The sequence below is a fragment of the Bacteroidetes bacterium SB0662_bin_6 genome (genome assembly GCA_009839485.1).
Classification (GTDB): Bacteria; Bacteroidota; Rhodothermia; order Rhodothermales; family VXPQ01; genus VXPQ01.
The window spans coordinates 1-56836 of the sequence record VXPQ01000030.1 but is presented as its reverse complement, the minus strand read 5'-3'; the positions used below and the strand labels follow the sequence as shown (position 1 = coordinate 56836).

The 56836-nt window shown below is 56.9% G+C and carries 37 protein-coding genes; 9 read left to right on the top strand and 28 right to left on the bottom strand.

Annotation, left to right across the window (positions count from 1 at the left end):
- Positions 1–166 precede the first annotated feature (166 nt).
- Complete coding sequence (locus F4Y00_04795) at positions 167–2047, top strand: T9SS type A sorting domain-containing protein (GenBank protein ID MYE04273.1); 1881 nt, start codon at positions 167–169, stop codon at positions 2045–2047.
- Positions 2048–2080: 33 nt separating this feature from the next.
- On the top strand, positions 2081–3235 hold the full coding sequence (locus F4Y00_04790) for a glycoside hydrolase family 18 protein (protein MYE04272.1): 1155 nt from the start codon (positions 2081–2083) through the stop codon (positions 3233–3235).
- Positions 3236–3331: 96 nt separating this feature from the next.
- Here the strand turns inward: F4Y00_04790 and F4Y00_04785 are convergent, their stop codons facing one another.
- The 5 genes from F4Y00_04785 to F4Y00_04765 all read right to left on the bottom strand — a co-directional run bounded on the left by F4Y00_04785 (position 3332) and on the right by F4Y00_04765 (position 10411).
- Positions 3332–4693: a DUF839 domain-containing protein gene (locus tag F4Y00_04785; GenBank protein MYE04271.1), complete on the bottom strand. Its 1362-nt coding sequence runs from the start codon at positions 4691–4693 to the stop codon at positions 3332–3334.
- 76 nt (positions 4694–4769) lie between these two features.
- Positions 4770–6254: an aminotransferase class V-fold PLP-dependent enzyme gene (locus F4Y00_04780; protein MYE04270.1), complete on the bottom strand. Its 1485-nt coding sequence runs from the start codon at positions 6252–6254 to the stop codon at positions 4770–4772.
- A 197-nt stretch (positions 6255–6451) separates the two neighbouring features.
- The gene (locus F4Y00_04775; GenBank protein ID MYE04269.1) at positions 6452–7882 is read right to left on the bottom strand and encodes a DUF1080 domain-containing protein; all 1431 of its coding nucleotides are present in this window, start codon (positions 7880–7882) and stop codon (positions 6452–6454) included.
- 249 nt (positions 7883–8131) lie between these two features.
- Positions 8132–8812 carry a TlpA family protein disulfide reductase gene (locus tag F4Y00_04770; GenBank protein ID MYE04268.1) on the bottom strand — a complete coding sequence of 227 codons (681 nt, stop codon included), beginning with the start codon at positions 8810–8812 and terminating at the stop codon, positions 8132–8134.
- A 153-nt stretch (positions 8813–8965) separates the two neighbouring features.
- Positions 8966–10411: a T9SS type A sorting domain-containing protein gene (locus F4Y00_04765; protein MYE04267.1), complete on the bottom strand. Its 1446-nt coding sequence runs from the start codon at positions 10409–10411 to the stop codon at positions 8966–8968.
- Positions 10412–10523: 112 nt separating this feature from the next.
- Here F4Y00_04765 and F4Y00_04760 point away from each other — a divergent pair, with 112 nt between their 5' ends.
- Positions 10524–10910: a hypothetical protein gene (locus F4Y00_04760; GenBank protein MYE04266.1), complete on the top strand. Its 387-nt coding sequence runs from the start codon at positions 10524–10526 to the stop codon at positions 10908–10910.
- 215 nt (positions 10911–11125) lie between these two features.
- Here the strand turns inward: F4Y00_04760 and F4Y00_04755 are convergent, their stop codons facing one another.
- The gene (locus F4Y00_04755; GenBank protein ID MYE04265.1) at positions 11126–13438 is read right to left on the bottom strand and encodes a T9SS type A sorting domain-containing protein; all 2313 of its coding nucleotides are present in this window, start codon (positions 13436–13438) and stop codon (positions 11126–11128) included.
- Positions 13439–13874: 436 nt separating this feature from the next.
- Between F4Y00_04755 and F4Y00_04750 the strand changes: the two genes are divergently transcribed.
- From F4Y00_04750 to F4Y00_04740, 3 genes are all read left to right on the top strand, one after another.
- A complete protein-coding gene (locus F4Y00_04750; GenBank protein MYE04264.1) occupies positions 13875–15224 on the top strand; it encodes a winged helix-turn-helix transcriptional regulator in 1350 nt (449 codons plus the stop codon).
- Between the two features lie 213 nt (positions 15225–15437).
- A complete protein-coding gene (locus F4Y00_04745) occupies positions 15438–18224 on the top strand; it encodes a class I SAM-dependent DNA methyltransferase (protein ID MYE04263.1) in 2787 nt (928 codons plus the stop codon).
- A gap of 75 nt (positions 18225–18299) precedes the next feature.
- On the top strand, positions 18300–19331 hold the full coding sequence (locus tag F4Y00_04740; GenBank protein MYE04262.1) for a trypsin-like peptidase domain-containing protein: 1032 nt from the start codon (positions 18300–18302) through the stop codon (positions 19329–19331).
- Positions 19332–19454: 123 nt separating this feature from the next.
- Here F4Y00_04740 and F4Y00_04735 read toward each other — a convergent pair whose 3' ends face one another.
- From F4Y00_04735 to F4Y00_04710, 6 genes are all read right to left on the bottom strand, one after another.
- Positions 19455–21935, bottom strand: coding sequence for a DUF262 domain-containing protein (locus F4Y00_04735; protein MYE04261.1), 2481 nt, complete (start codon positions 21933–21935; stop codon positions 19455–19457).
- Between the two features lie 296 nt (positions 21936–22231).
- On the bottom strand, positions 22232–23818 hold the full coding sequence (locus F4Y00_04730; GenBank protein MYE04260.1) for an SAVED domain-containing protein: 1587 nt from the start codon (positions 23816–23818) through the stop codon (positions 22232–22234).
- A gap of 5 nt (positions 23819–23823) precedes the next feature.
- Positions 23824–24414, bottom strand: coding sequence for a 3'-5' exonuclease (locus F4Y00_04725; protein MYE04259.1), 591 nt, complete (start codon positions 24412–24414; stop codon positions 23824–23826).
- 5 nt (positions 24415–24419) lie between these two features.
- Positions 24420–25673 carry an AAA family ATPase gene (locus F4Y00_04720; GenBank protein MYE04258.1) on the bottom strand — a complete coding sequence of 418 codons (1254 nt, stop codon included), beginning with the start codon at positions 25671–25673 and terminating at the stop codon, positions 24420–24422.
- Positions 25670–26194, bottom strand: coding sequence for a hypothetical protein (locus tag F4Y00_04715; protein MYE04257.1), 525 nt, complete (start codon positions 26192–26194; stop codon positions 25670–25672). Before F4Y00_04715 ends, F4Y00_04720 begins: the two co-directional genes overlap by 4 nt.
- Positions 26195–26200: 6 nt before the next feature.
- The gene (locus F4Y00_04710; GenBank protein MYE04256.1) at positions 26201–27208 is read right to left on the bottom strand and encodes a hypothetical protein; all 1008 of its coding nucleotides are present in this window, start codon (positions 27206–27208) and stop codon (positions 26201–26203) included.
- 375 nt (positions 27209–27583) lie between these two features.
- Here F4Y00_04710 and F4Y00_04705 point away from each other — a divergent pair, with 375 nt between their 5' ends.
- From F4Y00_04705 to F4Y00_04695, 3 genes are read left to right on the top strand one after another with little or no spacing between them, the layout of a single operon-like run.
- Positions 27584–27817, top strand: a complete 234-nt coding sequence (locus F4Y00_04705) for a DUF2188 domain-containing protein (protein ID MYE04255.1) — start codon at positions 27584–27586, stop codon at positions 27815–27817.
- Between the two features lie 19 nt (positions 27818–27836).
- Positions 27837–29336 carry a nucleotidyltransferase gene (locus tag F4Y00_04700; protein ID MYE04254.1) on the top strand — a complete coding sequence of 500 codons (1500 nt, stop codon included), beginning with the start codon at positions 27837–27839 and terminating at the stop codon, positions 29334–29336.
- An 11-nt stretch (positions 29337–29347) separates the two neighbouring features.
- On the top strand, positions 29348–30442 hold the full coding sequence (locus tag F4Y00_04695; GenBank protein ID MYE04253.1) for an SAVED domain-containing protein: 1095 nt from the start codon (positions 29348–29350) through the stop codon (positions 30440–30442).
- A 424-nt stretch (positions 30443–30866) separates the two neighbouring features.
- On the opposite strand, the gene F4Y00_04690 is transcribed toward F4Y00_04695, so the two are convergent.
- The 16 genes from F4Y00_04690 to F4Y00_04615 form a co-directional block, all read right to left on the bottom strand.
- A complete protein-coding gene (locus F4Y00_04690) occupies positions 30867–31052 on the bottom strand; it encodes a hypothetical protein (protein ID MYE04252.1) in 186 nt (61 codons plus the stop codon).
- Between the two features lie 23 nt (positions 31053–31075).
- The gene (locus F4Y00_04685) at positions 31076–33313 is read right to left on the bottom strand and encodes a S9 family peptidase (GenBank protein MYE04251.1); all 2238 of its coding nucleotides are present in this window, start codon (positions 33311–33313) and stop codon (positions 31076–31078) included.
- Positions 33314–33753: 440 nt separating this feature from the next.
- Entirely contained in the window at positions 33754–34944 is a 1191-nt protein-coding gene (locus tag F4Y00_04680; protein ID MYE04250.1) for a thiolase family protein, read from the bottom strand.
- A gap of 6 nt (positions 34945–34950) precedes the next feature.
- A complete protein-coding gene (locus F4Y00_04675; GenBank protein ID MYE04249.1) occupies positions 34951–36453 on the bottom strand; it encodes a hypothetical protein in 1503 nt (500 codons plus the stop codon).
- A gap of 22 nt (positions 36454–36475) precedes the next feature.
- Complete coding sequence (locus F4Y00_04670) at positions 36476–37933, bottom strand: DUF1501 domain-containing protein (GenBank protein MYE04248.1); 1458 nt, start codon at positions 37931–37933, stop codon at positions 36476–36478.
- A gap of 32 nt (positions 37934–37965) precedes the next feature.
- Positions 37966–41259 (bottom strand): DUF1553 domain-containing protein, encoded by a 3294-nt coding sequence (locus tag F4Y00_04665; GenBank protein ID MYE04247.1) that lies wholly within the window; start codon positions 41257–41259, stop codon positions 37966–37968.
- Between the two features lie 390 nt (positions 41260–41649).
- On the bottom strand, positions 41650–42681 hold the full coding sequence (locus F4Y00_04660) for an ABC transporter permease (protein ID MYE04246.1): 1032 nt from the start codon (positions 42679–42681) through the stop codon (positions 41650–41652).
- 64 nt (positions 42682–42745) lie between these two features.
- Complete coding sequence (locus F4Y00_04655) at positions 42746–44263, bottom strand: sugar ABC transporter ATP-binding protein (GenBank protein ID MYE04245.1); 1518 nt, start codon at positions 44261–44263, stop codon at positions 42746–42748.
- A gap of 12 nt (positions 44264–44275) precedes the next feature.
- Positions 44276–45301, bottom strand: a complete 1026-nt coding sequence (locus F4Y00_04650; GenBank protein ID MYE04244.1) for a substrate-binding domain-containing protein — start codon at positions 45299–45301, stop codon at positions 44276–44278.
- A 96-nt stretch (positions 45302–45397) separates the two neighbouring features.
- Positions 45398–46156 (bottom strand): 3-oxoacyl-ACP reductase FabG, encoded by a 759-nt coding sequence (locus tag F4Y00_04645; protein MYE04243.1) that lies wholly within the window; start codon positions 46154–46156, stop codon positions 45398–45400.
- Between the two features lie 123 nt (positions 46157–46279).
- Positions 46280–47686 (bottom strand): DUF1501 domain-containing protein, encoded by a 1407-nt coding sequence (locus F4Y00_04640; GenBank protein MYE04242.1) that lies wholly within the window; start codon positions 47684–47686, stop codon positions 46280–46282.
- A gap of 41 nt (positions 47687–47727) precedes the next feature.
- Positions 47728–50838 carry a DUF1553 domain-containing protein gene (locus tag F4Y00_04635; GenBank protein ID MYE04241.1) on the bottom strand — a complete coding sequence of 1037 codons (3111 nt, stop codon included), beginning with the start codon at positions 50836–50838 and terminating at the stop codon, positions 47728–47730.
- A gap of 28 nt (positions 50839–50866) precedes the next feature.
- A complete protein-coding gene (locus F4Y00_04630) occupies positions 50867–53464 on the bottom strand; it encodes a hypothetical protein (protein ID MYE04240.1) in 2598 nt (865 codons plus the stop codon).
- A 333-nt stretch (positions 53465–53797) separates the two neighbouring features.
- Positions 53798–55351: a sulfatase gene (locus F4Y00_04625; protein ID MYE04239.1), complete on the bottom strand. Its 1554-nt coding sequence runs from the start codon at positions 55349–55351 to the stop codon at positions 53798–53800.
- Between the two features lie 157 nt (positions 55352–55508).
- The gene (gene egtD / locus F4Y00_04620; protein MYE04238.1) at positions 55509–56456 is read right to left on the bottom strand and encodes an L-histidine N(alpha)-methyltransferase; all 948 of its coding nucleotides are present in this window, start codon (positions 56454–56456) and stop codon (positions 55509–55511) included.
- Positions 56457–56558: 102 nt separating this feature from the next.
- On the bottom strand, positions 56559–56836 hold a 278-nt coding region (locus tag F4Y00_04615), incomplete at its 5' end, for an SUMF1/EgtB/PvdO family nonheme iron enzyme (protein MYE04237.1).

The window sequence follows — 56836 nt, the reverse complement described above, 5'->3', positions numbered from 1 at the left end:
TTACCATAATATAGGGGATAGATACGGGTTTGTCAAGTTAAATATATAATTCCCTTCGGGAATAGGTAACCTTGTAAACCTTAAGTCCCTTGCTTTTGACGGTAATGAATTAAGCGGTCCAATACCCTCTGAAATAGGAAGCCTCACAAAGCTTAAGGATATTAGCATGAATAGCAATTCACTAAACGGTTCCATACCTTCAGAAATAGGAAATCTGGTAAATCTAACCCATCTTTATCTCAGTTCCAACCAATTAACGGGCCCAATACCTTCCGAAATAGGAAACCTTGTAAATCTTAGAGTACTTTCTCTTAGTTATAATCAACTGAACGGCTCTCTACCCCCTGAGATAGGCAACCTCATAAGGCTGAACAGATTTCTTATTAGCTCCAATCAACTAACTGGCGAAATACCTTCTGAAGTATGTAATATTTTATTACTTCCTCAAATATACGCCAGACTGGATGGTAATCCGGGATTGATCGATAATTGTTCATACGTACCTGAACAATTTAGCAACAACAGGAGACAATATTTTAGAGTCCTTCAAAATTACGAACCATCTGTCACAAGATCTGTTGAATTCATACTAATACAGGAAAATTCCTATGGGAGGCTATGGATTTCGAATGAAGCTTTTCGAACAATAAATATTTCCGATGCATCCATGGAAAAATTCCTGCACTATCTCTTTTCTTCGATCCCTGCAGATTCCACAAAAGGAGTTTTTGAATATGCGAGTGATCTTTGGGGAATGGTGCGCAAAAATTATACCCATGAAAATAACGGAGAACGAATAATTGACATGCTTGCTCATATTTATAATTGGTCTTATTTAGGGCTTGCTGGCAGGCATGATAGTTATATAAATATTTATAAATATAACATTTCACCCTTTGGTCCGGGACACCGAGTGTATTCCCAGGCCATTGCCCATGAATATACGCATAATATACATTTTGCATATGGCACACATGTTGGGAATCTTGATTTTTTCATTGAAGGCTTTGCCGAATGGGCGGCTGATATCATAATGTTTGGCGAAGGAAATGTTGTACCTTCTTTTTCGTATAGCAATCCCTCATCCCCGGGTGAGCCACTCTTCCCTCCACGTCCTTTCGATTATGATAATGCCAAGATATTCGCCACGTATCTTGCGGATCGTATTGGGTCAGATAATATGAAACGTCTTATACAGGTATGTGAACCCGGAGGTGTTTGCGACGTGGATGATCCGGACGATGGCGATTGGTATCAGGGTATTGACGGACTGGACTATGCCCTCTCCTCGCTCGATTCTTCCCTCACCCTTTCGGGGATTGTGGTGGATTATCATACTACGAATTTTGTGAATGACTCTTCTGTTGTTCTTGATGGAGTAAAGCATGGCTATGAAACACCAAGATATGCAAATAAGAAAATGTGGCCACGAAACGTTGTGGTTGTCGATTTTTCAGATAGCGCATTTTCGGAAAAAGAACTCGAACTCTATCCGGGAGGATATGGTTATGTCACGTACGAAAACCCCTCCAACCTGCACCTTTCACTCGATAAGAGTCATAGTGACGTCACCTCACTTCGCTTATTCAAGGAACGGAATAACACAAAAGAACTTCTGGAAATGGACGGCGACGTAACTGAATACACCGTTGCCGGGGATTACGACCGTGTGACGCTTATCGCCGTACATAACAACCCGAGGCCGAATCAGCCTGAAATCACGCTTAACATATCGGCCACTCAGAACTATGATCCCACATCTATAGAAGAGGAGGAGCTTCCTGGGGCGCTCTCCCTTGCGCAGAATTACCCCAATCCCTTCAACCCGTCTACGTTCATCCGATGGGCGCAGCCGCAAACCGGGCAGGTTCGTCTTTCCGTGTACAATATGCTTGGACAGGAAGTAGCCACATTGATCGACGAGATTCGGCCCGCAGGAACGCACGAAACCCGCCTCGACGCCCTAGGCTGGACAAGTGGCGTGTATGTGTACGTACTGGAGGCGGGGGAACAAACGCTGACGCAAAAAATGATATTGTTGAAGTAGGCTTAAGGGAATGCGCCTGTCCTGGAATGAAGTATGCTCCCGTACGGCGGCATGTGCCCGCAAGCGACTACGAAAAGGGCGAGACGAGCTTTTCTATCGAGATTTCCGACGTATTCGCATAGGGCCATGACCCACTGGAAACACCCACAGGCCATTGTCCTGATCATCCTGCTGACGGCCGCCGGTTGCAGCGGAAACAAAAATATAGTCGGGCCTGACCTGTGCAACGAGCCCTTTCAGCGCAAGGCGTTCGACCACCATGTTATCGGATTTTATCCCAACTGGAAACATGACGTGCTGCCCGTGTCTCAGATTCGGTGGGACCAGCTTACGCGCGTAATCTACGCTTTCGCCATCCCGAATACCGACGGTTCCCTGAACACTTCGAACCTGACCCAGGCGGATGCCCTCGCTGAAGCGGCCCGCGCACAGGGAGTAGAGGTCTTTCTTTCGGTCGGCGGGGGCGGCAGCGGATCCGATAATTTCCCCGCGATGGCCGCCAATGCAACCGCCCGCCGGAAATTCGTTATGGAAATTCGCGACTATCTGACAGCCCATTGTTTCCATGGGGTGGACATCGACTGGGAACACTGGACCAAAGACAGCAACAATGCGCCCATCGCTTCCGAAAAAGCCAACCTGATCAGATTACTGAGTGACCTGCGGGCCGAACTGGAATCCCTCGACCTGAAAATGTCGATAGATGTGTACCCCTCCAACTGGTTCGGGCAGCACTTCGACGACCCGGTGCATTCCCTGGTGGACTATGTGCACGTCATGGCCTACGACTTTTCCGGCCCCTGGTCTGCGCCGGGACCTCATGCGTCCTACCAGCAGGCCATCGGTTCCGGGTCCGGTATTTCCTCCACCGGGCTGTCCTACTGGACGCGGTACCGCAAGTGGCCCCGGAACAAGACCATCCTCGGCTTGCCTTTCTACGGGCGCGACTTCGACAGGGACGGCGGGATCGGCGTCGCCTATCGCGATATCATCGTGCAATACCCCGAGGCGTCGGACGCCGACCGGGTCGCCAACATCTACTACAACGGCGTACAAACCATTGCCGACAAGACGCAATTCGTAGTCGATAACGGGTATCCGGGCGTCATGATCTGGGAGATCTCGCACGACACTCCCGAGGCGGCTACCAGCCTGCTGCACACGGTGGACCGGATTGCCAATCCCTGAGTGACCCAGGCAACTGAGGTGTATGTAAAACGATACTGCCAACTTGCCGGAAATGACAGATATCGGCAGTAGAAAAAAGTGGGAAGATAAAGTCCATCAGACCCATTTGCCCGTGATGGCCAGGGTTAGTCCATCGTGCTGGATGTTCACAAACAGTGTCGTTCCGTCCGGAGAGAATGTGGCGCCGGCCAACTCGGAATTGCTGACCGCATTGCGGGCAAACTTGTAGAGTTCTCCTTCGGGGGTGACTCCGACAAGAAACTGCTCATTTGAGCCGTCTTCGCATACGATCAGATCACCCCATGGCGTTACGGTCAGGTTATCCGCGTTTTCTATAAGGCCCGGATCATTTGGCTCGACGAACAACTCGAGCGTTCTGTCGGGGATTAGTCGCCAAATTTGACCACACTCGGCTTTCCCTCCATTTGTGCAGGCAAAATACACCGCATCATTGCCATACCACATCCCCTCCCCCCGTGCAAATCTGGCCGCTCCCTGATCGAACCCCCGAAGACGCAGATCATCCAACGGCGCCTCAACATCTTCAATGTCCAGCCAATCTATTTCCAGTTCGGTCCCGACAGAGACTGTTTGTGCATCCCAGTTGCGTGTATCCAGGCTGGGCTGGCCTCTGACACGAAGTGCCTGAAGCCGACCGCCTGCTGCGATATCCGACGGATCGTCCGGGATAAACCGATAGATGAGACTGTCATGCGTATCTTCTGTTTGATAAATAATGTTTGTAGCCGGATCTACAGCCACCGCTTCGCGATTGAACCGCCCCATTGCACGAAGTGGTTCGGGGATGGCAACCGTCGGCGTCGCACTTGCCGGAACCTGAAAAGCGTAGCCGTGATCCCTGGCTGCTCCGTCTTCCCCTGCCCGTGTAGTGACTTCCTCGCACGTAATCCATGTATTCCACGGTGTAGGTCCACCTGCACAATTGCGCAGTGTACCCGCGAGGCTCAGATACTGTGAAACCAGTTCTTGTCTTGCGGTATCGTACACGAATGTTGTGGTTCCTCCCAGTGCGGCATTTCCGTCCGTACCCGCATCATAAAGGAGATTGGGATCCAACTTGCTCAACAATGCATTGTCCGGACCAAAGGCTCCCATAGCAGGAGCTGCCCCAGCGTTTACCTCATGATTTCGTACGACAACCGTGTATCCGGAGGGCCCTTCGAAAGCAGCCATGCCATCTGCTGCACCAGGTACATAAAAACCATCATTCATTGGGTCACCCACCCGGGAAATAATCTTGTAGCTGAATCCCGAAGGTAAATCCATGATCCCGGCGGGATCCGATACCAACGGCCCGAACCTCTCCTTCAACGGCGTGGATGAAGGATTACAGCCTATAAATGCGTGTAGTCCGGAAAAACCCAGTGCAAATGCACCGGATGTGCGAAGGAATTGACGCCGGGAAGCAACTGCGTCAAACTTGTTAAGAGACTGCATGGATCATGAAAGTGTTGTGGTTTATTGAAGGGACTTAAAAAGCGGTTCGGTTTGATTGGACAGATTTCGGCGGAATTTAAGGTGTAATGTTGCGACCTTGTTCCAAGGCCTCCATCCCGAATTGCTCGATGGCCCCCAGGGTCTCGCGCACATCGTCCCAGGTCGTCGTGTGATTCACGATGCAGAGCCTGAGCGAAAACTTCCCGGCGAGCTTCGTCGATGACATGAACGCACGCTCCTCCCAAAACACGCGGGCGAGCACATTCCTGTTGATCTCCTCCAGAGCCTCTTCGTCAAGGTCCGTGTCCTGAGGGTTGAACCGGAAACACACGATCCCCAGCGACGCAGGATTCAACACCTCCATCGTCGCACTCTCCCGAATGTACTCCTCGGCCTGCGCGGCCAACTCCATCCCCTTCGACACCGCCCGACGGAACGCCGCCATCCCGAACGTCTGAACCGACATCCATATCTTCAACGCACGGACCGAACGGCTCAGTTGCAAACCCCGATCCGAAAAGTTCGGATGGTTCGCCCCCCAAATAGTGTCCTGAAGCATATCGTGCGGTATCACGAAAGCGTTCGTGAGCGTCTTTACATCCTTCACCAGCAAACAGCCCGCCTCGTACGGCTGGAAAAACCACTTGTGGGCATCGATCACGATCGAATCGGACCGCTCGATCCCGCGCAGAAGCTCCTTGCCGCGCTCGGTCACCGCGCCGAAGCCGCCGTACGCCGCATCGACATGCAGCCAGATTCCCTCCGCCTCGCAGTAGTCCGCCATCTCCTCAAGCGGATCGATGGCCCCCGTACTGCCCGCCCCGGCATTCGCACACACTGCAATGGGAGTAAACCCCGAAGCGCGGTCCGCAGCCACGGCGCGGGCAAGCGCCTCCACGTCCAGACGGAAGCGATCATCGCAGGAAACCTTTCGGATGCACTCCGCACGAACACCGATGATGCGGGCCGCACGCACCTGCGCACTGTGACTCTGGTCACTCATGTACACCGTCGCGCGATCAGGATCTCCGGCCGCCTCGCGCGCCGCCACGAACGCATTGAGACTGGCCGCCGAACCCCCACTCGTCAAAAGGCCTCCGGCGCTCTCCGGATAGCCCAGCCAGCTACGAATCCAGTCGACGACCACCAATTCGAGCTCGCTCGGACCGCTCGAGGTCAGCCACGTACACTGGTTCACCTGGTGTCCGGCCACCATGAAATCCGCCAGTATCCCCGGCCAGGTGGGCGACGAAGGAATAAACCCGAAGAAGCGGGGATGATCGATCCGGGCCGCGAACGGAAGAATATCGCGGGCCGCCCGCTCAATCACCTCCCTGGCAGGCCGACCCTCCTCGGGCGGAGTCTCCGCCAGTTGCTTGATGAGCCCCTCCCTGAACTCTCCATCCCAGGCATTCTCTCCGGGCAGCCCCTCAATCCGCTCCACCACAAGCTCCGCCACGCAGCGCGCAAGATCCAGCATCATCTCGGGCGACATCCTTAGATCGCCGCGCACTTCGCTCGATGCGTCTGCAACCGCTCTCTTGTCACTCACTTGTCCCATCGGATTCTTCCGGCAACCGCAGGATATATCACAGCAGAAGTTGTACGGCGCCGGCAAATAAGCCGTAAAAAAGAGCCGCCCCCCAACTATGTTTAATAAACTAAACGGGAAGGAAACTTAGGGAATTTCATGCTTAAAGTTTGATTCCTGGTCATAGCCCAGGCCATTTGTAAAGCTAACTTTTGGAGTTCATCAGCCTATGGACTCAAACTTCCCAACGGGCGGATCTTGATGCTGCGGAAGTGCACCTCATCGCCATGGTCCTGCAAAAGAATCCGGCCTTGTTGCCAGTGGCCGAACCCTTCCCAATCGACGTATTTGCTCCGAGCCACCAACGCGTCGAAGGCCTGGGTGCCGCGCTCGTATTCGAGCACCTTGCGGTTGTTGAGCCAGTGCTCGACGTGCGCGCCGCGAAAGACACGCGTTTCTATGTTGTTGCCCCGAAGCCAGGTGTCTGTGCGCGTGCTTTTGACGATGAGGCGGGCACGGTTCCACCGGTCGGGCGGGTTAACGATCTTGTTAGGGTGTGCAGGAATCAGATCGTAGAGCGAAGCGAGGGTCCGATTCCCGGCGGCGCCCATTTTTGCATCCGGATGCCGGTCGTCATCGAGGAGTTGGTACTCAAGGCCGATTGCTGAGCCGGCACTGCCGTACTGCTCTGTAATGAAATACTTGATGCCGCTATTGGCCCCTTCCGTCAGCATAAATTCGAGGCTTAATTCGAACATACTGTATTCCTCCTCGGTGACGATATCGCCGCCATACCGGGCTTCTGCGCCACCGGAGGCTTCGACCATGAGTGCGCCGTCTTCGACCCGCCAGCCTTTTTCGGGGAAAGCTTCTTTGCCCGCGCCGCGCCAGCCGGTGGTCGTTTCACCGTCGAACAGAAGGGTCCAGCCCTGGCTTCGTTCTTGGGGCGAAAGGTGGTTGGGAATGTGGTTGACGACATGCACATCGGTCCAGGGACGCTGCACCAGATCTTCCGTCCTGATACGGATATTGCGCCAGCGGATCTGTTTGCCGACCTGCTCTTCCTGGCGGATGCTGTGGACCTGCAGGGCGATAAACCCTTCTGCCGTCATGTCGTCGATCAGGTCGGCACACGGCACCCCGTTGATCCAGGTGCGAAGGGACGGCCCGATAGCTTCGATGTAGTAGTGGTTCCACGCGCCGTTGCGGAACGCTGATCGGCAGGCCGGATTGAATTCGACGGGGTAGAGCCAGCCGCGCCGGGCTTCGTCGTAGACGCCGCCGCTCCAGGCCCGCTCCGAGGGATCGATCTCAACCTGATAGCCGTGGACGCGGCCGTCCAGATAATCGGGCAGGCTGTTGCTGCGGATCTGGATGCCGGAGTTGAGCGCAGAATCAACCTTAACCTCCAGACTCAAAAGGAAGTCGCCATAACGTTGTTCGGTGGCGAGGAAGCTGTTCGGGGTATCCATCATGGAAGTACCGACGATCTCGCCGTTCTCGACGGTATAGGGGGCTTCGCCGTTGAGTTGGGTCCAGCCCGTCAGGTCGGCGCCGTTAAAGAGATCCTGCCAGCCATCGTCTTTCGGAACATCAACTCTTGCGGCGACAAGGAGTACGCCCAACAGGAGGATAGCACAGGCCGTGTAACGTTTCATGATGAAGCAGTGGGTTTGAAAGGAACCTCTGATTAAATCCACTTTGATCAGCGCTTCGCGTACGCAGACAAAAGATGTTATGATTCAAACGGTGCATCCGGACACGGCGGACGGGGGCGGCCTCCCGGCCCGGCAGTTGGAGGGATCGCCGGGTGGCGTCCCATATGCACACGTCACGAAGGAAGATAGAAATAGTCCGAGAAAACCGAACAGTTTTTTCGGACCGCTTCTCCGGTCCATGGCCGACGCTTAGTCCGCCGCTGCGACGCTTCCGTCCAGGTACCCGCCGAAGGTCTCGTCGAACGCGCCGGGGAAGAACTCGCCGGTCACGATCGAAGCCCGGGTAGGGTCTCCATCCACCACCACGACGTTAAGGGGCGTACCCCACTTGCGCGGATCGAGGAGCGCCTTGCGCATGCGGAAATGCGCAGTCGTGGTGCGCACCAGATCCTCGTTGTCGGGGTCCGGATTGGGGCTTCCCAGGATGACCGGATACTCAATGCCGAACTCGTCGACGTACTCGGCCACCACGTCCGGGTGGGAGTATTCGCTGCGCCCGATGATCATCAGACCGTCTTCCCGGTGCACGCCGTACTTGGCCACCAGGTCGGGAGCCTCGTACCGGCAGTTGTCACACCACTCGGTGAAGTAGGTCAGGAGGGTGACGCGATTGCCGCGCACCACATCCTCAAGGTCGATCTCGGCTCCGTCCCTCGACATGCCGGAGAAATCACGGCGGAGGACTTCCCAGGGCACCAGCCTGTCACCGCCGGCGCCGGCCACCTCCGCGGTCAGGTCGATCGCGACCACAGGGGAGTATTCGTGCGGGTGGGGCGCCGGCGCCTCTTCTGCCGGAGCAACCAGGTTCATCACCAGCCAGCCGCCAGCCAGTACCAGCAGCGCTACCGCTGAAAGGATCCATCTCGTCATCGGAATCTTCCCCCATCAGGGATTGCCTGCTTCAATGAGGCCGGGACAATAGTGCCCCAGGGAATATACGCCTGGCTTACCGCATTCGATTCGTATACTTGGCCTTGCCAGCCGAGATGATGTGTTTTCCACTGCCTAAACTGTACAGTGCCTTCATCGCATTAAGGTCATGGTTCGAGTAACCGTCTCTGCACCTGTGCGCAGACGGTATAGGTATGTCCCCGTTGGCAGATCGCCAGCATTGAACCGCACCTCGTGATGCCCGGCAGGCTGTATGCCGTCAATAAGAGTGGACACGATGCGCCCGGCCAAGTCGTACACGACGAGGCTCACATCGCCTGCCTGCGGCAAGGCGTAGTCGATGGTCGTCTGCGGATTGAACGGATTCGGATAGTTCTGCGAAAGTTCGACTTCCGCCGGAAGCTCCGCGCCCTCGACAGACACTGCGCTGTAATGGACCACGGGGAGATTAGTGCGGGTTGCACTGCTAACCCGCTCCGCCATTACCGAACGTATGAAGAAGATGTGCTTCGTGTCCGGCGCCAGCGCATAAATGTCAATATCCAGGCTTGTAGTAGCCTTATCAATGCGCGTCCACGGGATAACCACATCGCCAAGATCATAGGCTGCGCTTGTAAACCATCCCTCTTGAACCTTGTATTCCAAAGAATCTATTACGTCAGGGTACGCAGGTTCTGACCACTGCACATTTATAAAGCCGTCTCGTTCCTCCGCATTAAAGTTGTGAGGGTAATTAAACGTCAAGTCCCGTTCGCTCGGCCCTGATGGTCCGCCTCCGCCGCCACCTCCGCCCGGGTCGTTGTCCGTCCCTTGCCGCTCGAACGAGAGCATCGCCATGGGTTCGTTGGAGAACTTGCCCGTTCCCTTGATGCTCGTGATCGTTCCTTGAGGCGAGGTAGCATCATTACTCAGCCTGAATTCGGATCCGTCCTCGGTCCCGGCATCGTACGGAAACAGATCGACCTCACGCAACGACAACCATTGGTTCTGAACATTGAGCAGGGACAAGCCGGAAACGCCGACGAACCAGTCCGGGCTGGGGCCGATCATCGACAGCAGGGTGAACAGCGGGCGATCGCTTGTGACCTCGATATCGAACGTAGCTTTAGAGGTTCCCGTGCCGCCGATGCTTTGCTTGACGAGAGAAGCATTCGCGCCTGCCGCAGCGACTTCGGATTCGAAGGTGCTCGTACCACCTATTTCCGCTACCAACTCGACGCCGGCAGTGGCAGTACCGCCGGACTCCCAGAATGTCACCATGTCATTGTGTACCGCACCGACCAGCGTGGTAAAGTGCGCGCCACCCACCACTCCGCCGGGGGTGCTGGCGGTAGTCCAGTTGCCCTGGAACGTCACCGTATAGGTAGCGGAAGTCGTCTGCGCCTGTACGGGGATCATCGTCATGAGCGCAATGAGTGCTGCAGACAAACCCATTGCAATGCGGATGAACGGGTAAGCAGACATCATAGCAGGCATGCGATTGTCTGGACGCGGGGAAATGAACCAGTCGCTGTACATGTCTACAGACTGCGCAATATCCTGTTTCCACCGCTCTGGCTTATGCCTGTTGACTGGCATCACTTGTTTTTCTCTGCCTGATCGGAAATGGTTACTTTACGATATAAGTCCCAATAGAAGCGTCATCAGCGCGAAGACCGATAAGTTGACTTACGGGAGGAAATCAGGAGCAATGGATAGCCGCACAGACCAAATGAAGCGGGATGCCATGGCATTCTATGACCTGATGTTCAACAAGTGCCGGCCCCGCGACGCCATCGCGCAGTACGTCGGAGGAACATACACGCAGCACAATCCGGGCGTCGGCGACGGCAAACAAGCCTTCATCGACTACTTCGAGCGCATGGCGAGAGAGTATCCCGGCAAGCGAGTAGAGTTCAAGCGTGCGATTGCCGAAGGCGACCTTGTTGTCTTGCACTGCTACCAGCACTGGCCCGCCGATCGCGACTATGCCGGCATCGACATCTTCCGGTTCGACAGTGGAGGCAAGATTGTGGAGCATTGGGACGTGCTACAGGTCATTCCCGACACTGCGGCAAACGACAACGGGATGTTCTGATCTTCTGGTGGCCCAGATCCCGTCGTCCGAGAATTGGCCGACCGTCTCACGAAGTCCAGCGCCCAACATCCTTGAATTGTCGTCGGGAAAGCTTCGACGCGCGGCTTTTGCTGTGTGACTGCGCGCGACACGCTCCACGCCGAAATTGATTTCACCGATCCCTACGAGCAATCCGAAGCCGGGCGATTATTATTTCCTGCACCGGCGTGACAAAACTATTTGAGCAAGGTCATCTTCTTTACAGAAACGTGCTGTTCAGTACGCAAGACGTACAGGTACGTACCCCCGGCCAGACCCGCTCCATGGAAAGAGACACTGTAGCGGCCCGCGGGCTGCACGCCGTCGGTCAGCACGCGGACCTTGCGACCGAGCACGTCATAGACCGTCAGCGTGACGGCCTGCGCCCGCTTGAGCGAGAACTCGATCATTGTGGAGGGATTGAACGGGTTCGGATAGTTCTGCTCCAGCGCGAAGGCTGCGGGAATTTCTCCGTCCACAGGCTCGACCGACGTTACGTCATCCTCATATATGCCGGCGCCTATGATGAGGTCAAAGGGTCTTTCGGTACTATCAGGAAAGACGTATATAAATTCACGCTCGAGGGCGAAGGTCACCTTGGGTATTTCAGCGCTGTCGGTGTCGTCATCGGGATTGTCGAAATGATACTCGACGAAGCCTCCCTCTTCGTCGCTCGTCGCCGCCGCGATAATCTTCGGTAGAATAAGCTCGTCGGTAACAGCGTCCCTGAGGGTCTCCGTGGGAGCCTGCAACTCGTACTTCTCTGGAAACGCCCCATGAAAGAGTGTGTAGCCGTTACGATCCATGATAAAGAGGTAGGTGGGGCCGTGTCTCCAGTACCCGGTCATATCCCGCAATATCTTCTTTACTTTCAGGATGGCGTCAAGTCCTCCTGCGGCATAGAGTTCTTCAAGGTAATCCGCCGCCCCGTTCACAAAAGCCTGCAGGCTTTCGCGGTCCGTTACATCGCGGGCTGTTACGGCTGGAGCAGCGCCGGGATCGAGCGTTTCTTCCACGAGATGAGATTCCCGGATATCGAGGCCAATGGTTGCGATGCCCTGGCTACCGTCGGGTTGCATGGAAGGGAAGGCGTAGCCGTCGTCGCCCTCAAACTCGAAAGCACTTCCAATTGGCGACGCAGACGCTGCCGCGGCGATCGACCCGAAAACAGGAGAATCAAGCAGTCCGCCCGTCAAAAGCACATCCTGCCCATGCAAAACCAGTCTGCCGGCAGATGTCATGGTTACCAAATAGGTAGAACCAAAATTCCAGGGGCCCTCATGTGTTGCGAGACATCCGATGTACCCGAACGACCTTCGCGAGCCCCGGATTTGCGCCCCGTATGTTAACAAACCGGTCACGAATTGTGTAAGGGTGGCATCGCCGTTCTCCACCTGTTCAGCGGTTGCTGCATTCGGGTTCAGAGCCGGAATGCCATCCGGCCTCGGGCACGCCGCCACTGCATCCTCATATATGCCGGCGCCGATGATGGCTTTAAGGGATGCCGGGTTACCATTGGGGAGGGTGAATGTAACTTCATACTGGCGGGCGAAGGTCACCTTGGGAATTTCGGCACTGTCGGTGTCGTCATCGGGATTGTCGAAATGATACTCGACGAAGCCTCCCTCTTCGTTGTTGGTCGCTGCCGCGATAATCTGAGGCAGAATAAGCTCTCCGGTAACGGCGTCTCTGAGCGTATTCGTGGGAGCCCGGAGCTCGTATTTCTCCGGGAACGCCCCGTGAAAGAATGTATAGCCGGTGAGATCGATGACAAAGAGGTAGGTGGGGCCGTATCTCCAGTATCCGGTCGTATCCCGCAATATCCTCTTTACTCTAAGAGTGGCATCAAAACCTTCTGTTTCATAGAGGCCCCGCATGTAATCCAGTGCCCCGTTCACGAAAGCCTTCAGTGTCTCGCGGTCCTTTACATCGCGGGCCGTTACGGCTGGGGGATCGCCGGGATCGACGGCGTCTTCCACGAGATGGGATTCCTGAATATCAAGGCCGGCAGTCAGGAAGGCCGCGCTGCCATCGGGGTTAAAGTAAGAGAGCGCGTAGCCGTCGTCGCCCTCAAACTCGAAAGTACTGCCACCCAGCGATGCAGAAGCTGCCTCGCTGACTATCCGGAGCATAGTAGAGTCGACCACTCCGCCCGACAAAAGTATATCCTTGCCGTGCAGAACCAGCGTGCCTCTGGGGGTCATGGTAGCAATGTAGGTGGAGCCGTAATTCCAGGGTCCCTCATGCGTCAAAGCACATCCGAAGTACCCGGCCGCCAGCGGAGAAGCGCTGACTTGCAGTGCGTACGTGAAATAATCGGTGACGAATTCTGTCAGGGTGGCCTCGCCATTCTCCACCTTTTCAGCCGTTGCTGCGTTCGGGTCCAGGGCCGGAAACTCAGCCGGTCTCGGGCAGACTTCATCGAACTGTGCAAAGGCTGGGCGCGCTCCGGAGAATACACCTGCAAACACCAGCAGGCACACCAAAAACATCGGGGTTACAATCTTCATGGTCTTGTACAGATTTTTTCGGATCTCGGTGTACTCAGACCGAGACGGCCCGACTGTGATTCTTTTAAGAAAGGGTTAGAATGAAGCCAGAATGGGGGTCTGCCGCAGATATGTCATACACGGGCGAATGCGCTCGTGGCCTTCGAGGTCCGGCCTCTAATTATGACAATTGTATACTACCCTAATCATTGTGTGTATTCCATATAGATCGGGGGTTAATCCGTTTAGTTTTAGTGTGTATAGGTCGCCATCGCTAATGGAAAGCTGCTTTCCAAACAACGTAGATGCTATGCCGGACAGCGGCGCCCCGACCCACTTCAACAAATTCCGAAGCAATTAAGACACAGGTTTGCGACCTTGTTTCGCGTCGACGCACCCGATGAGATTCCAAGTCCAAACGTATAGCGTTCAGTAAACGCCCAGTGGAGAAAAGCGCATGAACGAGGATCAGCACACCGAATGGAAAGAGTCCTGGCACGATAAGTACTTGGAGTGGCTGTGCGCTTTCGCTAATGCGCAGGGCGGCGTGCTGGAAGTGGGCCGCAACGACAAGGGGAAAATGGTGGGGCTCGACAACGCTGAACGGTTAATGGAAGAGTTACCCAACAAACTCCGCGACCTGCTCGGAATTGTGGCCGACATTAATCTTCTGGAGGAGAATGGGCAATCATACGTACAGATTGTGGTCGAACCGTATCCGGTGGCGATCAGCTATCGCGGCAAGTATCACTATCGAAGCGGCAGTACCAAGCAGGTGCTCACGGGCGCGGCTCTTGATCGCTTCCTGCTGGGAAAAACGGGAAAGCGCTGGGATGCAGCACCGGTTCCGCGCGTGGGGGTTGGCGACCTGGATGCCGAAAGTTTGATCAGATTCCGCAAGCGGGCAACCCACACCAACCGTCTGGAAAAGGATGTACTCGACGAGGATAATGTTGGACTGATTGAAAAATTGCGGCTGACAGAGGGACGATATCTCAAACGAGCTGCCATCCTCCTGTTTCATCCAGATCCTGAACGCTTCTTTACCGGGGCAGCGGTCAGGATTGGCTATTTTGAGGGCGAGACCGACCTGCGGTATCAGGACGAGATATGTGGCAATCTGTTCATGCAGGTCAATACAACGATGGACCTGTTGCTGACCAAGTACCTCAAGGCCACCATTAGTTACGAAGGTATCCAGCGCATTGAGACCTATCCGGTACCGGAAAGGGCGTTGCGGGAAGCGGTGTTGAATGCCATCGTCCATCGGGATTACGCCATTCCCGCACACATACAAATTCGGATATACGCCGACCGGTTACAGATATGGAATCCCGGGGAATTGCCCGAGGGTTGGTCGCTGGAAAAATTACTGGGCCGGCATCCTTCCCAACCCTTCAATCCGGATGTGGCGAATGCCTTTTTTCGAGCCGGAGAAATCGAAACCTGGGGCAGAGGAATTCAGCGTATCCTCGAGGCCTGTCGCGAGGCGGATACGCCCGAGCCGGACATACGGGTGGAATCGGACGGATTATGGATCGATTTTCCGTTTTCAAAGGCTTACCGTGACAGCATTGGACCCGGTGATGGCACTTTCGAAGCATCGGCGGCGACCACCCAGGAAAAGATCCTTGCCTTATTGCGCGAGGATCCGGAACTCACCAGAAAAGCCTTGGCAGAACACATAGGAATCACTCTTTCCGGCGTCAAGTATCACCTTGCTAATCTCAGAAAAGCAGGTCGCATCCGCCGTGTCGGGTCCACCAGGAAGGGGCGCTGGGAGATTATGGATGACGACCATTTATAATAGATAAACCTTTATGTGGAACGTAGAAGCTACCCAAGAAACTAGCCTATAAACTGGCCTATAAACTGGCCTATAAACTAGCCTATAAACTGGCCCATTAAAAAGGCGCTCCGATTCGGCCGAACAAGATTCCGAAGCAATTAAGACACAGGATTGCGACCTTGTTTCGCGTCGACGCACCCGATGAGTCCCTGAAGCCACGCGCCCCAACGCATGCGCCTGTCCTGGAATGAAATACGCTCCCGCGCGGCGGACTTCGCCCGTGAATGGGAAGACGCAGGTTATGAAAAGGGAGAAACGCAAAGTTTCTACGATAGCTTCTTCCGGATATTCGGGGTTGAGCGCCGCAGCGTAGCCCGTTATGAGGAAAATGTGAAGAGGCTGGGCGATGCCCGTGGATTTATCGACCTGTTCTGGCCGGGCGTCCTGATAGTCGAGCAAAAAAGCGCGGGGCGCAACCTTGCTAAAGCCTATGATCAGGCCGGCGAGTATTTCGATGCGCTTCGCAACCAGGATCGGCCACGCTACATTCTGGTCAGCGATTTCCAGACGTTCGAACTGTACGATCGGGACGAGCGAGAGCATGTATCCTTTGCGCTCGAAGACCTGCCCGCGCATGTAGAGAAGTTCGGCTTCATCCTCGGCGTACAGAAGCGCTCGTTCAAGGATCAGGACCCCGTCAATATCGAGGCCGCCGAACGAGTGGGCAAGCTCCACGACGCCCTCGAAGCCTCCGGCTACAAGGGGCACGATCTGGAGCAGTTCCTCGTCCGCATCGTGTTCTGCCTCTTCGCGGACGACACGGGCATCTTCGAACCCCGGGACATTTTCCTCGATCTGCTGGAGAACCGCACATCGGAAGACGGTTCGGACCTCGGCGGACAGCTCGCCCACCTCTTCCAGATCCTCGATACGCCGGAAGACGAACGCGCCAGCAATCTCGACGAGGACCTCGGCCGCTTCCCCTACGTGAATGGGGACCTGTTCGACGGATGGCTCCAGATTCCCTCTTTCGACGCCTCCATGCGGGAGCGCCTGCTCGACGCCTGCCGGTTCGACTGGTCGAACATCTCCCCCGCCATCTTCGGCTCCCTGTTCCAGTCCGTCATGGACAAGGACGAGCGGCGAAGGCAGGGCGCGCACTACACCACCGAGAAGAACATTCTCAAGGTCATCGAACCGCTCTTTCTCGACGATCTTCGGGCGGAGTTCGCCCGGCTCAAGGCCCGCAGGGACAGCCGCCGCCTTCCGGAACTGCTCGCTTTCCAGCAGCGGCTCGGCAAACTGCGCTTCCTTGATCCCGCCTGCGGCTGCGGCAACTTCCTGATTATCGCTTACCGGGAGTTGCGCGCCCTGGAAATCGAGGTGCTGAAAGAAACCCGGCCCCGAAGGCAGATCGATGCGCTGGTCGATCTGCTTTCAGTGGTGAATGTCGATCAATTCTACGGGATCGAGCTGGGGGAATTTCCGGCACGGATCGCCGAGGTGGCCCTGTGGATGATGGATCACATCATGAACAACCGCCTGAGCCTGGAATTCGGGGAGACGTACGTGCGCATCCCGCTGGAGACGTCTCCGCACATCGTGCATGGGGATGCGCTGGAAATGGATTGGAGTGGCGTATTGCCGCCGGAGAACTGTTCGTATGTGCTTGGCAATCCGCCGTTCGGGGGGGCCAAGCTCCAGTCGGCGGAGCAGCGGGCACAGGTGCGGCGGATCGCGGCGCTGGGCAAGAGCGGCGGCACGCTCGACTACGTAACCGCATGGTTCATCCGGGCCGGAGAATACGTGCAGAAGAGTCCGGCGCAGATCGGTTTCGTGGCCACCAATTCCATTACGCAGGGCGAGCAGGTGGCGCAACTCTGGCCGATCCTGTTTGGCCGCTGCGGACTGGAGATCGCGTTCGCGCACCGGACATTCGCCTGGGGTTCGGATGCAAGGGGCATGGCGCATGTGCATGTGGTGATTATCGGGCTGGCGAAGCGGGGCGATGCGCCCAAAGAGAAGCGGCTTTTCTCCTATGACGATCCAAAGGGCGAACCGCACGAGAGCGGACATGCGGTGCTTTCGCCGTATTTGTTCGATGCGGGTGGGTTGGCGGATCCGAGGGTGGTGGTACGGTCAGAATCCCGGCCGATTAATGGGATGGGGAAGCTGATCACAGGCTCCAAGCCCATCGATAACGGCTTATACATTTTTGATTCCGACGAACGAAGTGCTTTCCTGGCATCCGAGCCGGAAGCCACGCCCTTTTTGCGCCCTTTTGTAGGAGCTCGTGAATATCTACAAGGTGGCAAGCGCTGGATACTTGCCCTACATGACGCTGGACCCAACATACTGGGACAGCTGCCCCATGTACGGGAGCGTATTGTCGCAGTCCGTGAATATCGGCGAGCAAGCAAAAGCAAGCCAACATTGAAATTGGCGGACACGCCCACACTATACCATGTGAACGTTCTTCCCGAAGCGCCATTTTTGGTTGTTCCGCAGGTCAGTTCCGAGCGACGGGAATATGTACCTATTGGTTGGCTCGAACCGCCAGTTATCCCAAGCGACAAACTTCGTCTCCTCCCCAATGCCACCCTCACGGACTTCGCCCTGCTTACCTCGACCATGCATATGGCCTGGATGCGTGCGATAACCGGGCGCTTGGAAAGTCGTTACATGTACTCCGTCGGGGTGGTCTACAACACCTTCCCTCTACCGCCCGGATTTCATACGAATAGCCCGAGCATTGCCAAGTTGGAGCCGCTCGCTCAGGCAGTGCTCGATGCCCGCACCGCCCATCCGGACGCCACACTCGCCGATCTTTACGATCCCGACCTCATGCCGCCCAATCTCCGCAAGGCGCACCAGGCCCTCGACCGCGCCGTGGACCGGCTCTATCGCCGGAACCGGTTCGCCAGCGAGCGGGAGCGGGTGGAGTATCTGCTGGGACTGTACGAGAAGATGATGGAGCCGCTGGTGGTGAGGGGGAAGGGAGAGACGGTACGTGCCTAAAATATAATATTTGACATTTAGCCGTATCTGGCCTAAACTCAAGAAAACCGTCTCGTAATACAGAGATCACTTCTTATGGATTTGGGAAATTGGAACGCAATGAATGCCCCGTGGGGCCTTGCATCCCGCAAAAAATTAATCCTTGCAGCTTTGGATTTTTTCGATGCCGAAAAATATATTAATAACTGCAAGATAATAGGTAAAAAACGGTATATCTTTCCAAAACTCTTTTCGTTGTCTGAATTCGTTACCTACTTGGAAAAAAAGAATATCTTTCCAAACAAAAATCCAAATATTTTTCGAATTATTTCGATTTTAGACAAGGCAGTATCTGGTGGAATACTTCTAAATCTACGTAATGAGCCAGATAAGGCACCGGGGGCTCATGATCGCTATCTACTAATACAACCCTATTGCGAATCTGCGGTGCGCGGACAAGGGCTCTTGCGGCTGATCCCTGCATTGGGAAGTGATTTTTTGTATCAAACAATCTCTCCCAGTATAGTCCACATTAAAGGAGAAAATGATGCCGGGGATGAGAAAGGAGGAACTGGTATTATTCTTGACAGGCAACACATCTTGACATGTGCACATGTAACACGCGACTTACATCTCGATAAAAAGCAGAATTTTCAAAATATTCAATGCAACATCAAGCAGGAACCCATCCTTGAGGATGAAAAGGAAGATGTTGCCATTATCCAAGTGGATAAGTCACTGGAACCTGTACCAGGCATGGTATTTCAAGCCCCTGTCATTGGAAAAAATGTTTTTGCACTTGGCTTTTCTGGAATACCGAACACGAAACACGAACCGATATTAACAATGCACGGAGGGGCTGTCACAAGTGAATCCGTTACTCTATATCCTCCCAAGGAAGAAAATCTGTTTTTGTGCTCCGCAATATCTAGGCCGGGAAATAGCGGTGGCCCAATAATTTCGGAGGATGGATATATAATTGGTATTGTTTCCAAGAACTTGACACAAAAAAATGTCGATCAAAAGGGGTTCTCACCACATTATGCGGGTGTCCCTGCTCAAGTGATTATCAAGGTCATTGAATCAAAGGGATTGGATATTACAATCCCTTTCGAAAACTTTGAATAAAAAGGAAGAGATACTCTGTCCAGACCATTAGCTGGGCGCCGGACCATGATGCACCCGTCCATGCGTTGTCCGCCCTTGTTTTTGGGCGAACTGTCGGATAAATACTAAACTAGTTCAACCCGGCTAATCGGTAACCTGCCCCGGGATCGAAACAAACGTCTCCGCAACATCCTGCAACCGATCCGCTTGGTCCTTGATCCATCTGGCGGCTTCTGGCCAACCGTCTTTGTCGTCGCGGTCCCAAGTCCGCCGAACCGAGATACTCCTTCCCTTCTTGCTCAGTGACACCTCATTCCCATCAAATTCCTGATCACTCATCGTCTTGCGGATCTCGCGGGAATACTGGAGCATACGCTCGACTCGGTTCGGCGTATTCTGGTGCTCAGAGGCCCTGAGGTAGACCCCCATCCATTCGTCGGTGAGGCTGACACCGATCACATCACGCGCATCGTTGAGCCATGTCGTCCAACAATTCCAACTACGCCAACCGTCAGACTGACCCGGCAGGCCTCCCGTTTCTTCTTTGAGAAATGCCCAAAAAGCCTTAGTAATATGCAGCGTGTCTGGAAACTCGATCTCAACCATGAGCCCGCACTGCTCCCCCATTTTTCTACACCTTGCAGCACTTGCCTTCAGGTCCCGTCCATAAGGATACAACACATAAGAATCGTGACCGGGTACGGCCCGCATGGTAAGGGTCCCGGCTTTGGTACCAGATGGATACTGGCTCGCCAATTGCAGATTCGAGGAAACCGCGTCACCCCGTAGTCGGTCTGCATTCTTCGGATCGCGGCTAAGAAGTGCTCCGGCGACATTGAGCACCACCTGAGCTGCCGCACTTTCCTGATGCCAGTCGCCTCCCTCTATCCGCCATTTCATCTGCCACGTTCCATCTTGTGTGCTGCGGGTTTGTGCATCCGGATCCGACCACGGCCAGAGGGTGAGCGCCCGGTCCGCAAGATACTCGGCACGCCGCTCGAGCGCCGCTTCATCCCAAGCATCTTCGTCTGCGATGCACCTAGTCAACTGGACACCACTACGTTTCATGATCTCCCGCTTCTCTTCGAAAGACTTCGCCCCAAGTTCCGCGTTGACCCCGCTCAGGGTGAGGTTTGCAAGTCGGTCACGGTACCACCCGTGGATACGCTCGGCATCATCTCCCAACGCCAGCCTCCATTCGTCCGTCAACTTCTGAGGCATTACGTGCTCAACCGTGAGCGCAACACGTGCAGGAGAATCGCCACGCTGCTCCTCCTCCATCATCGCACAGAGGACCGCCTTGGTGGCACCCGTAGCACTCCCGCCGTACGCCTTGCGCTCGCCGATTCCGTCCCGCACCACCTCGTCGTCGGGTACTTCAACACGCGAGTTCCGGAATTTTCGGATCCGTCCCAGCCAGAATTCCGCAGGATCTTCGTCATCTGCCGGGCCGGGTCCGTGAGCAAGTTCAGCGAACGCCTTGTTCATACCCGCCATGGGGCGACCCGACAACCAAAACCGAGTAACCCATGTTCCGATGCCCGCGAACACCTTGGCCAGCGTTACATTCGTCCACCCGGTGTCTCCGGCAGCCGCAGCTTCGCAGAGCAAGCGAAGCGTCAGTGGTCGGTGCGTGTCGAACCCCAGGGCTCGGAGATGACTCAGCTCCCGTTCAATATGCTTGTCACCGTGAGACCCGCCCGTACCCGTAAGTATCCCGTAGCGTTCGGCTATATCTGCCAATTCAGAGCACAGGGACCGACGATCCTCAGCCTTGCCGTTCCGTACGGCCCACCGGCGCAGATCCTCGTAGACATGCCTGATACCTCGCAATTCACCGGTCTTCCAACGCAAAAAGTCCCGAAGAAAAGTGTCGATCCGGTCTGTGGAATACTCGGCATTGAGCGAGGCCTCTATCCGTTTCCAGTGGCGGTCGTGGAGCTCTTGCTGTTCGGCATCCGGCAGACCCATAAGCAGCCAGTTCTTGAGCTTCTCGCTCTCTGTTAGTGGACGCCCTGTCGCATTCAGGCTTTCGAATATCTGCTGAGGGTCGTCGTGCTCTCCGAGCCCGATACTGACCACCCTAAACCGCTGGAGCCCCTCGAGGAGTTGGGCGACATCGTTTTGTCTAACCAGCCTTCGCACGATCCTCCAAGCTTGGGTAATTGCACCTGCCCCTTGCAGGTTACCCTCGAGGCCCGACCAGTATTCTTCTTCGTCCCCATCTTGCAATCGTAGCTTACGTAACCTGTCGGCGCTCTTTCCTGGATTCGTAAGCCGGTCATTCTTGATTATCTCTGCGGTCCACTCTCCACATTGCCCGTTTGCACCGAGTGCATCGGCGATGCAAGCAAGAAGAATGCTTACAGTCGTGAGCCTTTGCTGCCCATCTACGACACGGTGAACTGTCACCACCCCTGACGTACGGGAGCCTGGGAACGTGAGTAGGGTGCCTCCATAGTGCGCCGCTATAGATCCTGCAGGTGCTCGTGCGACCGTCACAAGGTCGTCAACTAACCTCTCAATGTCAGATTGACCCCAACAGTACCTGCGTTGCCAGCGGGGCACCACATACTGCACCTGTCCGTTGAACAGTTCCAGAAATGCAATGTGTTGAGGCTCCATGCTATCTCTTTCAAGGATAAAAATAATCCGTAAAAACGGGACAAATTCTTCGTACTTTTAGTTGTTGTACTGGCCCGCGGGGTTATACCGCTTTGACAAGCAATTTCCGCCGGGTATAATACATCGTTGGTGGTTCGGTTGTCAAGTGCTCGACGTGAATGTTCCTCGTAACGTAGCGCAGGCAGTCAAAGATGGCCTGTAACTCACCGCCTCGTATTCGTTACACCTTCCGGCTACCGGAAACCAAAAAAGCGGACACACTCAAATATGTCCAATCACAAACCAAACTGCCTTTCTCAGCCTTTTTTGTAGTCCGGTGCGAATACCGCCTTGGGAAGACCCACCCCCTGCCCGTTCCGAGGATTTAGACAGATACCCCAGGTATATTTCCCGGCCTCGTAATTCCAAACAGTGGTCGGAGGGTGCATTGTCGATGCAACTCGACGACCCATTTCAAAAGCGACGGACAGAGGACCAGCATAAAACACATCGATCTTTGATGTTAAACTAACAGCGCTGTCGAGTACGTTGCGGAATTCATCGGCATAAGCTCGTGCTTGAAGTTGGCTGCGAACAGACCGAGCGCGAAGTGTCCCACAGTGCTCGAGTTCGGGATGAGATAGATGGACGACTTGATCGAGGATGCCTACAGTCCGTTCAATTGTGCTTGGCAGTCCAGAAGCCGAACTATCTTCGCCAACCCAGAAACTCAAAGAGAATCGGACAGCCATCGTCCCTCTTTGTCCAGTTTCAGTGCGGATTAGGTGTGGGTATGCGCACAAGTCGTTCTCGGGCCAATTCCAACATTGATCTTCTGCATTGGGATGCCAGTCAAGTACACGAACATCTCCCCGGTCGCCAACCAGGTATCCTACAAGTGCCGCAAGCGGAATATGAGATCGTCCGCAGAGAATGAGTTTGCGATCTTTCTGGGTATTCACTGCGGAACGGAGCAGACTATTCTCGTCAGCAATATATCGGACAGCTTCATCAGGATCCGTTAATACGTTATCGGATGTAAGATGTCGGAGATCCATATCGAATCGATCAGGTTCCTCACCTAAAATAGCTGGGGCAAGCTCTTCTGAACGCACGGGAGCCATGCTCTCCAGTGCCACGACCATCGGGGCCGATAGAGAGGGAGTCAGGAAGTGACCGCTAGAAAGAAGTTTTCGTTCCAAACCTGCGAGGTCAACACTCCCACGATTTTTGTCGCATTGGCTTGAAAATTCATAAATAGTGTTTACTATAGCTTCCGTACGCCGTGGACTGTGCACACGCGAATCTACCCAGCTTCGCAGGTATGCTCGATGAGGGCTCTCGGCATTTGCTGGATCCATTTCAAGCACCACCATTCCTGACCCCAAGATTCTCCAAGCTACGTCTTTGACGTTAGAGGAGTCTATGGATTCAGACACATCCATAACTGCTTTCAGAACATCTTTTTCTCCCTGATTCAAATCATCAATCGCTGTCCAAAACGGACCGGAGGCAGTACATGCTGCTGCCCGCTTAGCGAGTTTACCAAGTCTTTTTAGTGGCTTCGACCCCCTCATTACGACGAGGCCATATTTATCAATACCTTGTTTGAAACCTTGATCCTTGACAGTTTTCCACATCTGGCGAACGACTTTGGGGAAATCTCCGCGCTTTGCTGAGACTTGTAGGCGCCTCTTGACTTGAAGATCAAGTGTTGCTTGTCCTGACGCAGAGTCGCCATACACAACAACGTCCCCAAGAGGTCCACGCTGATATTCGACCCTGGTCACTTTGCCAATATCGCCTTCGGCAAAGGCCTCCGCGAACAATGCCGCGAGATAGTATGCTCCCACCCAGTATTCGTCTTGGTAGCCAGCCCCAGATGCTGCATCATTGCCCGCCATATGCTCTAAATATTCTGGTTAGGGAAATAGGTCCGGGCGCTGCGGGAATAATTCAGCATCTTACCGAAAACCATAGCCTGAGCAACGGCATCATCAAGGGCGTGATGTTCTCGAACAGGACTTGGTTGCAACGCTTCAGGAAGGCGACTCGATCGGGTTTCATCCCATGAGCATCCAGAGAGCCCCATGTAGAACGCCTTCATATCAAGAGCTGTGTAACCGAAGGGGTTGTCAATCCCGGCGCGAACGAAAAGATCATTCACAAAGGACCAGTCGAAGGAAGCGTTGAATGCAGTAAAGACGGGGCGAGTATTACCCGAAACTTGGCGGATCCAAGACGCAAATTCGGCAGCTGCAATGGCAGGGGCAGTACCTTCCTTGCAAAGACGATCGATATCCATACCTGTGGCGGCGACTGCATCTGGGAGGGTCAATGCCTTGTCTGGGGGGCAAAGCTCTATATAGAATGTCTTGTCTTCTTGGCCAACTACGCATGCGCCTATCGAGAGGAGTGCGTAAAGGCCAGGAACGGGGCCGCTGGTCTCGACATCAACCGAAATAAATACTTCGTCTGGAAGGGTAGTATTATCGTCCATTTTCATCATACTGATATGTCCTCGCGGAAAGGGGGTGTGGGTGTAATAGACTGGGCGGCTGCGGTGAGACACTCGAACGAGAGTGGTTTATTGTTTGCATAGGACTCGCGGAGGGCATTGCCCAATAACCGCTCGGTGATATCAGAGGCAGTAAATGAAACACCGTCATTCCCTGATCCTTTCGGGCCGGTCTGGCGGACGAGTATGTTGAGTTGGTCTTCTGTGAGATTGAGTTCTGGGACACGGTTAGCGAAAAGGCTGCGTCGTGCATCATCAGAAGGCCTCTCGAATCGAAGGATAAGGGAGGCCCGTCTCTGAATAGCAGGATCGAGAGCACCGGGTCTATTGGTAATAAACAATGTTGCAAGGCGAAGGTCGGAGAGGCGGAGATTGTCGAGCCGCTGGATGAGGGTATTGAGCCCTGCACGATCTTCGTGGTGCATGTGAGTCGATTCTCGAGTGGAAGCAAGTGCATCGGCCTCATCAAGGAGGAGGAGGACAGGCTCGGCCGGGCGACTTTGGGCGAAAGTTATAGCTTCATCGAAAGCGCTCGATATCAACTTTGACATCTCACCGACAAGACCACTTCCTCGTACCTGGGTGGTCAGCTTGAGAAGATGAACCGGTGTTGGGCGATTATTCTCAACATGATGAGAAAGAGCATCTCCAATACACTCTGCCAGAGCCGTCTTGCCTGTTCCAACATCCCCTTGGAAAATGATAAGCGGGACACGGTGTTTGAGGGAATTGACAACCTTAAGCAGGCGGTCATGCTGGGCCTTGCTCCAAGCGCTGACACGGTCATGAAACAAAAGTAATTCGAGCTCGACAAGAAGTTGCTTCTTGTGCTCATCCAGGCCGGATAAATCATTGTAGAGTGCAGCCGCCGAGGAGTCCGGGTATTCCCGAACGACCTCGAAATGGTTGAGTCTGGTGGTCTGGAAGGCAGGGTCAGTCATAGGTCGAAGGTGATGGATATGAGCTTTGGGGCTTGTTGCATGAAGGATAATTTGATCGACCGTGGTACCACGACGCAGGTTCTGAATGTCACGGACGACGGTGTCAATAGCTTTGTCGGATATGTCCACTCCCCAATTCTCGATGAGCTTGCGGAGTGCTAGCTTGAGTGCAGCCGAGCGCGAGAGGTTTGGGTCTGGAGGGTTTTGAGCAACTCGACTTGCAAAGTCAAGTGCAGAAGCTTCGAGTTCGGTCTTGCTGTCGGGGAGTTGGAGAATAATGGGGACAGATGGAGTGTTCATGATGATGCTCGATTGAATGCTAATCTCTGGAGTCCGATGCTGTTTGAGACGTAATAGCGATCGCTTGACCAAGAACCAGTTAAGTAGTCAAAGCCATTATCGTATACCCAAGGGAGTTTGAATCCAAGGTTTCGCTCGTCGATGGGGGAAAGCCTTCGGCCAGCCGCGTTGTATCGGACAACGACATTAAATCGGGCATTCTGGAGATCGGGTCTGTATGGAATTCCACCAGGGCGATTATCTGCGGGCGCGATGCTACCATTAATAACATAATAGCGGAACGCTGCAAGAACAGAATGGGAGCCGTAAGCGCGCCATGTGAGCTCGACCGATTCTAAAATTCCCTCATCGACCATTAGTCGGAGGTCGTGAATAATGTCCTCGGCATGATCTTCGGAAAAATAACCATAATGGTCGAGAACCTGGAGGAGATCTGCCCGAAGCTTTCGGGTAACCGAGACCACGTCGGTGTAGGTGTTGACAGCAGTCAGGGATCGGGTACGGCTAGCAGAAGCACTCATAGTCAATCAGGTTGTTTCTTCAGTGAGTTCGCGGAAGGCATCGCCGAACACTTCGCACCAGATATCAACGGCTTCCTCAATTTCATCATCAATCTCGAGCGAGCGGGCGTAGGAGGCGGTGTCGTAGGCTGCTTGGGCAGCAGTAACGTAGGCATCACGGTCTGCATAACTCATTGCTGCTGCGACATTGTTCTCTGGGTTGACTACATCCATCACGACAACGGCATCTGTCGAAGGGACGACATCTTTAGGATCGTAATAGTCGTCAAAGACAATGGGCGAGGTAAGGCGGTGAGTCTGGGCGATGAATCGAAAAACTTCACGGATGCTCGTCTGCCACTGGTCGGTTACACCTCCTATGGATTCGATTGCGGCAGCTGTAATATGGTCGCAGAATATGGATGGCATCTTAAGATCGTCCGCCAGCCTGTTGTTCCACCATTTCACCAAGCGAACGAGCTTGTTAAACTTGACGGGGCCAGAAACAGTCGCACTGTCCGCCGAGCGTGAGCTGACAAACTGATTGTGTGCAGTGACGGATGTGAGGCGCCAGCCATCTTGGCGAGGGATCCAGCCACCATTCTCTACGTCGAGAGCATCATCGTAGATAATGGGTGCAACGTCGATATTGAGTTGGATACCGGTGCGAAACACGAGCCGGACGGCACTTCGCTCTGCCCGGATGTCGTCCGCGTCCTTCTGGGGATAAATTTGGCGAATTTGAGCCTCAAGAAAACTCAGCAACTCGTCGAGCTCGTCCTCAGCCACCTCTTCGCCCTCAAAGTAGGCTCCAAGATCGACATCCCAGGCGTTGTCACTGGTGCGAATGAGTGAGGTGTGCTTCGCGTTGGACCCAGCACGGAGTATTTTGACGAGGGCAAAAGTCTCGTCATCGTTAATGAGGTCGTGAAGATTGTTTTCAAGGTATTCGACCTGACGGCGAGCTTCACTGATCGTATCATCATCAGGCCGTATGGCTTTCGTGAAGCTGTCGAAGCGTTGGCGGATTGTCATTTTGTCCTAATGGTTGTAAACGTCTGATTCATATGGACTTAAAGATCGATTTCTGGAGAAACCATGCTGTTCTGCAAGCAAATGATCGCGGGCTCCATCACCAGCAAGTACAGTGCCAAAATCCAAAAATCCCCGTCGCAACATCCCATGCCGACATATTGTCAGGTATCACGAAAGACGTACCGCCATAATGGCGGAGCAATAACGGAATAACATGCAAATTTGTCCGTTTTCAGCGTGTCATCGCAGGAACTTATATTTTGGCAAAACGGTTTCAGTTGGTTCTGAAATCCGCCTTAAGGGCCGTTGCTTTACATAAGTTACGCGCCCGCGGCGGTCGTAATACACTTTGTGAAACTCGCAACGAGGCTTACCATGAGTAAAGGACCTAAGACCCATCATGTTGTCCCGAATCCCGATGGAGGCTGGGACGTAAAGCGTGGTGGCGCCACACGCGCCAGTAGTCATCATGACACCAAGCAAGATGCCATTGACCGGGGCCGGGAGATTAGTCGCAACCAAGGCACTGAGTTCCGGATTCACAACCGGGATGGACGCATCGCAGGCAGCGATAGCCACGGTGGTGATCCGTTTCCCCCCCGGGGCTAGATAAAAAGGGGGTTTGCTGATGGTAGTGCAGCAACACACGAAAGAACTTCTTGAGGGCTTGGCGGAATCCCTACAGGTGCCACCAAATCGGTATGAGGAAGCGGAACGTAGGTACAAGGCCGTTGGGAATTGGTTGCTTCGAGAGACGTCTTGTGTTCTCGATGCAGCTCCGAAGGTCTACATACAAGGTTCGTTCCGTCTCGGAACAGTGATTCGTCCGATATCGGACGGAGAAGACTATGATGTTGATTTGGTCTGCGAACTGTCACTGTCGAAAATGTCACTGACGCAGGCGGACCTTAAAGCACTGCTGGGTCGAGAGATTCAAGCCTATGCTGAGGCTCATCGGATGGAAGATCCCGAGGAGGGGCGTCGATGCTGGACCCAGCACTATGCAGATGAGGCGCGATTCCATATGGACATCTTACCAGCACTCCCCGATGCGGCACATCAGAGACAACTTTTGGAAACTAGAGGCTTCTCTACGGAATGGACCGATACGGCTATTGCCATTACGGATAGGGAGCATCCGGAGTTCAGGCAGCACACCGTAGACTGGCCGCATAGTAACCCTAAAGGCTACGCAAATTGGTTTCACTCGAAGATGCGTGCGATCTTTGAAGCACGTCGCTACGCCTTGGCCTTGGAGGCTCGTGCTAATGTAGAGGCAATTCCTTACTACGAAGTTCGAACACCGCTTCAGAGTGCCATCCAGATTCTCAAGCAATACCGCGACATGATGTTTGCTGAATCACCGGACGATAAGCCGATTTCCATCATTTTAACGACATTAGCTGCACATGCGTACCAACAGGAAGCGACGGTTTCTGAAGCACTTTATAGCATCCTCAATCAGCTAGACAGGCATATCCAAGATCGCAACGGCGTTGCATGGATTGCCAATCCGACCGACCCGGCAGAGAATTTCGCAGACCGTTGGGCGACATATCCTGATCGCAAGACCGCCTTCTACAAATGGCTGGAGCAAGCCCGCAGGGACTTTATTGGCGCTGCTCAGGCATCCAGCCGGCGATTGGCAATCGAGGCTTTACAACCCCGGCTTGGACAACATCTTATGGAGTCCGTGAAATCCGGGCGACATGGTTTCCGCTGGTTTGCCAAGGTTCTCAGTCCGGCACATCGTAAGACACCCCCTTGGAATTACCTGGATGGAGGTGATGTCAGAATTCAAAGAGCCACTCATAGTCGAAAAGGATTTCGTGTACAGACATTCAGTAGCGGTAGTGATCCACTGCCCAAGTACTGCAATCTGATCTTCGAAGCCTGTACAAACGTTTCTCAGCCCTACAAGGTATACTGGCAGATAGTAAACACTGGCCGGGAGGCCGAAGATGCCAACGGCTTGCGCGGAGGATTCGATGAGGGTATTGTAACAAAGGGGAAACTGATCAAAAAGGAATCGACACTCTATACGGGCACACATAGCATTGAATGCTTTATTGTTAAGCAGGGCTATCTCGCAGCGCGAAGTGGACAGTTTATCGTCAATATCCAATAGATATTCAACCAATGGGATATTTCAAGCATTTTGTAAGGGACTTGGCCTACTGGGTATTTAGGCGGCGTTCTCCGGCTATTCGGATAATGAAGATCGGTTTGGGTTGTCTGACAATGGCCTTCTCTGCTGGCTGGGCACTGGATTTTTCGTTTCCGTTCAGGAATGGTCGCATTGATCTCGGCTTCGACAGTGCTGGCGGAACATCATTTTTGCTCGTCTACGGAGCAGCTATCGTTGGATTCTTTCTAATATTAGCAGGATTTATTTGGGAAGTCATTCGCTACAGGACCGAACAAAGACGTCTCAGCCGTAAGAGAGTGGTTGTCGTGGAGGCTCGGGGCCTGCGTGATACTGCGGGCACACCTCTTGTTGAGAGCATACCTTCAGGTTGGAAAGGACATCGTGACCAGATCCTCATTGATATTCGCCAAAGAATCAAGGATGGCGAGATTGAGGCGCCGGAAGCTGCACTTGCAGATATAATTTCGTTAACCTCCGACCTGAGACGGCGAGAGGGTGGTCTCGACCGCAATGACTTTATGCTTGTTTACGGCGGCCTTACCCCGGTGCCGTTCACATTTCTGACCGGTGTACTGATTGACGACGAGAATGCAGTTCGTATCTTTGATTGGGACCGACATGCAGAGGTTTGGCGCCAAATCGACGGTAAGGATGATGGTAAGCGTTTCAAACCTGCCGATCTCAGCCAAGTGCCGGATGGCTCACAAGAAATTGCTTTGGCTGTATCCGTATCCTATGGCGTGAATGCAAATGATGTTCGAGCCAAGGTTGGCAGAGTACCTATTGTAACGCTCGACCTTGAAGACGGCTCGCCGGACTGTCATTGGTCAGAGGAAAAGCAGCGTGCTCTTGGCAAGCAGTTTCTCGATACTGTGATTAGATTGGGGAATCGCGGTGTTCGGCGCATTCACCTGTTCCTTGCTGCCCAGAACAGCGTCGTTTTCCGCTTCGGCAGACTATATGACAAGCGCAACCTTCCCGAAATCATCGTCTATCAATTTGAAAGGGCTGCGACACCACCGTATCCATGGGGTATCCTAATGCCCGTGTGTGGTATTGATCGCCCGGAAGTCACGTGGAATTAACCGATTAAGTTTAGTATTTACCCCGACACCTAAAATCTCCGGTGCGCGATCCGACGACTTATTCCCGGGTCTCTTTTTGCCCCGTTGAAACGACGGGCGGCACCTCGGATTTTTCGTATCTCAGCCCTCTGAAATTGATAGACAACACCCAAAATTCAGTTCCGAATTTAGAAAATTGTCGCGGCGCCATCATGGTCTCAAAGACGCCATCCCCCCCCCTAAAACCAAGGATAATACCCGCGCCACATCTTCCACTTGAGCAAAATCTGTCCCAGTGTAACTGCAAAGAGAAACGCGCCTATGCACGTCAAGAAGAGAGAATCGTCAAGCAAGCATATCCACCCGAACACCAGACTGGCCGCATCAAGCCAGTCGATGCGAAGTTTGGGATCCCGGAGATTTGTAATGGCTCTCGTCACTACGCTCAGGAAATACTCTCATCCAGAAAACGCTTGATCCTGTCCCGATTCGCGGTCAGGCTGGAAAACTGCTTCTCGCATATATCGCTGAAGCGAGCCAGCACCTCCGGATCCTCCACCATGCCCCGAACCAGCTCCGAGACATAGCCATCGTCCGAGTCGGCGATATGGAAGTACTCTTCCCGGTTCATGAGGCGGGCGGAATCGCCCGGCGCTAACGCTCCGGCTCCGACGCCGCCACCGGCCCGTCCTCCCCCGCAAGCGTCTCCAGCACCTGCCGCCCCTCGAACTTCTCGCCGATGCCGCGCACGTAGTAGTCCATCCAGGCCATCTCGCTTACGGCCTTGACCAGGCGGTTGCGCGGGTCCGGGATGCCGTGGCTGCGACCGGGATACATGAAGAGTTCGGTCGGCACATCGAGTTTCTTGAGCGCCATGTGCAGCTCGAGCGACTGCGGGCTGGGTACGCGCGGATCGCCTTCGACCACGTGGATCATGGTGGGCGTGACCGCGTTCGCGACGTACTTGAGCGGAGACTGGTCGAAGTAGGCGTCGAAGTCCTCGTACAGGAAGCCGTCGCCGACGTAGAACTGACGGTTCCGCTGCACGTCGCTCTGCGCGTACATGCTGATCCAGTTCATGGTCCCGGCGCCGGAACTGATGGCCTTGAAGCGGTCGGTCCGGGTGAGTATCCAGTTGGACCAGTGGCCGCCGGCGCTCCAGCCCAGTACGCCCATGCGGTCGCCGTCCACGACGCCCTCGGCGATCAGATGGTCCACGCCGGTCATGATATCCTCGTAACCCATCGTGAAGTAGTCGCCGACGATGTCCGTGCGATGCGCATTTCCGTAGTTGCGCGAGCCGCGGTAGTTGGGCTTGAGGACGGCGTAGCCCGCGCCCGCGTACACCTGGGCGTTGTAGCCGCCGTTGAAGCGCAGGACATCCGCCGACGCGGGACCCCCGTGGATCGCGACGATGAGCGGATAGCGCGTCCCCTCCTCGTAGCCCACGGGATAGACCAGCACCCCGCCCACCATCTTTCCGTCCGACGAACGCCAATTGACCTCGACCTCTTCGCCGAAGGCGATGTCGCGCACCTGAGGGTTGACGTCCACGAGTTGTATCCACGCCGAGCGGTTGGGTACGTCGTCCAGGCTCGCCGCAGTGAACACGGTGGGCGGGGTCTTCGGGTCGCTGTAGTTGATGAAGAGAGTGCCGGTGTCGTCGTCACGGGATACCGAGAGGGCGGCCCGCTCTTCCGTCAGCTGCCGCACCTCTCCACTCTCCACGTTGAGCGCATGCAGCTGCGTCGTCACCGTCACACCGGCGTTAAAGTAGATGGTCTCCGAATCCTCGGACCAGAACCCGACGCTCGAACTCTGGTCGAAATCCGCGCCCAGCTTGCGGAACGCGCCCCCGCGATCATCCACTTCGCGAATGTAGACGCGGCGCTCGGTCATCGAGTAGCGCTCCATGTCGTCCGGCGCCGAGAAGGCGATCCAGCGCCCATCGGGGGAGAAGCTCATCCCGCCCTCGCCGATTTCGTAGTTGTCGGTGAGGCGCTCGATCTCGCCGGAGGCAATCTCCTTGAGATAGAGGTCCGCGTAGAGGCGCTGCGCAGTGATGTTGCGCTCGTAGCGCTCGGGCGAGCCGCCCGTGATCCCGATCCAGCGGCCGTCGTCGGAAAGCGTGAAGCTGTCGACGCTGTAGGACGCGTCGTTGGTCTCGCGGCGCTCGGCGGCCGATGCGACATCCACGCTCCAGAGGCTCGAGAGCGGGGTGACGGCGTTGCGCACATCGACCGTGAAGCCCATCTCGCGCCGCTTTAGCTCGTCCTCGTATAAGGAATCCGGGCGCGTGAAGTAGATGCGCGTCCCGTCGGGGGAGAAGTCCCACTGGTCGACGCCGGCCTCCCCGGCGGTGAGCTGCTCGGGCTCGCCCCCGGCCAGGTCGCCGTTAGGCAAACGGTACAGCTGCTCCAGGTCGCTCTCGCCGGAGCGATAGACCAGCCACTGCCCGTCCGGACTGAACGCGAAGTCCGACACCCCCTCCTCGGCGTCCGTGACCTTGCGGGCCTCGCCGCCGTCATGGCGCATCATGTAGAGCTGGTTCTCGTCCCCGTCGCGGTTGGACAAGAAGGCGAAGAACGACCCGTCCGCAGCCCATGTCGGACTGGTCTCGTTCTTGTCGTCGGTGTAGGTGAGTTGCCGGTTCGACGGGACGCCTTCGCTCAGCGACGCCAAGTGGATGTCGGTCTGGGACTCGGCCGCTTCCCAGTCCGGGGTCGTGACGGTGTAGAGCAGCCACGTCCCGTCCGGGCTCGGGGTCCATGAGCCGGCGGACTTCAGCTCCTGAACATCCATAAACGTGAAGGGGCGCTGTTGCGCGGCCAGCGGGGAGCCGAACGCCGCGAGGGCGACGGAGGCAGTGAGGGCGACGGAGAGGAAACGCATCTGAACCTCGCGTACTAAAGAAAACGATAGGCTTGTAAGAAAAAGCGCTTGACCGGGGCTTGTTTCGAGGAAATGCCGAAAAAATCGTACGGGGATTTTGCCACCGAACACGGGTGAAGGACCGGGATTGTACGAAGGGGTCGATCATACCCCCTCACACAATCAAAAGCAAAGGATGATTGCTCCGTAACCTCCACTTGATCCAAATCTGTGACAGCGTAACGACAAAGGCGAACATCCCCATGCACGTCAGGAAGAGAGAATCATCAAGAATGACTATCCACGCAAACACCAGATTGACCCCATCAGTCCAGTTGACGTAGAGTCTCCAATCGAAAGGATCTCTAATAGTAGTATTAATCCATTTCCTCATCACCAAAACCTCCACATCCAAACCGAAACTGCAGTAATAATCGAAGTCGCTGTCGTTTTCCAGCCGCCTACGCCGCTTCCAGCGCTACCGCCGTGCCCCCTCCCATCCCGTGACAGATGGCGGCCACCCCGATCCGTTCGCCGCGCCGGCGCAGGGCGTGAACGAGCGTGGTCACGATACGCGCGCCGGATGCCCCGATGGGGTGGCCGAGCGCCACGGCCCCGCCCTGCACGTTGATCCGCTCCATGGGGATATCCAGCATCCGGCTGAAAAGCAGGTTGTTGAGCGCGAACGCTTCGTTGTTTTCGAACAGGTCCACATCGGCAACCCGCATCCCCGACTTCTCGAACACATGCCGCACGGCGGGCACGGGCGCTTCGGGGAACCGCCACGATACGCCGGCCGACCAGGCCGAATCGATCCATCGGGCCATGGGCGCGAGCCCGTGCGCGGCCACGGCCTCGCCCGAAGCGATCACCAGCGCCGCCGCGCCGTCGCTGATCTGGCTGCTGTTGCCCGCCGTAAACACTCCCTCCTTCCGAAACGCCGGGCGCAGCGCAGCCAGTTTTTCCACAGAGGTGTCCGGGCGAATGCCCTCGTCCGCATCCACGACCACGGGCTTCCCCTTGACAAGGCGCTCCACGGGAACGATCTCGTCCGCAAAGAACCCCTGCTCGCGGGCCTCCGCAGCGCGCCGGTGCGAAAGCACGGCCATTTCGTCCAGGTCCCGGCGCGCGACGCCATGCTCCGCCGCAAGCCGTTCCGCCTGCTCGCCCATCGCCTCCCCGCTCAGAGGATCCGTCAGGCCGTCGCGCAGCATCAGATCGACCATCGGTTCGCCCCCGCCGGGCAACAGGCCGTAGCCCCAGCGCGCCCGGGACGACAGGAAAAACCCCGCCCCGGACATCGACTCGACGCCGCCGCACAACGCAATATCTGCCTCGCCCGCCCGGATGAAGGCCGCCGCCGTCATCAGGCTCATCATGCCGGAAGAACATACCATGTCGACGGCGAACCCGTCCACGGCGTCCGGAATGCCGGCCTGCGCGGCCGCCTGGCGCGGAATGAGTTGCCCGTGCCCGGCCCGCAGCACGTTGCCGAATGCATAGAAATCCAGCGCCTCCCCGGGGACCTGCGCCCGCTCGAGCGCAGCCCGCATCGCATGCGCGGCCAGATCGGCCGGAGAAAGATCTTTCAGCGCCCCCCCGAAACGTCCGATGGGCGTCCGGGCGGCGGAAACGACATACACGTCACGCATACTTCGTCACTGTACGCTTGTAGTGTCCTCATCCACGGAAGGCAACGTCAGGCCCAGGTTTATTTCCGCATCGGGCAGGGCCTGCTGTAATCCTTCGACGCCCTCGGGCGTCACGTCGGTTTCCCACAGATAGAGCGAACGCAGCGAAGGCAGCGCGCTCAGGTGCTGCAAGCCGCTGTCGCTGACGCTGGTGTCGTAGAGATTCAGATATTCAAGATATTGCAGCTCCGACAGATGGGCGAGCGCCTCGTCCGAGACGGAGGTGCTTTCCAGGCGCAGGCGGGTCAGGTGAGGCAAGGCGGCCAGGACCGCCAGCGCGGAATCCGCGACCTCCGTACGCCCCAGATGCAGCCAGGCCACCTGGGGAGCGATAAGGCGCAGGGCCGCGGTCTGCTCGGCGTTCAGGCAGTCGCTCGCCGAAGTGCACCGAACCTGCAGAAAAGGCTCGTTTTCCCCGAGGGAGATTACCGCCAGACGGGTGGCCCGCGCCGCCTGAATAGCGGTCGAATCCGCAGGAGCTACCTCCAAAGCGAATATCCCCGTCCTGTGTTCGGGCAGATCGAGCCCGGCGAAAATTTGCTCCACAAGAGGAGACGGCGCAGCCTCGGAAACCTTCTGATCGAACGAGGCGCCCTCGTCGATCCACCACCGGATCAGCGTCGCCTCGGGCGCGGTGAGCGGAGCCTTGCCTTCGGGCGGCATATGATCCGCATGATCGGGAGGAAGCAGAATCCGCCGCATGATTTCGCTTTCGGAGGCGACCCCTGCGACAACTACGGGCCCGTCTTCTCCCCCTACCTCGATGCCTTCCGGGGTATCCAGGGCGAGTCCGCCCCGCGGCTGATCCGCATTATGACAACTGATGCACCGGCTATCCAGAATGGGCTGGACAAGATCGGAATAGATCTCCGCGTCCGCCGTAGCGGCCATGCGGGCGGCCCAGTCCTGCGCGGGCAAGCCCAGACCCAGCGCGCTTCTGAATACCTGGGGCATGTAGCGCGTCAGGTACCCCGGGCCGCGGGTCAGCGTACTGCCCAGGTGCCCGCCGATCAGCAGGAAACTGCACAGAACAACCAGCACGCCGGCGTACACACGGTAGAGAATCGATCCGGGCGAGCCGTCCAGCAGGCGGACCCCGTAGGCTATAAAGGAAAGGAGCGCGATCCCGATCCCCAGCCGCTTGTGCAGGGAAAGCGTGTCCGCTTCGTAGCCGGGAGCCATTTCGAGAAAAAGCCCGGCAAGCACCGCCGCGACGGCCCCCGCGGCGCCCGCCAGCAGGAGCAGTTTGATCGTAGAAGAAAGATGCTCGAACCGGGGTTTGCGGGCCAGCACTTCCAGCAGGATGGCCAACAGAAGCAGTCCGATGGGAAAATGCACGACCATCGAATGAAAGCGCCCGATAAACAGGGCCGCATTCGGCGGGTCGGCGGGGTTGATAAAGATCAGAAAGAGTATGGCGATCGCAATGATCCCGAACGGGGCGATCTTCCAGTACGTAGACTTTTTCATCAGACGCTGCAATCGGCGTTGATCATGTCAGAATATCCCGGACGACATGGCCATGCACGTCCGTCAGACGATAGCGCCGGCCCTGGTGCCGGAAGGTGAACCGTTCGTGGTCAATGCCCAGCAAGTGCAGCAGGGTCGCCTGGAAATCGTGTACATGCACCGGATCACGTGCGATATTGTACCCGAAATCGTCGGTCTGGCCGAACGAAAAGCCCTTCTTGACGCCGCCCCCGGCCATCCAGATGGTAAAGCACCGCGGATGGTGGTCACGCCCGTAATTGTCCGCCGTGAGTTTGCCCTGGGAGTAGTTGGTGCGTCCGAACTCGCCGCCCCAGATGATCAGGGTGTCGTCGAGCAGGCCGCGCTGCTTGAGGTCCAGCACCAGGGCTGCCGAGGGTTGATCCGTGTCTTTCGCCAGCACGCTGATTTCGCGGGGAAGATTGGCATGCTGGTCCCACCCCTGGTGGTAGAGCTGGATAAAGCGCACGTCGCGCTCGGCCAGGCGGCGCGCCAGCAGGCAGTTGGCTGCAAACGTTCCGGGGATGCGGGCCGCTTCGCCGTAGAGATCGAACACATGATCGGGCTCTCCGGAGACGTCCATCGTGACGGGGACCGAGGTCTGCATCCGGTAGGCCATCTCGTACTGGGCGATCCGCGAGTTGATTTCCGGGTCCATCACGCGTTCGTGCTGGCGCTGGTGCAATTCGCGCAGATAGTCGAGCATGCGGCGCCGGGAGGTATGCTTCAATCCGGGAGGATTGTTCAGGTACAACACCGGGTCCTTGCCCGACCGGAACTGCACGCCCTGATGCAGCGAAGGCAGAAAACCGTTCCCCCAGAGACGGGAATACAGGGGCTGGTCGAAGTCGTTGCTGCGCGAAAGCAGCACGCAGAAAGTAGGCAGATTGTCGTTTTCGGACCCGAGACCGTAGCTCAGCCAGGAGCCGATGGACGGGCGGCCTGTCTGCTGGGACCCCGTCTGGAAAAACGTGATGGCGGGGTCGTGGTTGATGGCCTCCGTATACATCGAGTTGATGAAACAAAGCTCGTCGACGATCTGCGCGGTGTACGGCAGCAGCTCGCTGATCATGCGGCCGCTTTTGCCATGGGAAGAAAAACTGAAGTGCGAGCCTGCCAGGGGGAACGATTTCTGATGGGCCGTCATGCCGGTAAGGCGCTGCCCCTTGCGCACCGACTCGGGAAGCTGCTCGCCATTCATCCGCGCCAATGTCGGCTTGTAATCGAACAAGTCGAGATGGGAAGGGCCTCCGCTCTGAAACAGGTAGATGACCCGCCGGACCCTGGGCGTGAAGTGGGGTTTGGCCAGAATGCCGCCCAGGGGATCATCCGGAGCGGGGCCCGCCAGTGCGGACCAGGGGTTCAGCATGGTCGCCAGCGCGGCCGAGCCGATGCCCAGGCTCGTGCGGGACAGAAAATGCCGCCGCGTGCAGTTGTATTTCAGGTCGCAAAGTTCATCCATGGCAACAGGGGGTTACGGCCCGGGATAGACCATTAACGTTTGATTACGGCCTCGTCGAAATTCATCATGGTGTTGGCGACTACCGTCAGGGCGGCCAGTTGCGCCGGGTCGAAGCGTTCGTCGCGGGGATATTCGCCGACGCTCAGCAGATCGAGCGCGCTCCCGCGATCCGCTTCAAAAGCGCTCAACTCCTCTTCATACAGCCCGGCGAGCAACTCCACCTCCTCGTCGTCGGGCAGGCGACTGGTAAGAAGGCGGTAGCCCAGGGCAATCTGCGCCCGCGCGCCGCCCTGCTCTTCGCGCAGCAGCCGTTCGGCCAGGAGGCGGGAGGCCTCGACATACTGGGGATCGTTCAGCAGCACCAGCGCCTGCAAGGGGGTGCTCGTGCTTTGCCGGCGGACGGTGCAGATATTGCGCTCCGACGTGTCGAAACTCATCATCGACGGTGGGGGCGTGGTGCGCTTCCAGATCGTGTACATGCTGCGCCGGTACAAATCATCTCCCTGATCCTGCTTGTATTCCGTCGCATTGCGCGTGGCCAACTCTTTCCACAACCCCTCCGGCTGGTAGGGTTTGACGGGAGGCCCTCCGATGTCGTCCACGAGCAGGCCGCTTGCCGCCAGGGCATGATCCCGTATCATCTCGGCGGGCATTCGGTAGCTGGGGCCTCGCGCCAGCAGCGTATTGTCCGGGTCCTTTTCGAGAAGATCCGGACCGGCTATGGAACTCTGACGGTACGCAGCGGAGGTGACGATCAGTTTTTGCAGGGCCTTGACGTCCCAGTCCATGTCCACGAACATGGTGGCGAGCCAGTCGAGCAGTTCGGGATGGATGGGCAGCGCGCCCTGGCTGCCGAAATCATCGGGAGTAGACACCAGGCCGTTCCCGAAATACATCTGCCAGTACCGGTTCACGGTCACCCGCGCGAACAGAGGATGATCCGGATCGGTCAGCCACTCGGCAAGGCCCCTTCGGTTTGGAGGAAGATCTTCCGCAAACGCCATGATGGAGACCGGCGTGGCGCGCTCCACGCGCTGCGTAGGCGCGTCGTACTGCCCGCGGTTCAGGATGTAAGTGGGGCGCGGTTCAGACATATCCCGCATCACCATGACTTCGGGCAGCAGAGACACGATCTCGTTTTCTTCCCCCCGCACCCTGGTCAATACGGCGAAATCCTCCGCATACTCCGGCGCTGCGGTGGTGACATAATAATCGCGGAGGGCCGCGCGCCGGTCGTCGGGATGGGTTGCCGCAGGCGTATCTGCAATGCCGCCCGGCAGGTCCATCGAGCCGTTCACCGCCGCCACCTCCAGGGCCGTCAGACGCCGGTCGTAGACGCGGAATTCATCGACCGCCACGCTGTCGAGCCGGGGCGCGGCAGGCCCCAGATAGCCTATGCGCAAGTTGCCTGCCGAAACCGGATCGGTCGGCTCCCCGGTGGTGGGATCGATGGTGAAAAGAGTGCTTTGCTTCAGGTTGTCCACCTCGACTTCGGAAGCCATACGCTCACCATTCAGGTATAGCGCAAGGCCTCGCGCGCGGCTGGACCCGTCGTACGTCATCACGATGTGGTTCCACTTGTCCGCGGGAACCGCCTCGAGGGATCGGATCCGGATGGAATTGTCCGGGGCTACGCGGTTGACGCTGGCCGAAATCGTGCCGTCTTCCTCCAGCACGCAGAGATAGCCCTGGCGTCCGTTAAAGAGCCCCGCCGTCTTGGTAAAGAGCGGTCCCGACACGTTTTCCCCGAGGATCCTGAACCACAGGCTGACGCTGAAGGGATCGTTGCGCTCGAAGTAGTAGCGGTTCGGCCCCATGTCAAGGAAGCCGTCGCCTTGCAGCACCAGCGCCGAATCGAAGCGGCCCGGCTCGGATACGGGCAGTTTGTCTATATCCCCCCAAAAATAGCCGCGGCTATCCGGATCGAACCGGTTTTCCAGATGGAAAGTCTCGTCTCCGTTGTCGTTTACTTCTTTCTCGAAACCATCGAGCGGGTAGTAGCCCACGAGTCCCTGGGGCGTGACCTGCCGCTGACCGGACTCGAATTCGGCCAGCCAGCGCTCGAAGCCCTCATCGAAAGCCGGATTATCTATGGCTGTTTTTTCTTCATAGGCCGCGATCTCGGCGCGCAGCGGGGCGAGCTTTTCCTGCGCCTCTTCGTCCTCGAGAATCACGGTAGGACTCGCCACGCCGGAATACGGAGAGGCGCCGGATTCGTTTACGCTGTTGAAAAAGTCGAATAACTGGTAATACTCCCGTTGGCTGATGGGATCGAATTTGTGGTCGTGGCACCGTGCGCATTCCATGGTCATTCCCAGGAACGCCGTGCCGAACGTGTTGGTGCGGTCGGCCACGTATTCGACGCGATACTCTTCGAGGACGATGCCGCCTTCCTGACTCTGTAGGTGGTTACGGTTGAAACCGGTGGCAAGACGCTGCTCGACGGTCGGATCCGGCAACAGATCTCCTGCAAGTTGCCACGTCACGAAATCGTCGAACGCCAGATTCTTGTTGAAGGCCTCGATCACCCAGTCCCGCCAGGGCCACATACTCCGCAAGCCGTCGTCCTGAAAACCGTGACTGTCGGCATAACGGGCCACATCCAGCCATTCGGTGGCCATGCGTTCGCCATAGGCCGGGGAAGCCAGCAGGCGGTCCACTACTTTTTCATAGGCGTTCTCGCCGGGGTCGGCCAGAAAAGCATTGATATCGTCGATGGCGGGAGGCAGCCCGGTCAGATCGAAGGTCACACGACGAATCAGGGTTTCCTTCGCAGCTTCCGCCGAGCGGCGCAACCCCTCCCGCTCCAGGCGATCGAGAATAAAGTAATCGATGCCGTTGCGGGCCCAGGACGGGTCGTCGATCTCGGGCAGTTCCGGCTTGACGGGCGGGATGAACGACCAGTGCGGTTTGTATTCGGCGCCTTGTTCGATCCATTTGAAGATCATGGCGGCTTCTTCCGGCGTGACATGCAGGTTGGACTCCGCCGGCGGCATCCTGTAGTCCGGATCGTCGGAACTCAGGCGATGAAAAACCTCGCTCTTTTTCAGACTGCCGGGCACCAGGGCGAATTTGCGGCGGCTTTCGCCGAGACGCGCAAAAGCGCCGCTTTCGGTGTCGAGCCGGAAATTGGCCGTACGGGCGTTGTCGTCGGGTCCGTGACAGGGGAAACACCGATCAGACAGGATGGGCTTGACGTGGAAATTGAAATCGACCCGCTCCGGCAGTTGATCCTCGCTCTCGGCAATCTCGGCGGGCATATCCAGCCCGCACCCTGCCACATAGAAGCAACTCAGAAGCAGGGCAACCCGAACAGGCATGGACATGGCAAGCCGAAGAAACATGGACATGCGGCAGAGCGAGTGTTTACCGTTTTGCATTCAAATAATATAGGAAATGCGAACGTTCCATGAAGCGTATTCGACAGGTTTCGACCGCCGCGCACATCCTCAGGGCCTGTTACCACTATGCAGCAATGCTCTGTTCCGTCAGGCACGGCGTCAATCAAGGCGCGAGGAGTGAAGTTTGGTGGTTCCAAATGAGCGACGAGTAACGAAGAGTGACGCCGTGACCGGCGGAACCCGAAGGGCGGGGCCTATTTTCCCGCCATGCGGCGTTGCCGCTCGCTTATGTGGCTGGGCCACACTGCGCTCGCGGCGTCTGGCCTGACAGGAAAATAGGCCCCGCAGAGCGCTGCTGCATAGTGGTAACAGGCCCTAATCCGGATCGCCGTGCGCGCTGTCGCGAGGCGGATCGTCCAGGACCGCATCGCCCACGGCCGTCTGGCGCGCCGTGCTCCGGGCGGCGGCAAACCGTTTGACCAGTTCATCGGCCATCACGCCCAGCAGGATTACCGCCCCGATAATCGCGAACTCCAGCTGGGTCGGGATGCCGAGAATGTTTATGGCGTTGTAGAGCACCCGGAGGACCGCCGCCCCGATTACCACGCCCAGAATGGAGCCCTCCCCTCCACGCAGGCTGCATCCGCCCAGCACCGCCGCAGCAATGGCATACAGTTCATAAAAGTTGCCATGAACAGCCGGTTGCACCGAGTTGACGTCCAGCGCGAAAAGCACCCCTCCGATGCCAGCCGTCCCGGCGCCGAAAACATAGGCCAGGATCACCATGCGATCCGTATTGATCCCGCTGAAACGCGCGGCTTCTTCGTTGTGCCCCAGCGCCAGCATGTATCGCCCCCACACGGTGTAGTTGAGAAACAGGCCCGCCAGCACCGCCAGCACGATCAGCACCAGAAAAGGCATCGGCAAACCGAACGTGTCGGTCAATGGAAGGCGGCCAATGGCAAGCTGACGCAATCCTTCGAACTCGCCGCCAAACCCCTGGGTCTGGTCGCCGCTGATCCAGCGGGCAATCCCGCGATAAAACAGCAGGCCGCACAACGTCACCACAAAGGGTTGAAGGTTCATCCTGGTCACCAGGACGCCGTGCAACAGGCCCAAACCCAGCGAAATCAGCAGCACCGCAGTCAGGGCCAGAGGAACGGACCACCCCTGCGCCACCAGGAACATGGGAAGCAACACGCCGACCAGACCCACTACCGACCCGACCGACAGGTCAATGCCGCCCGTGATGATGACAAAGGCCGCCCCTATGCTGATAATGCCGAACAGGCCCGTCCAGCGCAGGGTGTTTTGCAGGTTATAGGCCGTGAGAAAGTTGGGTTCGAGCAGCGCCGTGAAGAGGAACACGGCAATGAGAAGCCCGCTGATGCCGAGGATATGTTTCATACGGGGCGCAGGACGAATTTCGAACGATAAAAACCGGATACTATTTGATGACACGCACGATGGATCACTCTTTGGTCAACGCATCGTCGCCGCCCGTGGCCAGATGCATGACGGCTGCCTCGCTCATCGCGTTCCGGTCCAGTTCACCTGTGATACGGCCTTCATGCATGACCAGAACGCGGTCGGACATCCTGAGGATCTCTTCCAGCTCGCTACTGACAAAAAGAATGGCGATTCCTTCGCCTGCCAGCGCTTCCATCATCTGATATATTTCCTGTTTGGCGCCGATATCGATGCCGCGCGTAGGTTCATCCAGCAGCAACACCCGTGGCCGGAGCGAGAGCCACTTGCCCAACACCGCTTTTTGCTGGTTGCCCCCTGAAAGCAACCCTGCCCGCCTGGTATCGGTTGGGGTTTTTATCGCAAGCGCCTCGATCATCCGACGGGAATCTTCCACTTCCCGGCGCCGATTGAGCCATCCTCCGACCCGCTGGTGACGCCGGAGTCCGGCCAGTGTCAGGTTATGCCGGAGCGCCAGCTCAAGCACAAGACCCTGTTGTTTCCGATCTTCGGGGACCAGCGCCAGCCCGGCTGCAATGGCGTCGCTCACGCGCTGAAAAGCGACTTCTTTTCCAGCTGCCTCGATGCGTCCCCCCAACGCCCGGTCGATCCCGAACAAAACCCGGAGAAGCTCGGTGCGGCCTGCCCCGACGAGACCGGCCAACCCGACGATTTCGCCTGCCCGGAGGTTGAACGTCAAGGGACAGCCGGGCCAGGCCGGGGTTACGAGGTCGTCCGCCTTCAGCGCCGTCGATCCGATGGGATGCGTCGTCCGGGCATAAAACCGGGAAACATCCCGGCCGACCATCTTCCGGACCATCGTCTCATGCGTAATCTCTTCGCGGGCCAGTTCACCGGCGTTTTCTCCGTCGCGCAATACCAGTACCCTGTCCGACATCGCCTCCACTTCCTGAAGGCGATGGGACACATAAATAATGCTTACGCCTTTGGATCGAAGATCGTCGATGACCTCGAAGAGCACGCCCGCCTCGCTCACCGACAAGCTGGAAGTCGGTTCATCCATGATCAGGATCCGCGCATCGGCCGAGAGGGCTTTGGCAATCTCAACCAATTGCCGGCGCCCTATGGAGAGATGCTGTACCCGCATCTTCGGGGAGATGGCCAACCCGACACGCGCCAGCACATGCTCGGAGGCCTCGAAAATCCGGCGCTGGTCCATCCATCCGAGGCGCCCGGGCTCGCGTCCCAGAAAAATGTTGGCTCCCACGCTGAGGTTGTCCGCCAAGTTGAGTTCCTGGTGGATCAGGGCGATCCCGAGCTCGGCGGCACGGCTGCTGGTGGAAATAGCGACCTGGCGGCCTTCCAGCGCGATCCGGCCCGCATGAGGCTGCTGGATGCCGGCCAGAATCTTCATCAACGTGCTCTTGCCCGCCCCATTCTCGCCGACGACCGAAAGGACTTCACCCCGATGGAGATGCATATCCACGGCTCGCAGCGCGACAACGCCGGGAAAATATCTGGTTATGCCCTGCGCGGACAAAAGAGGGGCGGCGGCGCCCATATTGATCCTTGATCAGTTCGCTTCCTCGCCCAGAAGCCGCTTGGTCTCGGCCCGGAAACCATCCACATTCTCCGCGGTGATTTCGCGGGCCGGAATGTGGATGATCTGGCTCTCGGGCAATACCGAACGGTCGCCGCGAGCCAGTGCGGCCAGCACCCGCACCGACTCATAGCCGTAGCGGTACGGGTTCTGCACGATCGTTCCGGCGATCTCGCCGTCCTTGATGGCTTGCAGGGTGATATCGTCCTCATCGAAGCCGACAATGGCAACCTGATCGAGCTTGCCGGCCTCGCGCACGGCCTCCAGTATCTGCGGCGGGTTGTACACAAACAGACCTGCCATGCCGTCGATATCCGGGTAGCGGGCGAGGGCCTCCTCGACCTGGGACTTGGCGCGCGCGAAATCAAACCCGTCGACACGGGTGTCGAGTATCGTGAAGGTATCGCCTTCGATCACCTCGTCCACCGGATCCCGGCGCGTGGGGTCATGCGAGCGATCGAGCAATTCGTCAATGACGCCCTGCCGTCGCAAATCGGAGTTGAGTTGGCCCAACAGGCCTATGAAGAGCACCACTTCGCCTCCTTCCGGCATGGCCTTTTTAAGCAATCGTCCGCACATGCGTCCGGCATCGTAGTTGTCCATGCCTATGTAGACAAGGCGGTCGCTTTCGGGCGCATCCGAGTCGTGCGTGATCAAATGCGTGTTGGCGGCGATTTCGGCCAGCAGACCGGCCTGATTTTGGGGATCACTGGGTGTAATAGCGATGCCGTCGACCTGGCGCGCCAGGAGATCCTGCACCATGCGCTTTTGCCCGGCTACGCCGTCGGGGGGCATCATCACGGCGACATCCACCTCGAATTCCTCCGCCGCATCGCGTGCGCCTCGCTCGGCAAAGACCCAAAACGAAGCGATGCCGTTGGTAACGAAGCCCACGGTGGGGCGCTCGGCGCCGCGGTCTCTGCCCTGGCCGCACCCCTGCATCACGAGCATACCCGCTACGAGGACAACCAGTGCGTTCCCGTACTTGAAAAGGTTCATGGTTCGTGTGGAAAGGTTTGGTCCGGTGAAAGCTCTATATGCGCATCGCGCCTGGTGATTCGAAGACAGCTGCGCGATGGGGTCCGAAAATGCCCGCTATATTCCAAAGGATCGCCCCCCGTTGATGGTGAGAAACTGCCCGGTGACAAAGGAGGCTTCATCGCTGGCGTAATACACTACGGCGCCGGCCACGTCCTCCGGAACGCCCCACCTGCCCATCGGGATCGTCTTGAAGTAGGTATCCTTCATTTTCTGCGGATCCTTGGCGTGGCGCTCGACGGGAATCCAGCCGGGGGAAATCATGTTGACCGTAATGCCATACGGGGCCAGTTCGCTGGCAAGGCTGCGCGAGAACCCCACTTGTCCTCCTTTGGCCGCCACATAGGCTGTGAACGGCGCCACCCCAAGCGAATACACCTCGCTGATGATGTTTATAATGCGGCCCCAGCGCTGGCGCTTCATGTGTGGCAGGCAAGCCCGGCTGAGCAGGTACGGACTCTTGATGAAAAAATCGAGCATCTCCTGGTATAATTCCCAGTCGTAGGCCTCGATAGGCTTTTGGGGTTGATCGGGCGTAGCATTAGGTACGAGTATGTCAATGGGTCCAAGATCGGCTTCAACCTGCCGGACTAACCCCTGCACATGTTCCTCGTCCGTGATATCGGCCCGTACGAGCACGCCGGTACCGCCGGCGGCTTTAAACGCGTCAAAGGTCGCCTCGGCGCGGGATTCGTTGTGATAATAGTTGAACGCCACGCGAGCCCCGGCCTGACCCAGCGCAAAGGCAATCTTCTTGCCCAACCCTGTCGAACTGCCGGAAACCAGGGCTACCCGGTTTGTAAGTGAAAACGCCATTATCCGTTCGGGACAGCCAGCCTGGTCCGGTTAAAGCCACGCGGCATGTACAAGGATACTCTGATCAAAACCACTTCGCTCAGCACTGCGGACTTAATCAGAGTATCCTTAAAAAAAAACTCCTCACTCCAGCACCGCGTCAATCACATGACCATGCACATCGGTCAGGCGGATGTCACGGCCGCTGAACCGGTACGTGAGCCGCTCGTGGTCCATGCCCAACAGGTGCAACATCGTCGCGTGCAAATCGTGGATCGTGGTAGGCTTGTCCACTACACGGTATCCATATTCGTCCGTGCTACCGTACACCACACCCTTTTTAACGCCTCCTCCCGCAAGCCAGATACTGAACGCCGACGGATTGTGGTCCCGCCCGTTCGTACCCTGCGCGAACGGTGTCCGACCGAATTCGCCGGCCCAGACCACGAGGGTTTCCTCCAGCAAACCGCGTGCCTTCAGATCCTTCAGAAGCCCTGCAATAGGTTGATCCACCGCATGAGCGTTGTGTTCGTGCCCCTCTTTCAGGTTGGCATGCTGATCCCACCGATCAGATTCGCAGCGAGGGCACGTCAATTCGATAAACCGCACGCCCCGCTCAACGAGACGCCGCGCCAACAGACACTGCGCAGCGTAGCTCCGCGTATGCGGATCGTCGGACTCCATCCCGTAGAGTCTTTTTGTGGCCCGTGTTTCGCCTGAGAGGTCCGTAAGTTCGGGCACCGAGGCCTGCATCCGGAAGGCCAGTTCGTAGTTCGTGATCGCCGACTCGACCTGGTCGGCTTGCCCGATACGACCCAAAAGCCGCTCGTCGGTCTGGCTCATCAGTTTCAGCTTCTGACGCTGCAACTCCGACGTGGCTTCGAGAGGAACGATGTTGGCGAGCGGAACGTCGCCGGCCTTGAAAATCGACCCCTGATACGAAGCCGGAAGAAAACCGCTGTTGAAGTTGTCGAGCCCGCCCGGCGGAATCAGCCCCCCGTCCAGTACCACGTAGCCGGGCAGGTCCTGGTTTTCACTGCCGAGTCCATAGGTAACCCAGGAGCCCATCGACGGACGGCCCTGAAGTCCGATACCGGTGTGCAGAAAGAAATTGGCATTCGTGTGCTCCGGAAAGTCGGCCACCATGGACCGAATCACTGCCAGATCGTCGGCGCAACTTCCGACGTGAGGAAAAAGCTCACTAACAGGAAGGCCGCTCTCGCCATAGCGTTTGAATTCCCAGGGGCTTTTAAAGATGGTGCCTATATCGTTAAACTGCGTGGCGTCCACCTTGAACTTGTCGTGTGGATTCTGGCCGTGTTCGCGATCCAGACGCGGTTTGGGATCGAAACTGTCGACCTGGGAAACCCCGCCGTCCATGTAAAGAAAGATCACGCTCCGCACCTTGGGGACATGATGCGGGACCTGTGGTGCGAACGGATTGGCGTCAGGCAACTGCCGCTCGTTGGTAAGCGCCCGGCCGAATGCGGGGGTACCCATCAGACCCATCAGGGCGACCGACCCAAAGCCATTGCGGCACAGGGTCAACATCTCGCGCCGGGTCATTGGACAAGTAAGACTATGTGACTTGCTCATGAGACCAGGTAGATGAATTCTTTAAGGTTCAGTACTACGTGGCAATAGGCAGCCCAGGATCTCAAATCGTCGAAAGCCTCTTCCTCTGAGAGTCCATAGCCATTGGCTTGTTGACGGATAAATGCAATCGCGTTGTCCCGCTCCTCTTCGGTGGGAAGCCGGGACAAAGCCGTCAGGTAAATATGGTCTATCTTTTCATCAACGTCAAGGCCGTGCAGGGCCACAAGGTTGCCGGCCCAAACGGCGGACTGCTGAACCACCAGGGAATCGTTGAGCATCGTCAGCGACTGGGCTGGCACGTTGGTGGTGTTGCGCTTGCCGAAGGTGGAAAAAGGAATGGGCATATCAAAGGCGAGCATCATCGGTGACAGAAAGTTTCGCCGCATGGCAATATAGATGCTGCGTCGCCCTGCGCCGTCGAGCGGACCCGATGCCGCTGGACGACCGCGCCCTTCCATAAACTCCGTCAGATGAATGGGCACCGGCTCGCCGTACATCGTCGTATCGAGGCGGCCTGAGACCGCCAGGATTCCATCGCGGATGGCTTCCGCTTCGAGCCGGCGTACGGGATAGTAGTGCCAGAGCAGGTTTTCCGGATCGATCTCGGCGGCTTGCGCATCCGCCTGTGTCGATTGACGAAACGTATGGGAGCGAACCATCTCACGAATCATGGACTTGACCGACCATCCCTGCTCGACAAAGCGAAGCGCCAGGTAGTCCAGCAAGGCCGGATGTGTCGGCAACTTGCCCTGCGCGCCGAAGTTGTCCACCGTCTCGACAAGACCGCGTCCGAAAACGTGATGCCAAAGACGATTCACCATCACGCGGGCCGTCAGGGGATTTTCAGGATTGGTGATGGCCCGGGCCAGTTCCAGCCGCCCACTCGCTGTGGTAGTGAAGGGGGCGCCATCGGGATCCAGTGCAGTCAGGAAGCGGTGCGGGACGGGGTCACCTGCAAGCACCCGGTAGCTTCCCCGTTCAAAGACGGGGCTGTGGACGGCATCGCCATCCGTCACCCCTGTAAAGCGATCTACCTCGTCAAGGCGGGTCTGCACCTCCTCGATTTGCGCGATCAGGGAGGCTACGGGATCCAGGGAGGCGCCAAGGAGACCCTGCCGCAGGGAAGCGTTGAGGAGAGCGATCTGAGCGGCTTCGGCCTGCCCGGAAGCCCATGCGCGGACGGCCTGTTGGACCGCATCAGGGGACGCTCCACTTGATGAGGAATAATGTAAGGCCATATCGGGCAATTCCCCGGTATACGCCACGGCGTAGGCGACTTCGATATACGTAGAATCGTCCCCGACAAGATGATGATTCTCGCTGACGTGCCGGCCTTTTTCATAGATACCCGCCAACACCTCCACATAGGCTTTCCGGCCGCGCCACATATTCACGTCGAAATGGTGCAGTCTCAGATCCGAATCCTTCACTACCTGCTCGAGTCCACCGTAAATGGGGGCCTGAATGAGCTGGAAATTGTCGATAATGATGCGGAGGGTTGATTGGTGTCCCGCCGCCATGACGGCAATGGTATCGTGCTCGATGACAAACGTAGGCGACCGGAGCGCGCCCGGGATCCCCCTTGTCCATCGCTGACTCGACGCCACGCCGAAAGCCAGACTGTCCAGCGTCATCTCCCTGCGATCCAGGATCGGTTCGCCCATCACCGGATCCCTCCCGAAAGCCGGTTCGTGCGTAAACCACCCATCGAAACTACCATAGCGGAAATCTCCAAGAACACGGAAAGAAGAGGTTTCATCCCCCTGCGAAACCGGTTCGGACGGCTCGTCTGCACGATCCTCTTCCTGGGGAAAACGCAGCGCGGCCTGCTGCACCGGCGCCTCCGCCAGCTCTCCCAGCCACCCGTCGGCAAGACGCTGGCGCATTTCGGTTTTGAGGGCCTTGATCGAGTCCAGTCGCGCCGTTAAGTCGGTAGTAAGCAACGACGTCGGGGCAAAACGCATGCTCTCGAAAATGCCGTAGAGCGAGTAATAATCGGTCGTTGGAATGGGATCAAACTTGTGATCGTGACAGCGGGCGCAGGCCACAGTCAACCCTTGAAACGTTTTGGTCGTGACGTCAATGATGTTGTCGATTCGATCGGCCTCATCCTGACGCACATCTACCGGGCTGTGCGTGGCGTCGCCCAGCGCATAAAAAGCCGTTCCAAGCACCGACTCGTCAAATCCCCGCTCGGGATGCCTGCGGGGCGTCTCCAGCATGTCCCCTGCCAGGTGCTCTGCTACAAACCGGTCATACGGTACATCGGCGTTGAAGGCGCGAATAAGGTAGTCCCGATAGCGCCAGCTCCCCTGAACCGTGTAGTCGAACTCGTGGCCTCTGGCATCCGCATAGCGGGTGAGATCCATCCAGTGCCGCGCCCAGCGTTCTCCAAAACGGGGAGAATCCAGAAAGCGGTCAACCAGCCTTTCATAGGCATCGGGAGACTCGTCCGCAACAAAAGCCCGCACCTCCTCCGGCGATGGAGGCAGCCCGGTCAGCACATAGGACAGGCGGCGAATGAGCCCCTCCCTGGATGCAGGCGGCGCCGGCTTCAGTCCTGCACCCGAAAGCCGGGCGCCGATAAAACGGTCGATGGCGCCCGTGGCCGGCCAGCCGGCAGGGACCTCCGGTACGCCGGGTTTTGCAGGGGGAATGAGTGACCAGTGCTCCTTGTACTCAGCACCCTGCTTGATCCATCGCTCGAGTAGCGCGATCTCGCGAGGACTGAGCGTCTTTTTGGCCTCCTTCGCGGGCATGCGCACCTCGGGATCTTCCGCAGTGATGCGCTGCACCAGGAGGCTTCGGCGGGTATTCCCGGGTACGATGGCGCGCCCACCCCCTTCCAGCCGGGCCGTGGCGTGTTCGCGGAGATCCAGCCGCAGATCCGCCTCCCGGGTGCTCACGTCAGGACCGTGGCACACATAACAATTGTTGGAAAGGATAGGCCGGATGTGGTAGTTGAAATCCACTTCATCGGGAAGGTCCACATCAGCATCCGATGTTGGGGAAGTAATCAGGAAAATCAGCGCCAACGCGCCGAGCGCGCCAAGCCCGATCAGGACGCGGCCTCGTAAAAACCCGGGACGTGAACCCAAAAGATGCATGGTGCAATGTGGGTGTGCCGCTGTATGTTTACAAACTGGCCGTCTCTTCCACTTCAAACGTGATAGCCTGACCGGCCTCGACATGCCGGGGCTCTTCAAAGTCTATCTGTCCATAACCGTTCAGGATAAAGCGGTCCAATGTCAGGTCGCCGTTAAGCGCGCTTAGCGTCAGCGATTTCCGGTTGTCCTGATTGGTTATGGTCGCGCTCCCGTACTGGTACCCGTTAGACCAGAAATATTTCCCTTCTTCCGGGTTAAAGGCCATGCTGTTGTCGACGGCGGAATAGCGAAATCCGGTATAGGCCAGTATGCCTGCCCAGGCAGCCATGGCCCGCGCATAGCGATGGCCATATTCCCCTTCATTAAACGGGTTTCTTTTATGGCCGTCATAGCGATCCCGGATGGCCTGGAAGACCTTTAAGCCTGCATCCACCTGGCCTTCATAGATCATGTGGGCGGCAGTGCTGTATTCAAAGCCGGTCATGATCTCCGTGTAGTACGGAAAAGGAAAATCCAGCAGATCGCCGCGAGGATAGCTGGCCATGAGAAGTCCTGCCTCGTCGCCCAGCCCAAAACTCCGGAACGTGTTGAAATGCTCGTTGAAGTTATCGATCCAATTATACTTCATGATACTTCTCAACGTGGTCTGCACGTTATCCGGATCCAGCACATAGCCCAGGCCCGCGGTATGCGCCAGGTATTGACCCACCAGCTGGTCGACCAGGCACCCCTTGCCCAACTGGGCCACCTTGCTGGTGCCCTCCGGAATATGATGCTCATAGTATTCGCCATTAAAAATATTGGCGTCAATCCACGCGCGGCCCCGTTCATACAGGTCCCTGCATTCCTCGGCAAAGGCGATATCTCCCACGTGCCTCGCCATTTCTTCCGAGGCTCTGAGCGCCCCCAGATACCAGGCCGCCATCTGCGGATTGGGACCCTGGTAATTGATGTCCATGGTGTTGTGCTGGCTGCCCTCCATGACGCCATCCTTGTCCTGATCCCAGATGCCCGTCCAGGCAAAACTCATGGCCTTTTTGATGTTAGGCCACATCTCGATAAGTTTTTCATCATCTCCCGACAACTGCCACTCGCGATACATCTTGATCAGCGTGCCCATCTGGCCGTCGGCCGCCCAACGCTGGAAGCTTTTCGCGCGCATATCAAGCGGCAGGCCCACCCGATGGCTCATGCCGCCATCCTCGTTGGTGGCATGCATAAACTCCACCTCCCGGAACTTGGTGGCGAGGTCTCCAAAAACAAAAGGAACGGTTGACTCATAATTCCACACGTGAAAACAAGTGCCGAAGCCCCATCCCGAACTTTTTGAAGCGCCTATTTTGGTTCCATTGATGCTGCCTGTGCCCTCAAATCCAAAGGGGAAGCCATCGGCTGTTCGAAAGACTGTTTGGCTGCGCAGATTGTTGAGGTTAAACAAACCGGCTTCCTTAAGCACTTCGGGCACATCGCTTTCCGTCAGGGTCCCCACAAAACGCACCGTCTCCCTTTCAAGCCCTGCCAGCTCAGCCGCTGTCTGCTCCGCTACATCCCAGGCATCCTGATAAAGCGTCGTGTAATAATTGCCGACGATTTCCGTGCCCCCGAAAGCTCCCGCATGGTGCACTCCATGATCCCAGGCTCTACGATTGGGAAAATGCCAGGTTAGCATAAACGTGATGACCTTGCTCTCGTTGGGCTCCAGACCCACTTTTACCGCCAGCGTAGCCGGGGGCGTCGGAATGGCGTGTGTGGTGTCGGGGTGGTCCGTGAGTTCTCCGTCGGCGACGAAATCATCCCAAAACTCCCGAAAGGTCCAGTTCCAGCCCAATTGCGCCCAGGAAGTCCGGTAGGTCACGTCTTCGGAAGGGGTGGTCAGGGCCATCGTTCCCCAGTTGACATCTTCGGGGTCCACCCCCTCGGAGGACATAAAGATGCCCGCCAACCCCTCGCCTGCACGATATTCATTGACATTCCCTTTGGGCTCTCCGCTCCAGCCATCCGCGCCGATATAATTGGGCACCATCCCGCAAATGGCGGCCTCTATGGCCTCATCCGACGTGTTGGTCAGTACGTATCGCAACACCGCCACAGGAATACCGCTCTTGTCCGCATCGCCCATGATCAGGGGGTTGAAGGCTTCCAGACGTACCTGCATAGGCACATCCTGATGCCTGAAGTCCACCTGGGCAAGGGGGTAGGCTGCTGCAAAAGAGGTCTCTTCAAACCGGGGGAAACCCGAGTTGACGGCATCCGCTCCCCAGTCTCCATAGTATTCCTTGACCTGCACAGGCCCTTCCAGCACTCTGACCTTGCCTTCGCGGTCCTGCTGCTTGTAATACAAGGCGAAAAACGGTCCGTTGGCGATCGTAGGCAGAACCAGCTTGAAGGCGGGTAAGAAGCCGAGAGCGCCCCGGTTCATGATCTCCCAGTCCCGCAAGTCCCCCCGGCCACCCAGTGAAACGGTGCCCGTGCCGATGCCGCCCAGGGGCATGGCGACTTCATCGAGATATTGGCCCGAATAGGTTTTCAGGACCGGCCATTCGGTATTCCATTGGGTGGTGGATGTTTGACAGGCAGAGGCAACCACCAGCAACATCGCGCCCCAAAAAAGTGCGAGCCTGGACATGGTTCAGATACGTTTTAGCCCGGAAATTCTTCTTCGCCCGATGATAAACAAGCCCGGCTTCAGAGTTCTGACCGACCGGGAAATATTGGTAGCAACGCGGGCGCCCGCCTCTTTAGGGCCTTTCCCAAAAACCAAAAGGCGATGAGTGAGGCAAAAGGGTGGCAACGAAAACAAATGTTAAGGTTAACATTCGGTTCTGCAAAACCATCCTCACCTCACTAAAGGCCAAAGTAGCCACCCCGTCGTTTCTTATCAAGAAATTTTTGCAAAAATGGTTTGTCCCGTCGGGCCTTGCGTTCGGGTTTCGAGACGCCTGGCCCGAGGCGCTCCGTCTTACCTCTCCCAATCAAGCTGCTGCCGATAAAAATCCAACTCCTGCTTTTCCTGCCCGTTCAAAGAGGTCGTATCCTGCATCATCAAGTGCTCAAAACGGGTTCTCTGGAAGGCCCGCATCTCCGTCACCATACTATCGGCCATGGCTTGGCCGTACGGGCTTTGAGGATACCGGGAGATGTCTGTCAAGGCAGGATAGGTGGAGCCGATGGGCCGGCTGTTTTTTCCTTTTTGTCCATAATCCCCTATATCCTCCCTGGCCCGATTTGCAAGCTCCGTGAGCCGTTGGACCACCTCCGGGTGCTCGCCGGCGAGATTTCTTGTTTCCCCGATGTCGGTTTCGAGATCAAAAAGAAGATCCTCCGGCAAGACCTCGGCCGCATTGGTAAACCAGGGGGCGCATTCTCCGTAAATCCCCTCTCGTTTCTCCGGACGGGCGAAATGGAGCTTCCATTTCCCTGCCCGGACAGCCTGTAACCAGGTCCCGGCGTAATGATAATACACCTCATGAAGCGGTTCCGCCGGATCCTCTCCCGTCATCAACGGAAAAAGATTTTTCCCGTCAATCACTCTGTCTTTCGGCATCTCCGCACCGGCAAGGGCAGCAAGGGTGGGAGCGATGTCAATGATTCCAACGACCTGTCGACTGGTCTGAGAAGCTGGTATCACGTTCTTCCATTTCATGATCGCAGGCACGCGAACTCCTCCTTCCCAGGTCGATATTTTGCTTCCTCGCAGGGGGCCTGCACTGCCCGACTGTTCTCCGTGCCCGGCCCACGGGCCGTTGTCGGAGGTATACATGATGAGCGTGTTTTCATCCAGGTTTTCCTGCTCCAGTTTCTCGACGATTCGGCCCACGCTCCAGTCGATTTCCTCAATCGCATCGGCATACAGGCTGACCCCGCTTTTCCCTCTAAAACCCTCCCCCGGGTAAATAGGAATATGCGGCATGGTAAAGGCGAGATACAGAAAGAACGGGCCTTCCTTGTGCTCATCGATAAAACGGAGACTCTCACGAGTGAAGTCCCGGGTCATCCGGGAATGATCGGGGCGGATGGTAAGAAGGGAGTCATTGCGATAAAGCGGAACCGCAAAATTTTCAAAGGGCTGCGTCCCGTTCACCAGTCTGATCCCGTAGAAAAAGTCAAAGCCCTGCCGATTCGGCGCAAAGGCGTCTTGTTCTCCCAGATGCCATTTGCCCACAGCGGCCGTAGCATAGCCCTTTGTTTTGAGCACCTCGGCAATGGTAACCTCATCGGGATGCAGGCCAAAAGGAGAACCCCACAACTGGACATCGGCAAAGCCCGTCCGAGGCGCGTAGCTACCGGTCATTAAGGCAGCCCTGGAAGGGGAGCAGATCGGGTGGACATAAAAGTCCGTGAACAATATTCCTTCGTTTGCCAGTTGGTCGATATGGGGAGTACGGATGGTTTGTGACCCGTAACTGCCCAGGTCCCCATAGCCTTGGTCATCGGTCAGAATGACGATGATATTAGGGCGGGTAGAGGTGCTCCCGGCTTCAGGTGTTTGGACCTGGCATGAACCAAGCAACATCAGGATCCATGACCAGAACAACGGCCCGAGCGTCCAGTTTTCTTTCCCCTTTTGCATAATCGATACGCGATCTATGCAATTATCGCATAATACATGCATGATCTATGCATTAATTGCATAGACCAGAGGGGGTTGGCTCGATTTCCCCGCAAATTCCTTACAAAACAGTCAGATACTGGACGCTGAACAGGCGGTCCGCGTCCATCCAGACATTGCGTACGGCGAACCCGGCCCGCTCCGCAAGGCCCTGGAAACGCTCCAGGGTGAACTTGTACGAATATTCGACGCAGATGGGCTCGCCTTCCTCGAAACGGATATGATGCCCGTTCACGCGCACGGTCTGATCGCATGCGCTTACCAGAGACATTTCGATCCGCCCCTCCTCGAGGTTGTAGATGGCCCGGTGCCGGAAAGTTTCCGGATCGAACGTGGCGCCCAGTTCCCTGTTCATGCGGCGCAGCAGGTTCTTGTTGAACGCCGCCGTAACGCCTTGCGCGTCGTTGTATGCCGCCTCGACCGTAGCCCGGTCCTTTTCGAGGTCTACCCCGATCAACAGTCCGCCGCCGGGGCCCGCCGCCCGCACCATGCGCGCAAGAAAGGCGTGCGCCTCGTGCGGTTCGAAATTACCTATGGTGGACCCGGGAAAATAGACCACCGTGCGCGCTGCATCGAAGCCGTTGGAGGGGACCGCAAAGGAGGCCGTGTAATCCGCCGGGACGGCGCGCATGGGAATATGCGGGTACATCTCCTGGAGATGACGCATCGAGGCGTTCAGATGCTCTTCGGAAATGTCGATGGCCACATAGCCGGCCGGTTCCGGCATGCGGTCCAGCAGAAGGCGCGTCTTCAGGCTGCTTCCGCTGCCGTATTCGAGCAGCAGACAGCGGGGGCCGAGGCAGGCGACGATTTCGTCGAAATGCGCCTCCATGATGGCAAGCTCCGTAGCCGTCGGGTAATACTCCTCCAGTTCCGTAATCCGGTCGAAGAGATGCGAGCCACGCGCGTCGTAGAGATACTTGCACGGAAGGGACTTCGGCGTACGCCCCATGCCTTCCAGAACGTCGGCAAGGAGGGCATCGGCGGACAAAGGCACAGAACGGGTCATGAATTCGGTGGCGGATAGCGTTCGGAAAATATACCTGAAAGCGCCGCCGAGGGTGTAGCGATGTTCGTACGAAGAGGTTGGGCCAGGGTTGCGCGCTTCTTGTTACGGATCCCGGGCCAACCGGAATCCCGTGAATTGCCAGGCCGCTTCCGGCGGAAAGAAATTGCGATACGTGAGGCGTATGTGTGTTCTCGGCGTGGCGCACGAGCCGCCGCGCAGCACGAACTGGTTGCACATGAATTTGCCGTTGTACTCGCCGAGCGCTCCTTCGGCGGGGGCATAGCCGGGATAGGGGGCATACTGGCTGCGCGTCCACTCCCATACATCGCCGTAGAGTTGCCGCAGCGCCGCGGCCCCGGCGCCGGTCGATCCATTCGTTC

Excerpts from the sequence above, each read along its gene's own strand:
- F4Y00_04695 (MYE04253.1), top strand. The coding sequence starts at position 29,348 with ATGGGATATTTCAAGCATTTTGTAAGGGACTTGGCCTACTGGGTATTT.
- F4Y00_04625 (MYE04239.1), bottom strand. The coding sequence starts at position 55,351 with ATGTTGCTTGGTTCATGCCAGGTCCAAACACCTGAAGCCGGGAGCACC.
- F4Y00_04665 (MYE04247.1), bottom strand. The coding sequence starts at position 41,259 with ATGTCCATGCCTGTTCGGGTTGCCCTGCTTCTGAGTTGCTTCTATGTG.
- F4Y00_04795 (MYE04273.1), top strand. The coding sequence starts at position 167 with ATGAATAGCAATTCACTAAACGGTTCCATACCTTCAGAAATAGGAAAT.
- F4Y00_04660 (MYE04246.1), bottom strand. The coding sequence starts at position 42,681 with ATGAAACATATCCTCGGCATCAGCGGGCTTCTCATTGCCGTGTTCCTC.
- F4Y00_04755 (MYE04265.1), bottom strand. The coding sequence starts at position 13,438 with ATGAAGATTGTAACCCCGATGTTTTTGGTGTGCCTGCTGGTGTTTGCA.
- F4Y00_04655 (MYE04245.1), bottom strand. The coding sequence starts at position 44,263 with ATGGGCGCCGCCGCCCCTCTTTTGTCCGCGCAGGGCATAACCAGATAT.
- F4Y00_04650 (MYE04244.1), bottom strand. The coding sequence starts at position 45,301 with ATGAACCTTTTCAAGTACGGGAACGCACTGGTTGTCCTCGTAGCGGGT.
- F4Y00_04790 (MYE04272.1), top strand. The coding sequence starts at position 2,081 with ATGCTCCCGTACGGCGGCATGTGCCCGCAAGCGACTACGAAAAGGGCG.
- F4Y00_04635 (MYE04241.1), bottom strand. The coding sequence starts at position 50,838 with ATGCATCTTTTGGGTTCACGTCCCGGGTTTTTACGAGGCCGCGTCCTG.
- F4Y00_04645 (MYE04243.1), bottom strand. The coding sequence starts at position 46,156 with ATGGCGTTTTCACTTACAAACCGGGTAGCCCTGGTTTCCGGCAGTTCG.
- F4Y00_04715 (MYE04257.1), bottom strand. The coding sequence starts at position 26,194 with ATGAGTGCTTCTGCTAGCCGTACCCGATCCCTGACTGCTGTCAACACC.
- egtD (MYE04238.1), bottom strand. The coding sequence starts at position 56,456 with ATGACCCGTTCTGTGCCTTTGTCCGCCGATGCCCTCCTTGCCGACGTT.
- F4Y00_04735 (MYE04261.1), bottom strand. The coding sequence starts at position 21,935 with ATGGAGCCTCAACACATTGCATTTCTGGAACTGTTCAACGGACAGGTG.
- F4Y00_04675 (MYE04249.1), bottom strand. The coding sequence starts at position 36,453 with ATGAAAAAGTCTACGTACTGGAAGATCGCCCCGTTCGGGATCATTGCG.
- F4Y00_04725 (MYE04259.1), bottom strand. The coding sequence starts at position 24,414 with ATGGACGATAATACTACCCTTCCAGACGAAGTATTTATTTCGGTTGAT.
- F4Y00_04670 (MYE04248.1), bottom strand. The coding sequence starts at position 37,933 with ATGGATGAACTTTGCGACCTGAAATACAACTGCACGCGGCGGCATTTT.
- F4Y00_04750 (MYE04264.1), top strand. The coding sequence starts at position 13,875 with ATGAACGAGGATCAGCACACCGAATGGAAAGAGTCCTGGCACGATAAG.
- F4Y00_04630 (MYE04240.1), bottom strand. The coding sequence starts at position 53,464 with ATGTCCAGGCTCGCACTTTTTTGGGGCGCGATGTTGCTGGTGGTTGCC.
- F4Y00_04700 (MYE04254.1), top strand. The coding sequence starts at position 27,837 with ATGGTAGTGCAGCAACACACGAAAGAACTTCTTGAGGGCTTGGCGGAA.
- F4Y00_04690 (MYE04252.1), bottom strand. The coding sequence starts at position 31,052 with ATGAACCGGGAAGAGTACTTCCATATCGCCGACTCGGACGATGGCTAT.
- F4Y00_04640 (MYE04242.1), bottom strand. The coding sequence starts at position 47,686 with ATGTTGACCCTGTGCCGCAATGGCTTTGGGTCGGTCGCCCTGATGGGT.
- F4Y00_04780 (MYE04270.1), bottom strand. The coding sequence starts at position 6,254 with ATGGGACAAGTGAGTGACAAGAGAGCGGTTGCAGACGCATCGAGCGAA.
- F4Y00_04740 (MYE04262.1), top strand. The coding sequence starts at position 18,300 with ATGGATTTGGGAAATTGGAACGCAATGAATGCCCCGTGGGGCCTTGCA.
- F4Y00_04685 (MYE04251.1), bottom strand. The coding sequence starts at position 33,313 with ATGCGTTTCCTCTCCGTCGCCCTCACTGCCTCCGTCGCCCTCGCGGCG.
- F4Y00_04770 (MYE04268.1), bottom strand. The coding sequence starts at position 8,812 with ATGACGAGATGGATCCTTTCAGCGGTAGCGCTGCTGGTACTGGCTGGC.
- F4Y00_04730 (MYE04260.1), bottom strand. The coding sequence starts at position 23,818 with ATGGCGGGCAATGATGCAGCATCTGGGGCTGGCTACCAAGACGAATAC.
- F4Y00_04765 (MYE04267.1), bottom strand. The coding sequence starts at position 10,411 with ATGCCAGTCAACAGGCATAAGCCAGAGCGGTGGAAACAGGATATTGCG.
- F4Y00_04760 (MYE04266.1), top strand. The coding sequence starts at position 10,524 with ATGGATAGCCGCACAGACCAAATGAAGCGGGATGCCATGGCATTCTAT.
- F4Y00_04775 (MYE04269.1), bottom strand. The coding sequence starts at position 7,882 with ATGAAACGTTACACGGCCTGTGCTATCCTCCTGTTGGGCGTACTCCTT.
- F4Y00_04745 (MYE04263.1), top strand. The coding sequence starts at position 15,438 with ATGCGCCTGTCCTGGAATGAAATACGCTCCCGCGCGGCGGACTTCGCC.
- F4Y00_04705 (MYE04255.1), top strand. The coding sequence starts at position 27,584 with ATGAGTAAAGGACCTAAGACCCATCATGTTGTCCCGAATCCCGATGGA.
- F4Y00_04680 (MYE04250.1), bottom strand. The coding sequence starts at position 34,944 with ATGCGTGACGTGTATGTCGTTTCCGCCGCCCGGACGCCCATCGGACGT.
- F4Y00_04785 (MYE04271.1), bottom strand. The coding sequence starts at position 4,693 with ATGCAGTCTCTTAACAAGTTTGACGCAGTTGCTTCCCGGCGTCAATTC.
- F4Y00_04720 (MYE04258.1), bottom strand. The coding sequence starts at position 25,673 with ATGAACACTCCATCTGTCCCCATTATTCTCCAACTCCCCGACAGCAAG.
- F4Y00_04710 (MYE04256.1), bottom strand. The coding sequence starts at position 27,208 with ATGACAATCCGCCAACGCTTCGACAGCTTCACGAAAGCCATACGGCCT.